A 57,671-nucleotide genomic window follows, 5' to 3' on the forward strand; every position below is an offset into this window, starting at 1 on the left:
GTTGATGGATCCAATGGTCTGAATCAAGTCCACATTAGTTCTTACAAACTGACCGTTCTCAATGTTAATACTGAATACTCTCGATCCGGTGGTGTTGAAATAAATTTCTGCCAGGTGAAGATCCACTGCATACGTTCCGGAACTCGGTACCGGAATCGCGTAGGTGAAGTTTCCAAAACGTTCACTTTGATAAATCTGATCCTGGGTTGTATTGCTGATCGCGGATGTTGTAGAATATGGTGTTCCGCCTGTGAAGTATTGATCGGCTACCCAAGCTTCTCCTCCAAAATTTTGTGCCCCTCCACCACTGTTAATCCTGATAACATTCACCAACTGCGGCGTGCCTGATGAAGTAACTGTCAACTGGAATACATCTTCTACAAATGCATTGCTTGCATTGGTTGCTCTTAAGGTAATCATGCCTGTCCCAGTTGTGCCGCTCAGTGTAAATGTTAACTGACTTCCGACGATTTGGGTATTGCTGACTAAGGCTGCATTTGTATTGTTCGGTACAGTGAATGTCAGATTGTTTACTCCTCCATTATCGCTGAAAACTTGACCCAAGTTTACAACGATACCGGTTTGTGTTGAAGGTATGTTTTGATCTGGATAAGCCTGTGCAACAACGGGTGGTGTATTGGCAACAGTGCCATATACAGCGAAAGCCATTGTATTATTTTCACCACCGCTACCGGAAGTCGAAGAACCGGCACAGAGGTACACACTATTATTAAAAAATATTGATTGCGTACCATGACGGCCTGCATTCAATGCAGTTTTGGTCGTCCATAAATTAGTAGTTACACTGTAGGATTCAACAGCAGTCAACGCATTGCCGGTATAATCAACCTCACCACCTGCTACAATTAGTTCGTTATTAACTGCAAATACAGCAGCTCCGCCTCTGGGTGTGGGTATCTGTGAAGGCGTTGACCAGGTACCCGCCTGTATATCGTAAACATCAACGTTACTAACAGTATTCGATGCGGGATTTGGTTGACTGGTACGTCTCCCACCTGCGCAATAGATTTTACCATTGATCAGCGCTGCATGGAAATGGTCTCGGGCTTCTGGCGCGTTAGCAAGTTGGCTCCATGTTCCTGCAGCAGGATCAAATACATCAAGCCAAGGGACCCAGCCACTTCGGTGTCCGTTTTGTATTCCGCCAACGATGTAGAATTTATTATTGTAAACAACCACTCCCGCAGATCCTCTTCTACGGGCAGCAGGAATAGAAGGTCCCTGAGACCATGCATTTGTCTGGGGGGTGTAAATGTAAATCCGATCAACAGGGACCTCGTCAGGATAACCTCCTGTCATGGCACCGATTACATAAATGTTGTTTTGATAAACGACTGCCTGAAAATGATGCAGCTCAACAGGCACTGGTGCACCCGCCGTCCAAATGCGTGTAACGGGATCAAAAATATTGACGCTTTGGATTCCGCGTCCCCCAACGAGATAGAATTTTCCACCAACTTCTACAAAGCCATTTTCATGTCTTTGAAGTGGAGCGCTGCCATTTGCATATTGCACAGCTTGCCACGTTTGACCATGCGCCGCCTCCCAGGATAGTAAAATTACTACAATGCATCCAAAGAATAATTTCATTTGGACTTAGGGTTAAAGATAAGTTTACAACTTAGCAAGTGATCGTGAGGCCATCAATGACCAAAATCACAGTATTGCAAAACTTAAATCACATGCGAGCGGAAAAGTAACTAAGGGTTATGTCTTGAAGCTTTAGAGGTGCTGATCCTTATATGCAGATCTTTGCTTGTGACTTTCAACTTTCCATTGTCTTTATCACGTTGCCCAGCTCTTCCCGTTGCCAGCCTCACTTAAGGGAATACATCCCTTGTAGGCGCCAGGTACAGGACTATATTGCAGCACTTGGGTGGCCCCAGGTTCTGAAGTAAAAAAACCAAGCATCGTAAGCTCTTTTAATGTCAAAATGAAAGGGCGTTTTCCATTATCTTCTGCATTCACCGCGGCATCGTGGATTTTTTTCACAAAGGCAGTTTGTTCCTCCGCATCGAGTTCGATAAAAGAATCTCCATGTTCTTTCTTGGCCGCATCATCAAATTCCTGCAGACCTTTTTTGAAACTCTCCTGATCTTCTTTTGTGAAACACTCATTCACGATCTGATCAATAAATCCGGGAACACCAACATCTTTTGCGCCCGGAGTATCTGTTTTAGGAATAATTATTTCCGATACCTGTGTTATGAGTGAGCCTTGTTCAGGAGATAAGAAAACAGGTTTCCAGTCAATCGTTGGCTTAGCTGTACAACCTTTCAATATACCTAAAATAGCCGGAGCAGAAACGGCTCCACCCATGAGCCAAGCGGTACGTTTTAATGCTTCTCTACGATCCATAATATTTTTTATAATTATTCCTTAAATGTTTCTTTTCTTTAATTCATTCACAGCATGGTCGACTGCCCTAGCCGTAAACGCCATATAGCCTAACGATGGATTCTGACAACCCGCAGAAGTCATGAATGAACCATCCGTAACAAATACATTTTTGCAAGCATGCACCTGATTGAATTTATTAAGAACGGAAGTCTTAGGATCTTTTCCCATACGGGCTGTACCCATTTCGTGAATACCTAATCCAATACCAATTTCTCTGTCATAGGTTTGTACGTTCTTAAAACCTGCAGCATCCAGCATCTCAGCGGCATCGTTTGCCATGTCTTTGCGCATCTTCAATTCATTATCGCGCAACACTGCATCAAATGTGAGTGTAGGCAGACCGTGTTTGTCTTTAAGTTCTTTGTTCAGTGTTACCTTGTTATCATGGTAAGGGAGAATTTCCCCGAACCCACCCATTCCTACAGACCACTTGCCTGGTTTGGCGGCGGCAGCTTTCAGATCAGCACCAAAGCTTAATTCCTTCACCATGTTCGACCATCCCTGACGGCTTGCTCCACCCTGGTATCCAAATCCTCGAATGTAGTCGCGTTTATCGTTGCCGATGTTTCGATAACGAGGGATGTACATACCATTGGCACGTCTTCCAAAATAGTATTGATCTTCGAAACCTTCAACTTCAGCGCTCGCACCAACGCTCAAGTGGTGATCCATGATATTGCGACCTAGTTCACCACTGTCATTTCCAAAACCATTTGGAAAACGATTTGAAATTGAATTCAACATGATAAATGTGGAACCAAATGTAGAGGCGCACAGGAAAATTACGTTTGCAAAATATTCTACTTGCTGCCCTGATTCGGCATCGAGCACTTTCACGCCTGTTGCTTTACCTTTCTGTTCATCGTATATCAACTCATACACAATTGAATTCGGTCGCAGCGTCATGTTACCGGTTTTCTCAGCCGCCGGTAATGTGGATGAATTACTGCTGAAGTATGCACCATAAGGACAGCCGCGGGAACACATATTTCGATATTGACACGTGCCACGTTGAGGACTATGTGGAAGGGGCGCAGTTGCATTGGCAGTTCTCCCTATAGTAATGAGTCTTCCTAATTTATCCTTAACAGCTTTTTTCAACTCAATCTCAACGCAATTCAACTCCATCGGGGGTAAGAATTTACCGTCCGGTAGGTTCGGAAGATTTTCAACTTGTCCGCTTACACCAATAAATGACTCTACATAATCATACCAGGGCGCAAGCTCATTATAACGCACGGGCCAATCAACTGCAATACCATCTTTGGCGTTGGCTTCAAAATCCATTTCACTAAAACGATAGCTCTGACGGCCCCACATCAACGATCTTCCACCCACGTGATAACCTCTCATCCAATCAAACCGGTTTACTTCGGTATATGGATTTTCTAAATCGTTAACAAACCAATGCTTCGTTTCTTGCCTTACTGTATAACCCGTTCTCGCTTGTTTACCTTGTTTTTGGAGATCCTCTTGCGTCGGTCTACCCGCGTTCTCAAATTCCCATGGATTCTTTGTTGCTGTCGGATAATCCGGATGCTTAACCATGCGCCCGCGTTCCAACACCAATGTTTTTAACCCCTTCTCTGTAAGTTCCTTCGCGGCCCATCCTCCACTGATTCCAGTACCTACTACAATTGCATCATAGGTATTTTGCTTTTCGGCGTCTAAATTCAGATTCATTGAAATTAAATTTGTCTAAAATTATACTATTCAATCGATTTCCGCAGCAATTTCTTTGATCGGCGAAAATTAATTATCGTGTGTTTGTGTCTCTCTCGAAAGGCCTTCGTTTTTACATGTGCTCTGCTAGTTCCAACCATCTATTTGTCTTTTCCTCAATGGTTTTTGTTAATTCTAAGATTTCCTGGGACCATTTTTGAATTTGTTGATGATCGGTAGATCCGTTGGCGAAAGATTGGGTCAATACCTCCTTTTTTTTCTCAAGTTCAGCTATCTCTCCCTGTAGTTTTTCATATTCCTGCTTCTCTTTAAAACTGGGTTTCCTTTTCGCATCCGCTACAGGTAGCTTGACGGGTGGTGGAACTTCTTTGAGCAGGGGCGTCGCTGTTTTTTGTAATTCATTTTCTTCCAGCCAACTTCTGTAATCCGAATAATTGCCGTTGAAAAGCCTGATCTTCCCATCACCTTCGAATACAAAAAGCTGATCCACGAGGTGGTCCATAAAATATCGATCATGCGACACCAATAAAAGACATCCGGAGAATTTTTCGAGAAAATCTTCCAAGACATTTAATGTATCAATATCAAAATCATTTGTTGGCTCATCAAGAATTAAAAAATTAGGATTTGTTACCAAAAGCTTAAGCAACTGTAAACGTTTTTTTTCACCACCACTTAATTTGCTGATATAGTTGTACTGCTTCTCGGGCGGAAATAAAAATATATCCAGGAACTTGGAGGCCGAAACTTGCGATCCGTCAGAAAGTGTGATGAATTCTGCGATCTCCTTTACCTCTTCGATTATTCGATTTGCGGGATTAAGTCCGACAGATTCCTGTTTAAAATATCCAAATTTCGTGGTGACCCCGGGTTGAACAAATCCTTTGTCAGGTTTGGTTTTGCCGGTGAGCATGTCCAGAAAAGTCGATTTTCCAATTCCATTCTTACCCACAACACCAATGCGATCATTCTTTTTAAACACATAGGAGAAATCATCAACGATTTTCATCTCCCCGTATTTTTTTGAGATATGTTCAACCTCCATGATTTTTCCACCTTGACGAGCTTCCTTTATTTCTAGTTCGAGCTTATCTTTTTTCAAATTCTGAGAAGCTTTCTTCTCTAATTCATGGTAGGCTTCAATCCGATATTTTGCTTTTGTGCCGCGTGCTTTCGGCTGACGGCGCATCCATTCGAGTTCCTTTTTCAATAGATTCCTGGCTTTGGTCACTTCTATTTTCAAAAGTTCCTCGCGTGCAGCCTTCTTTTCCAGGAAGTAAGCATATTTTCCTTTGTATCGGAACAACTGGCCACGATCCAATTCCACAATTTCAGTAACAACATTGTCGAGAAAATAGCGATCGTGGGTTACCATGATCAGCGTGATATTTTGTCCTGATAGATAATTCTCAAGCCATTCAATAGCCGATAAATCCAGGTGATTGGTAGGCTCATCCATGATGATGAGATCTGGTTCCAACAGCAATAGCTGCGCAAGAAATATTCGTTTCTTCTGACCACCGGATAACTCTCCAAATTTCTTGTCAATGTCGGGAACACCAAGCTTTTCGATTACCTCGTGAACCTTGTTTTCATAGTCCCAGGCATTGAGTTCTTCCATTTTCTCTAATACGGCCTGCATGCGGTCGCCAGACGTCTCGGGATGATGAATACAATCTTCATACTCCTTAACAACTTTTGCTATCTCATTAGTGTCACTAAACAGAACATCCTTCACGGTAAGATTCTCATCGATCACAGGCTGCTGCGTGAGATAACCCATCCGGATCCCCTGCCGAACACTGACAGAACCAGCATCAGGTTGTATTTCCCCTGTTAAAATTTTCAATAAGGTGGATTTACCTACACCATTATTTCCGACTAAAGCAAGTTTCTCGCCCTGCGAAATTCCGAGTGATACATCTTTAAAAAGCCAACGATCATTATAGGTTTTGGCGACTAATTCAGCTGATAAGTAATTCAAAGCGTTTTTTTTGCCCACAAATCTAAGATTATGATCTGTGGGATTAAAGCTCAACGGGTTAAAAGTTACAAGGTTAGCAGTTGGCGTCGTTGGTATTATCCTTCCTTTCTTAGGACTTGTAGTGGCGGTGTATTGATCACTTCCCTGGAATTAAACCATCCGATAAGCATCGTCAGCACGACAACGCCGAAACCAATGATTAACAATTCCTTCCAGTCAAAAGCGAAGGTAATTTCAAAGAAGAATTTAGCAAGCAAAAAGCCGCTGCCCAACGACAGCAGTATTCCAGTTAAAGCAGAAAATAAACCCAGCCATGCATATTCAATCAAGGTTATCTTGATGATCTGTCGGGTTCGAGCCCCGATCGTCCGGAGCAAAACATTTTCCTTGATGCGCAGAAACTTGCTGTTGATCACAGCACCGGCCAGCACAACAAGTCCGGTAACAATACTAAACAACGCAAGAAATCGAATCACTAATCCTAATTTATTAAACAAGTCGTTCACCGTGCTTAAGATAAGTCGCAGGTCAATCAAAGAGACATTCGGAAATTGCATGACCAATTGATGCTGGAAATTATTCGCTTGTTGCTGATCGTTTATGCGTGTAGCGGTTACGAAAATTTGAGGTGCTTCTTCCAACGTGCCTGTAGGAAAAACGAAAATGAAGTTTGGCGGATCTTTTGGCCAGTCTACTTTCCGGATGCCTGAAATTCTTGCAGCCATGGGCACACCTTGTACATCAAACACAATTGAATCACCAATGGTCGCATTAAGATTTTCCTCCATGCCTTCCGAGATGGTTACCCAAATAGAATCACCAGATTTGTGTTGCAATTCGCCTTTCACCAACTCTTCGGAATGATGTAAAGTATCCCGGTAGGTAACACGGTACTCACGGGTCAAAGACCAATTCGGAATTTTATCGGTGGTATCTTTTTGAAGCGCTTCTACTGTTCTTCCTTTTACCTCACTGATCCGGCATGTAACAATAGGAACTACCTGATTTACCTTGAGTTTGTTTTCTTCCATCAATTTGATGACGCCAGCACGTTGTCCAGGTTGAATATCAAAAAGGATGGTATTTGATTGATTTTCCTGTCCTGTAAATTCTACTTGCCCAAGCATGCTTTGCTCAATGATATTCAAAGTGGAAATGATAAATGCACCAAGGCCGATTGTAACCAGCAGCACACGTGTTTGATTGTTTGGCCGGAACAAACTGGAGAGTGAATGCCTAAGAATAAATCCTGCGTTATTTGGGAAAAATCGTTTCACCAGGTACAACAATAACATTGCTACCAAGGTAAGGCAGCCTAGGGCAGCCGTTAGGCCAAGGAAAAAGTAAGCACCTGTAAGTAAACTCTTTGTTTGAAGTGCAGCAAACCCCAGCGGAAAAAGAATGATCAGAACAATCGCTGTTAGCTTGGCTTTTGAAAACCGTTGTTGTTTTGCAGGTGTTGCACGCAGAACAGTAAGCGGAGGTACAAATCGAACGGATATTAAAGGTAGTATGGAGAACAACACGGATACCAATGTCCCGATGAGCAAACCAAGTAATAACGAGCTCCAGGACAATTCAAACCCGACATCAAATGGAATGAGATCTTTTATAAAAAAAGGAAGGATCTGCTGAATTCCAACGCCTAGCAAAGAGCCTATAATACTTCCGACCATACCCAGTACAAAGATCTGAATGAAGAAGATATTGAAAGCTTGCCAACCGGAAGACCCAACACATCGAAGTACTGCAACTTCCTCACGTTTCTCGCGGGCATAAATGTGTACTGAACTCGCCACACCAATGCACCCTAGGATGAGTGCTACAAAAGCGAGCAGCGAGAAAAAACGATATACGGAAAGAAAACCTTTTCCAAGCCCTTCCTTTCGCCGTTCGACAGTTTCGTATGAATGTCCATATTTCTTCAACAGCGGCTCCAGCGTTTTGACGGTTTCTTCCAGCTCCGCTTCATTTGAAGTCTTTAGAAACTTTTTATAGTTGACCCTGCTCCCATACTGAACCAGACGGGTAGAGTCTAGTTCATTTAAAGAAATATAAACGGATGGTGTAAACGAGGCCATGATACCACCACCCCCGGGAATTTTTGAAACCGTTCCTGAAACGGTGAACACGGTATTGCCTATACGCAAAGAATCGCCAGAGCTGACTTCAAACTGACTTGCCAACGTTTCGTCTAACATGGCAAACTTTCCCTCCGACAATTTTTGATAGGCGTTGGTGGGAAGCGTTTCGATCTGACCATAAAATGGAAACGGACCTGATAACGCAACCAACCGAATTAAACGCGATTGATTATTATTTAAGAATAAGACCATAGAGGCCATATCGGCTTCCGACGCTTGCTGAAGTTTTGTTGAATCAAATTGAGCCTGAAGCTCTTTACTGAATTTTTTATCTGAATTAATGACAAGGTCCGCACCCAATAATTCCTTTGCGTTCCGATTGATATCATTTTGCAATGTCTGATTCAGGGAATCCAGAGATACAACGGCAGCAATACCCGTGATGAGGGAAGTCATAAATAAAAACAGGCGGGAAAAATTATGACGGGCATCACGCCAGGCCATACGCCATACCCACCGGTCGCGGAAAATGGATTTGGTCTCCCGTTTAAGTTTGATAATGTATTCGATCATTGAATGCGTAATGGGTTACGGGCCTTGAACTGCAAGTAAAAGCGTCAGGTATTGGTTAAACTGATGAAGGATGATAATAGTTGCTCCGTAAAAGTAAGAAAGTATGAGAAATCCTGGATATGCCTAGGATGCGTCTTTGAGATTCTTTCCCGAGACGGCAAAACAAAGTATGCCAGCGGCAATCCCGGCGTTTAGAGATTCTGCGTTGCCATACCGGGGAATCGTAATTTTCTGCGTAACAAATTTTTCAAGCGCTGGGTGAATGCCCTTCGATTCATTGCCAATAATGATTAAGCCTCCTTTGTCGAAGGTGACTTTGTGGATATCGGTGCCTTCAAGGTACGTTCCAAAGACAGGTATTTTTACTTTATATAGATATTCTGCCAGGTCAGTGTAATACATTTGTATGCGCGTAAATGAACCCATCGTGGCACTAATGACCTTCGGATTATAAAAATCGGCTGTTTCATTTGAGGCAATTATCTTCTTCATCCCAAACCAGTCGGCGGTGCGAATAATGGTTCCTAAATTGCCAGGGTCACGTATATCATCCAGAACCAGGGCGTATTCCTGGTGATCAACCGTCAATGCATCATTCATTTTTGTTTGCACCACCGCCAATGCAGTATCATTCGATTGAAATTCGCCCAATCCTTCCAAGTCCTTCTCATTCACTTCTATTAACTCATAGCCTTCGTTATGATCTACGGAGGACAAGAATGCCGGTGTGCCCAATAGTATTTTTACCTTAAAGTCGGAGGTTAGCAATTCTCGCACACTCTTTGCACCTTCCACGATAAAACATTGCTCCTGCTTCCGGTATTTTTTTATTTGCAGGGATTTGATAAACTTGATTTTGGCTTTTGACAGCATGCTTTGACGCTTGAGTACTTCGAGGAATAAATATATAGTATTGTTTTTAGGACTTTTAGCATCTCTTTCGGGATGCCTGGGTACTAAGTATCTGAAAGAAAACGAAAAACTCCTGTATCGCCAAAGAACTCATGCCCCTGCTAACATCGATAAGGATGCATTGAAAGACCTGTATGCGCAACGCCCTAATCGGAAACTTTTTGGCCTACCACTTACACCCGCGGTCTCCATCTACTATTTTGGCGAGCGACGTTATGACCAGGAAAAGTTTATCCGGAAAAAAGAAGCGGTCGAAAAGAAGTATGACGACAAAATTTCAAGAACAGGGTCTTCGAGAAAGATCAATAATTATCAGTTCAAAAAGCAGAAGAAAGTCGACAAGTACAACGACTTTATTGAAAACGGGAACAATTGGATGCAATGGGGCGAACCTGTTTCCGTTTTCGACAGCAGCCAGGTAAGAATCACAAAGGAGCGTTTTAATGAATATCTGTTTTCTAATGGATACTTTAAAAGCCAGGTAACGGATAGCATTATCGTTAATGACAAACTGGTCACTGTCATTTACCGGGTGTATCCTGGAAGGCCGTACCTCATTGATTCTATTGTGTATGATGTTGCCGACACCGCTATCTTAAGAATCATTAACGAGAACATCGCGGAAACGTTAATTAAAAATGGTGATCGTTTTCAGCAGGATAATTTTACCAATGAACGTGAACGCATAGACCTGCTGTTAAAGGACCAGGGCTATTACGATTTTAGCAGGCAGTACATCGATTTCGCTACCGACACGACGTACAAATCACCTGAGCGAAAGATAGCGGTTATGATTTCCGTTCGTGATCCGGCAAAACGCGGATATCACAAACAATTCAAAATTGATTCAGTCACATTTACGACTGATGTTGGAACCAACAAAGCCAATATTCAGCGAACATCCAGAAGGTATCACGACATCAAGTACAATTTTTATGCTGACGATTATAACCTTAAGGTTTTGAGTCAACGTGTGTTTATACGTCCGGAAGAACTCTATAGCAGGTCAAAAACACTCAATACACAACGTCAGCTGGGCAATATGGAGGCGTTTAAATTTATCAATATCAACTATGACACTTCCGGCGGAAAATTCATTGCCAATATTTTTACCAGTCCTTTAACCCGTTATGAGTGGACGAATGAAGCGGGGGTAAATGTAACACAAGGATACCCCGGTCCTTTTTATGTAATCTCCTTTAAGAAAAGGAATGTTTTCAAAAGCATGGAGACCTTTGACTTAAGTGGGCGATTCGGCTTTGAGGGCGTCGCGTCTGCCATTGAAGGTCAAAATGTTTACACCAGTACAGAGGCTGGTATTAATGCATCATTAACATTCCCTCAGTTTATCTGGCCCTTCAGAGAACGCTTACGATTTAGATTTGCGGAGTTTAATCCAAAAACAAAATTTACTGTTGGTTACACCTATAGTGAACGACCTGAATATCGAAGGACCGTCGTATCTGTCAACGGTACGTATACCTGGCAAAATAACAGGAACCGAACCTATTCATTGACGCCATTAAACCTGGGTGTGATAGATACGGCAAACCTTTCGAAAAGTTTTAAACAATTACTTGCTGAGCAAGCTGATCTGGGCAACAATAATCTAACAAACGCATTCCGGCCTTCTTTCGTGAATAGCATTATTTTCGCAGTAACCTGGAACCTGAATAATTATGGAAACCTTACCGAGAATTCAGGTTTCATCCGTGCACAAATAGAGAGTGGCGGTACGATTTGGAACTTTGGCAAACCAACATTTATAGAAAAACTAAAACTTGAATATTTTAAATACATCCGGTTTAGCCTCGATATGCGACGGGTTGACCCACTGGATAAGAATACGGTCCTCGCATATCGCTTTAATTCGGGCTTTGCCTATGCTTACGGCGACAATCGAAGTTTGCCATACGAAAAATTCTTCTTCGCAGGCGGTAGCAATAGCGTACGTGCGTGGCGACCGCGGCGACTAGGGCCTGGATCAGCCAAGCCAAGGGAAAGCGCTGATAAAGTAAAAGATGGAATATTTGATTACGATATCGAAAAGCCGTCGGAAATTTTATTGGAAGCTAGCATCGAATTGAGACAAAAACTTTTTGGCTTCGTCAATGGTGCAATTTTTATTGATGCAGGAAATGTCTGGAGCTTTCAACCTGTAAATGCCAAGGATGAAGATGGAAACATTGTGCCGGACGAAAGTTCGCAATTCAAGATCGATCGATTTTACAAAGAGTTCGGTGTCGGCACGGGCTTCGGCCTGCGGTTCGATTTTTCTTTTTTGATCTTGAGGTTTGATGTGGGTATGAAAGTGTACGACCCGGCACGCGATAGTGGTGAAAAGTTTGTGTTAGATAAAGTACGCTTTTGGAAACCTTATGCAACGCTAGGAGAAGACGGGCAATACACAAACTTTAAAGAGCCTGTGATTTATAATGTGGGGATTGGCTTTCCCTTTTAATCAATACCTTGCTTCGATTTTAATTTATGCTTACAAAAGAAGAAATACGCGACTGGTTTGTCGCGCTGCAAGAAAGCATTTGCACACAGCTTGAAGACGCCGACGGCAAAGGAAAATTCATAAGCGATCCCTGGCAACGGTCCGGTGGCGGTGGAGGAATTACGCGCGTAATTGGTGACGGAAACATCATTGAAAAGGGAGGTGTAAACTTCTCAGCGGTGTGGGGCAAAACGCCTGAACCCGTGTTGAAGTCTATGAATATTGACGCATCGGATCATCCCGACTTTTTTGCCACCGGTGTTTCCATAGTGCTGCATCCTTTTAATCCCATGGTGCCAATCATTCATATGAATGTCAGGTATTTCGAAATGACCAATGGCACCTGGTGGTTTGGTGGCGGTATCGACCTTACACCGCACTATGTCAACGTGGAGGATGCACGCCATTTTCACAGCACTTTAAAATCAGTTTGTGATCAACATCATCCCTCCTACTATCCTGAATTTAAAAACTGGGCGGATGATTATTTTTTTCTCAAGCATCGAAAGGAGACGCGTGGAATTGGCGGCATTTTTTTTGACTACCTGAAAGATACTTCGGGGTTCACAAAAGAATCCAGGTTTGAGTTTATAAAGTCCCTGGGCTCTGCTTTCGCGCCACTTTACGTTCACTTTATGAAAAAAAACCACGGGCTATCGTACACAGAACAGGAAAAACACTGGCAGTATTTGAGAAGAGGACGATACGTCGAGTTCAATCTTGTCTGGGACCGTGGAACGAAGTTCGGGTTGGATACCGACGGGCGGACAGAATCAATCTTGATGAGTTTGCCGCCACAGGCTCAATGGGTGTATAACTACCAGCCTGCCGCCGGTTCCGAAGAAGAAAAAACATTAGGAATGCTAAAAAAAGGTATTACCTGGATATAGCTATTGAATTTCTATGTCATACTTCATCAACAGTCCGGGAAGGCCCGTTAAAGAAAACTTCGCCTTTTTAATTTGATTAATTTCAGGGTCGATAGAATAATTGTATGACGTTCGGAAATCGGCTTTCACAACGATTGTGTTTTCGAACATTGCATTTAACAGGTCACAATTATCAAACAGCGAGCCCGTCAAATCACATGCTGTAAAATCTGTTTCTTGTAATTGGGAGGTTTTGAAAGTAGTCTTTTTGATTTTTAGCTTATAAAATGAAGAATGATTAAGCATACAATTTTCGAAAGAGAATGAAAGGCCAAACTCATTACAGTTCATAAATTGTAAGCCCAACATCTTACAGTCCTTAAACTTAACATCCTGGAAACCCGTTTTGTGTAGTTTCGCCAAACTCAAATTGCACCCGGTAAAGTTACACGTTAAAAACTTTGAATCGGCAAGATTTGAATCGGCCAGGTCGCAGTTAATGAAATGACAATTTTCGTATACACCCTTGGACAATGGATTCTCTTTAAAGTTTGTCTTATCGAATGTTTTATTCTCGATGTATACTTGCTCCATCACATAACTTTTTTAAGAACGAATGCTATTCCGCCAACTGATGTTTCTTTACTCCAGTTCTGAAACCATTTACTTTAAGCAATTCACTAATCGTACTTAATAAGTCGAGGGATGCATCAACTTCTTCCTTTCTAATAGCAACGCTTTCAATATTGAATCCAAATGGAATAGATCTTTCTTTACAGTATTGAATAAGATCCTTAGCAATGGTAATTGCTATTTCCAACGAACGGCTTACCGGGCTTGAGCAAACCTTCAGTTCCTCTTTTATGTCCTCCGGAACATGAATGCCCAACCATTCCATAAAGTGCAACGTCTTAACAGAACCACATATGGTCAACGTGAAAATAATGGTCGGCAACGCCTGCTTTTTATTTTCACAAGCAATTATCAAATCGTCTAAAATTCTTTTTGTGTAGTCCACATTAAAAATGCACTGAGAAATAAAATATGAGACGCCACAATTTACTTTATCAATAATCCGCACGTCCTCATCTTTTAAAATCGCATGTCGCTCGGGAATGGTGACCGCACCAATGACGGAGGTTTCCTGATGTTGCTCGCGCCAAATTTTATAAGCATCGTTGAGGCTGGTTTTTACAACATAATCAGGCGTAGGTAAACCTACAAAGATTGGATAGAACCCATGCATTTTCAGACCTTGCAGCCATTCGGATAACTCATCGCGTGTAAACTTTCCGGCGGGCCGATAGATTATTTTTGGAATGGGGAGACGTTGCAAGTATTGACTGGCATATTCGAAAGGGTCGAGGGAGCTGGCGAATGGAAATGGCCGCTCTTCGCTCGTACGTGCTGATTCATCCTGCACATCATATACTACGAGTCCATCAATATCCTTTGAACAAAGGTTATTCAAAGTCTTTTCTGCTATCTCCTTTATCTTTTCAGTGGATGTTGTTGCTTTGGGAGGTGTTATGCCGTAGAGTAAAACTCCTGATTCTTTGTTTTTAATTTTGGTAAACAACATGTAGTTAAGGGTGTATAAAAATCAAAAATAAGAAAATATAGATATGTATCTCAACAAGGGTACTAAACACCTACTCCACCACTACACCTGACCTGTTGTCTTGGCCAATTTTAATTTGCTGTTTAGCATTCCGCGTTCATACAACTTTTCTGAATTACGTCATCGGTACATCTTTGAATCAATCTTTAGGCAATCCCTTCTGCATGATATTTTTTACTTCGGGATTGTCATAGTACTTTTTATACACGCCTACTACTGCTGAATTATTTTGAATGGGATTAAATCCGGAGTCGAACAACGCCTGGGTTATTAATTGAAAATGATAGGTAACAGCGGCATACCCTGCGTTATATTGTTCGAATGCTGAATTTGTTGATTCAATTTTGTTGACGTAAACCTCGGCATATTGTTTAAAATCCTGCAGCGTCATGGTACGCAAGTCTTTCATCTGATTAAGCCTGCTGAGAAGTTTTTCATTGTAGATATAGTATCCAAATAGTGGTTCGCTCTCTGCTTTGTGAAATTCAATCAGGGAATGAATATCACCCATGGCAGTGTCGCTCGCATTCCATGCCATTTGAAATAGATCATTCGTGATGTCGAAAATAACCATGGCTGTATACTTCGACGTGTCGCCATTGGCGCGACTAATGATTAAAGCTTTACTATCCAGCGTGACGATAGTGTCATAGGGCGAGGCCTCCCTTCCACCTTTTGGTGTCAAATTGGGGAACATACTTCTGCTCACTAAAGAATCTTTTGTGATTTTAAACTCGGTAAGTCCACTCCGATTCACCATATACCACTTTCCCAAAATATGCTGGGCGGATCCGGTCAATGAAATCGTCAAAAGAATGATGGTTGATATTTTGTTCATAACAAATCTTTATCACCAACCTTTGACACAGACAATGCCTGTACACAGACATTAAGACTCGGGAAACTGCATTGACAAGAAGCAGCGTCGGCCAAATCTCATTCAACGTTAACCAATAGAATTTAAAAATGAAAACTTTTTTTCCAGGATTTGGCCTAAATCGGCCTGCCAGCACCGGTCCCCCCTATGATAGCTTGGTTTAAATAAGTTATTCCTGGTGATGCCGTCAGTACGTTCTAGCCACGACGCAGCGTCTAACAAATAGTCTTTGAAGGTTCTATTGGGGACCTCCGGTTGCCGACGTCATTTTACTTTTGAAATAGTGTTTGTGGGCCTTATTTTTTCTTATTTTCCTGGAGGTGTATTTCATTGTGTTTCAGGAAATAATTTCTAGTCAACTTTACGGCTAGGGGTAAAAGATACATCACCACCAAAACGAAAACCATTGTATAATTCTGCCATAAAATAAAATGCATTACCATCAGGAATGAGATTCCATAGTAAGTGGCATAAATTCCAATATGGAAGCTTTTATGAAGACGCTGTGTTGCAGGTGTTGCATTTCGATAAAACCAAGTTTCGATATGCCCAATACAACAACCAATACCAATGCCCCAAAAAATAAATGGTAATAGGTTAAACTATAATCTGAAAGCTGAAAATTTTTGACAGAATCGATGAATGATTTCATATTATACATAAGGCTAACGCATGACTTAAAGGTAGCATTTTCCTATTCTCCGCCACAACACCACGGCAAAAATGCAACCGCCTTTAAGCAAAGGGAGTTTAACCTTACTTACAGAAAAGTGAGAATCGTTAGAGAATCCTCAACCCAAATTTTCCTTGAAGATGGTCTTGTGTTATTCTACATTCTGCAGATTGAAAGTAAACACGGGCCGGCCGACTTCTTTCACCAGGCGGTCGGAAAAATGATTGGAGAAAATGCGGAAAATTCCATCGCTGCTGTTTTTGATAACGGCGATAAGTCCAGCTTTTACTTCTCGTGCAAATTCAATCACACCGTTAGCTTGATCATCAGCGTTATGAATAGTTACTGAATAATTCCTTAGTCCGGCACGCTCAGCCATTTTTGTAAAGAAATCCTGCAGGTTAAGATTTGAATAATCTGCTGCGCGATCACGAACATGTACGAGATAAATATGGGCATCAAAACAGGCAGCAAGATCCGCGAGTGTATTCAATGCTTCATTCACATGCGTATTGTTTTTAATAACATTTACAGCCAACACAATTTTATTGAAGTCCTTTATCTGGAACCCATCACGAACCGAAAGCACAGGACATTTTGAAATCTTGATTACCTGCTCGGTATGATTTCCGGTGAATACTTCTTTAGCGTTCTCTTCACCAGAAGTTCCCATAACAATCAAATCAATGTTTTCACGATCAAGATATTCGTCAATTCCTTCTTTAAATTCTTCATCTACAATAGCAGTTTCGATATCCACGCCCTGCTGACGGTATTTCGCTGCAAGATCCTCCATCTTTTGTTTGGTAACATGAAGCAATTGAAGATTAAATAATTCCCCTTCCTGATCAATTTTACTCGTCACCTCTCCCATTGCAGTAAACGTTTTTCCAAATGGATGACGGGTGAAATTTACCAGACTTATTTCAGCCTCCGACCGCTCAGCAATTTCGATTGCTAAGGTGAGGCCGCGTTCAGCAATTACTGAGAGGTCTGTGGGAACAAGAATTTTTCTCATATAGTAGTTTAATCTTTGTTTAATTGTTTAGATATAACCGCAGAAGCGGAATGAAGTTAGTAATTAAGATTATCTTTTTTCAAAGCTGCCCGCGTTTTAATTTCAAAGGAATAAATTCTGAAAATGTTATACGACGCTCCATAAAGTATTCCCATTAAGTGTTTGTTGCCAACATTATCAATGAATAAAAATGTAGCACGTTTTCTACACCCTGTCTGCTGCACAACAAAAAAAGCCAGGCTTTGGGCCTGGCTTTCCTTGGCAATGATGATTTATTAATTCGTTAAACGAACATTAACCGCATTCAATCCTTTTTTTCCTTCTTTGAGTTCAAAAGTGACTGCATCATTCTCGTGGATCTGATCGACAAGGAGTCCTGAAATGTGTACAAAATACTCTTGTCCTGTTCCTGTTTCTTTAATAAATCCGAATCCTTTGGACTCATTAAAGAATTTTACTGTTCCTTCTTTCATTATAAATTGATATTAAAATAATTGGCAAATATATAAGAGAATATGCTAAAGTTCAATTAAAAATTAAATTGTGCCCCTACGCACGCGAAAATATCCATCTGGCTATGCAATTTTCCTTACTGTTTCAACAAAACGCCACGTGTCCACTGAGCCGTCTGCGTCGCCAGTTCATCCGTAATTTCGTTTTTTTTAATTTTGAAGGAATGATCTGCACCGTCAAACTTGATCAAGGTGGCTGATGGAAGACCTTTGCACACATTCTCGATTAATGTCAAATCTGCAAGGGCATCCCGGGTTCCTTGTAAAAACAGCATCGGTATAGCTATTGATCTCAGGTGGTCTGCCCGTTGGGTACCTGGCTGGCCCGCAGGATGAAGGGGAAATCCATAAAAAATAATTCCTGCCACTCCTGACGGTTGCTTTTTAGAAAAATATTGCGACGACATGCGACCGCCAAAAGATTTCCCGGAAAGAAACACAGGCGTTCCAGCAAATTCCTTTTGCACATAGGATAATATCACATCAACTGTTTTCTCTGCCACGGCTGATACATCGGGCCTGCGGCTACCCTTTTCAACAAAAGGAAAGTTAAATCGCACGCTTGCTATCGACTGTTCTTTGAGGGCTATCGCTAAATTTTCCATAAACCGATGCTCCATGCCAGCCCCTGCACCATGTGCAAGAACCATCACAGCTAATGGAGATGACGGCACTTCCGTGATGGTGGAAACATGTCCAATAGTTTCTGAAATGAAAACACGCGATTTCATAAAAGATAAAGATTTGCCAATGCGTTTATTGTCCCGAAGTTACTCCGACACTAAGATTTTACCAATAAAAAAAACCTTACCCATTCCCGCCAAGGAATGAATAAGGTTTTTGATGAAAGCCAAATATATTATCAGTATGCAACGATATTACGTGTATCGCGGAGATGTTGTTGATGGCGCATTCCAGAAAGTGTCGACATCATTAAAATAAGAATGGTCATTGGTATCGGGCCAATGGTTTTTATCAAATCCTGGAATGGTTTTAAAATATTCCTTCTCACGATTTAAAATGAAGCATTCTTTTTCAGCATTTAAATACAATTGTGAGAATGGGATTGCGAACAACTTGCCGCCTAATCCAAGAAATGACCCTGACTCCAACACCACATATTCGATAAAACCGCTATTAATATTGATCATCAGATTGTCGATCGTACCTAAATTTTCGCCATCTAAATTTTCCACCTTGTCGCCAATAATGGATGTAGCGGTTAATCTACGTACTGGCACGTTTGCATTCGGACCTTCGTGGTTTTTTCCCGTGAGGTTATCTACTTCATATTCTTTTCCTACTAAGTTCATAATTCCTCCTTTTTTAGTTTCACATAGATCTCATTTCGATCATAGGAAAAATCGTGCAAAAAAAGAATCTCCGCATATAGGCTGGAAAGCATGGTTTAACCTCAGTGAGTTGAATTCATTTCAACATTTTGTAGATAGAATGAAACAATTTAAAGGTGCTGCAATTATTGCATGTTAGTTGCCGGATTTGAATTTTCGCTCCTTTACTTTACGCTTGATATTGAAAAGCCGTTGAAAGAAATTTTTATCAGAGCGTTCGAGATCACAGCTCAGGCGTTCTAATAATTCCGGAGCTATTGGGGAGAATCTCGCTCTCGTAAAATATTTTAGATTTTGATCTTTATTCGCATGTTGTAACAGTTTAGCCACGATAGGCAATGCCGTAGCGGAGCCTTGCCCTTGCGAAGTGCTTCGGAAATGCATGCGGGGATCATCGGCGCCAACCCATGCGCCTATCACCAGATGCGGCGTAATTCCAATAAACCATCCATCGGCATTGGATTGTGTCGTACCGGTTTTTCCTGCGATATCATTAGTCAATCCATAGCGTCCACGCAAACTTGATCCCGTACCTTCATTTACAACACGCTTCAACATGTGAATCATCATGTCAGCGGTGGCTTCCGATAAGGCCCGCTCACGTTTCGGCGCTACCTCAATTTCCTCCAATACATTTCCTTTACCATCAAGAATGGAAGTGATGGTAACTGGCTTTACATAATTTCCTTTGTTAGCAAAAACACCATAAGCACTTACCATTTCTATCATGGAAATCGATGGAGATCCCAAAGCAATAGAGGGTACGTTAGGCAAATCACTTTTAATACCCATTTTATTCGCCATTGCAATGGTTTGACCGATACCAGCCTTTTCCAACATTTTCACCGACACCGTATTGACAGAACCAGCAAGTCCGCCCTCCATCGAGTATTTTTTATCATAGCTATCATTCGATGAATTTTGAGGTGTCCAGTCCTCCATATTAGAATATGAAGTCTGGCGAGCAGAAACATATTCGCAGGGATCCACCCCACGTTCAAGTGCTGCCGCATACACAATTGGCTTAAACGTGGATCCTATTTGTCTTTTGGTGCTTTCACGTATGTGATCATATTGAAAGAATTCATGATCGATACCGCCTACCCAAGCTTTCACATGGCCGGTTTGAGGCTCTATGGCAAGTAAACCTGCTTGTAAGAACTGAAGATGATGCAGCAGCGAATCATACACGCTTATTTCAAGTTCCTTGCCTCCTTCCCATGTAAAGATTTTGCGGAAAGCCGGTTTTTTCATTTCCGCGAGAATCTCCTTTTCCGATAAACCTTGCTCCTTCCATGCTTTATACTGAGTTAATTTTTTGAGATGACCGTTTACGACTTCGTCAAGCGTTTTCTTGCTCATCTGCTTGATAAATTTCTTTTGCAGTTCTTTCATGTGCGATTGCATAGCAACCTCGCTGTAGCGTTGCAAACGTGAGTCTATGGTAGTATAAACTTTCAGACCATCTGTATATAAATTATATGGTTTGCCGTCTGGCCGTTCGTGCGAAGCACACCAGGCCTCTAAATCCTTCTTGATATATTCCCGGAAGTAGGGCGCGAGTCCGGAATTATGAGTGATCTTATTATATCGAAGCCCTAACGGTTTTTTCTGCAACGTATTTTTTTCGTCACTTGAAATGAAGTCATATTTATGCATCTGGGCTAACACGACATTTCGACGCTGCTTAGCACGGTCCGGATAAACCCTGGGGTTATACGCATGTGTCGCTTTCAGCATTCCAATCAGAACCGCAGCCTGGTCTACCGTTAGATTTTTTACTGAACTGGAGAAAAAACGATCGGCCGCCGTTTTCACGCCGTATACGTTATCACCAAATGGAACTGTGTTTAAATACAACACCAGAATTTCATCCTTCGTATAAGTATTCTCCAACCTTCTGGCAATGATCATTTCCTTTATTTTGTTAATCGGCAAGGAAAGAACTGCAAAAGACTGTCGGGGAAATAAATTTTTAGCCAATTGTTGGGTGATTGTACTGCCTCCGCCGGCCGATTCATTTTGTAACAGAATACTTTTAATAAGAACGCGGAACATGCTTCTGGTATCTATGCCATGATGGTTATAGAACCTGACATCTTCTGTGGCTACCAACGCATTTTTTAATTCAGTAGTAATTTCGTTCGCGGGTACGGTCGAACGTTCCTGCCAGTAATAACGACCTAATAAAACACTATCGGCGCTGAATATTTCGGTAGCAACCTGATGATTGATGGAACTCAATTCCTTTTTACTGGGAATCTCCCCGAACACTCCCATCCAGATCATAAGAATGAACGCAACAACTGAGGAAAAAATACACAGTGACAGCAGGCCAAAATACCACACTATGCGCCGGAATATTCCCGGCTTGTTATTGAAATCCCTTACATTAGACTTTAATTTCGCAATAACAATGTTAAAAAGCTCTTTCATTTAAGTTCTATTCCCAACTAACGAAATCGGTTCTCAAAAAGCATGCGGGAATAGATAATCTTAAAAAGTAATCAGGTCAAAGGGCTCAGCCTCCTTAACATAAACACCCAAACACCTAAACACTCAAACACTCAACATATAACGGTGTCCGCCAAAAGTTTCAATAATATCCGCTCCCAGCTTCATCTTAAGATTATGGATGTACCCATCGATAGAGGTGTCAAACATGTATATTTCAGATCCCCAGATGTTGCAGAGTAAATTTTCGTGCGTGATAATTTTTTTAGGATTTTGAGCGAAGAAGAAGAGCAGTTCAAATTCGGGTTTACTTAATTTGATTTCATGGTGAGCAATTTTTACTGAATTAGCTTTTCGATTAAGAAGAATATTGCCGACTTGCAGTTCAAGAATGCTTTTGCGGATAATGAATTTGCGTTTCAGAACTGTACTTATTTTATAGGTAAGGGCTCTTAGGCCGACTACTTTCTCAATGTAATCATCGCCACCGGTATCAAGAGCAGCTTGCTGATAATAACTTTCTGACTTAGCAGTTAGAAAAAAAATGTAGGTTTCCTCGAACCGCTTCAGGCTGCGCAACTCTTTACAAATTTCTATGCCGTTGGGATGCGGCATCATAATATCGAGAATAATCAGGTCGGGAGAAAAATCTTTCGCCAAATCAACGGCATGGTTACTGTCGTGCAGTGTCTTGACCTTATACCCTTCCTTTCCCAGATTATATTTGAGAAGTTCCAGGATGTCTAAATCGTCATCTACCAACAATATTTTAAACGGTTTCTTCTCTCCCATCGCAAGTCTTAAGTAGCACAATATAAGATGCGTGTGTTAACTCAGTTTTAGGAGAAGGTGAGATTTGAGTTAATTGTTAGCTCTATTTCCGTAACGCGTCTCAATGGTGTGGAATTTTAACAAGTGTAAGGATTGCTTAGGAATCTATTTAACTGTTAAGTCGCCCTAGATTAATCGCCCTGGCAACAGCTTCCGCAGTAACGTTTTTATAGTCAACGGTAACCCTATTTTCAGTTTCAATCCATTCTGTGATTTTGCTTAAATGTTTCTTACGCAACTTCTTCACCACCGGAACGCCCAGCTGCTTCAATGATGCTGCATTATAATGCTGTTCCAGCTGCGACTTCATCGGTATCACCAAAAGCTTTTTATTGAGATACAATGTCTCCGCAGGTGTTTCAAATCCGGCACCACACAATATCCCTTTTGCCGATGTCATGCTTGCTGCAAACTCTTCTTTATTCACGGGGTACACAGACAACTTTCCGATGTGGTATGGTTTGTTGGCATGCTTCGAAAAAATATGCCACCGTACATGGGGGATTTTAGCAAGTAACGGAACAAGTTTACGATCGTGATACGCTGGTAAATAAACGGTATAATGATCTTTCGTTTCGTTTTTACATTCCCTTATTCCTTTGCGTATAACAGGTGTAAAAATATTTGAATCGTAGGCTTCAAAATGAAAGGATACGTTTAGCTTGGTGGGCGCATAATTATGCAATAACCATTCGCCTACTGGGTCAATATTTTTGGGTTTAGGAACCTTTGGTGAGAGTAAGGCGGATTGATGGCTCAAACCAACACATGGCACTTCGCGTTTTCGGCACGCCCATGCAGAAATAGGCTCAAAATCGTTGATAACGAGGTCGTATTTTTCAACAGGAAATTTCTTTATCTCCTTATACACTTCCTTGGAACTGTTCTGTTTAAAGGTTTTGTAAAAATTAATCCCGCCGGTGGTGCCAAAGAAAAAACTTAATCCTTTGGATTTATATTTTATCGGATAAGGTAATTTAACGTCCGCTTGCGCGCCACTTACAAAAAGATCGAGTTCACCATACTCTTGTAAAATCGGGATTACATCTTCTGCACGTGTTACATGGCCATTGCCAGTCCCTTGAATCGCGTATAAAATCTTCACTTTTTAATTGTTAGAAATTCATTTACTAAATCGCGAAAGATTTCTTCATTGTCAAGCTTGTAACTATAGTGTTTTGGAAGACTTAATACATGTGCCATCTTATCATCCATATACCGATAAATGCTCCACCGTCCATTATTGTATTCCAGCGCGGTTAGATTTTCAACCCAGTCGCCAGAGTTCAGGTAAGTCACCTCACCTTTTTCCGTTTTCACAACTTTTATTTCAGGATGATGGATGTGCCCACAGACGACGTATTGATAACCGTTTTGGATAGCGATACCAGCGGCCGTATTTTCGAAATCATTAATAAACTTTACGGCCGATTTCACACTATTCTTCACACGTTTGGAAAGTGAAATTTTTTCCCTTCCTAATTTTGTAAGACACCAGTTAACCACCGTATTAATCAGAACAAGGATGTCGTAACCCATAGCGCCCAATTTGGCAATCCATTTAGAATATTGCATGGTTACGTCGAAGACATCGCCATGAAAAACCCAGGCACTTTTACCATTCAGTTTTAACACTACTTTGTCATCGATTTGAAATGCACCCAGGCGGAAACCCGAAAACTTCCGAAGCATTTCATCGTGATTGCCGGTGAGATAAATGATTTTTGTATTCTTAGCTAATAGGCCGGTGATATGTTTTATAACCTGCATGTGCGACTTCGGCCAATATCGCTTGCTGAATTGCCACATATCAATGATATCACCATTCAGAATGAGTTTTTTGGGTCTGATTGTTTTAAGATATCGGAGGAGCTCCTCTGCTCGACAGCCATAGGTGCCGAGATGAACATCGGAAATTATAACGAGTTCTACGTCTCGTTTTCTTTTTTTACCCATTGCGGGCAAGATAGCGACAGCAAATTATTGGACCGTGACGGACGTGTTATGAAATTGTTAGCACACTTCCATCGTTGAGTTGAAAGTTGATTTTCGCTGAAACATGTGTCTTTACGAATTTAACTAACTTCCAACAGAAAGAGGCCGTACGATACATCCTAAACACATCAATTCTATCCAATCAATTGCTTTTTTCGTTCACATCGTTTAATCGATTCGGCTGCAGCTTCTATACTTTTTGAGTCGAACGAATTTTTGATGTGCAACTTAAAATAATGTATCGCATCGTCGAGGTTGCCCTGGATCTCGCGAAGCAATCCGTATTCATTGTAAATGGTAGCGTAGTTGATGCCCGAAACTTTGATGGCTTGCTCCAGTACCTTCTCTAACTCGTCATATTTCCGAAGCGTGGAAAGACAATAACAATAGTTATAATGTGCGGCAGGGTACTCTGGAGAAAATTTTATTGCCAGTCTGTAATGCTCCTGCGCACGGTCATAATTCTTAAACTTAGTTTCATATAACCAACCCAAATGATTATGCGCTTTTCCAAAGTCAGGCGCTTCATTTAGAATTTCTTCCAGCAAGTGAGCTGCTTCGCTGATCTTATTTTCTGAAATGAGACGGTCGGCATTCAAAAACTTTTCCTCCAAGTCAAAATTTGTTTGCTCATCCATACTGAAAGTTTTAAAATTTAAATCTTAAATACTTAATCGTTTCACCTTTGCTGGCAAATTGCTGTTCGTATTTTGTTTTAATATCAAAACACTCGTGCCTGTAACCAGACTCGTAAACATTCTCTGTAAAAGCCAGATCGTGAATGTCGCTTCTGGACTGGATCTCCTCCAGCGTGTATTGATATAAACCCGTGTTGTCGGTTTTAAGCCGAAAGTAACCACCAGGTTTCAATAACCGCTTATACATCTCCAGGTAACGCGGACTCGTTAATCTTCTTTTAATATCCCGCTTCCTGGGACGCGGATCTGGAAACGTAGTCCATATTTCATCTACCTCGCCAGGCAGAAAGAAATTCTCAATCAACAATATCGGCGTCCTTAGAAAAGCAACATTGGCCAGGTTTTGTTCTAATGCTACAGAACTTCCTTTCCAAATTCGTTCTCCTTTTATATCCACGCCAATAAAATTACGTTCCGGAAAGCGTGCCCCTAGCCCAGTCGTGTATTCACCTCTGCCGCATGCCAGTTCAATGGTGATTGGATTGTCGTTTTTGAAATATTCGGTTCGCCAGTGGCCCTTGATCGTTTCGAAGACATCTTTGCTGCGTTCGATGACATTGCTGCGTTCTTCAATTATTTTAAAACGCTCTAATTTTCTTTTCATGAGATACTACTGATTAAAAGATGCGCATCCTGAATTATAGGACATGCGGTAAGTGAGAAGGCCAAGCTATCGTGATAGCGAGATCTATGAGAATAAAATGGAAACATGACCACAGTTACAAATTATCAATTTCGGCCACAACGTATGTACTACCCCCAATAAAGATCATGTCATCAGCATGCGCCGTCGCCTTAGCTTTGTGGATAGCTTCATTAATATCAATGATTACTTCACCTGTAAGGCCGTAGTCCCGCGCTTGTTCACAGAGTGCGGTCGCATCCAACGCCCGGGGAATTTTTGGCTGGCAAAAAAAATAGTATGCATGCCTTGGCAGCAATTTTAAAATGGCACTAACGTCCTTCCCTTTTACCATTCCAAAAACAAAATATAAGTGCTGGTAAGTTTGTGCCTTGATTTGTTTTAATACTTCCGTAATTCCGTCGAGGTTATGGCCGGTATCACAAACTATAAAAGGCTTTTTGTTGAGTACCTGCCAACGACCTTTCAAACCTGTTAGCGACACTACGTTTTCCAGCCCAGCCCGAATGTGTTCAGGCATTAACTTCCAACCCATGATTTCCATTAGCTTTAAGGCTTGCAGAACACCACCAATATTTTTTTGCTGATATCTTCCTTGTAAAGGGAGCACGAGATTTTTAAAAGCAATTGTTCCACCATCGTAAATATCAAATGCTACTTGACCTTCTTCTTCGTGAGGTCTGACTGTGATTTGATCCGTTGCATTGTATATTTTAGAATTCATGGCAAAGGCCTTTTTTTTAAATACCTCCTCCACTTCAGGCTGCCTTTCGCTAATCACCACAGGGATACCGGCTTTGATAATGCCCGCTTTTTCTTCAGCGATCTTCTCCAACGAATCCCCTAGAATGTCCATGTGGTCCCATCCGATGTTGGTAATAACTGATAATTCCGGGGTAATTACATTGGTGGAGTCCAATCGACCACCCATTCCGACTTCAACAATCGCCATATCTACTTTCTGCTCAGCAAAATAATCGAACGCCATGGCTACTGTAATTTCAAAAAATGAAGGTTTCAAACTTTCTATAGCAGGATGAATACGGTTTACAAAATCAATTACATGATGTTCGGAAATCTCTTTACCATTTATTCGGATGCGCTCGGTAAAAGATTTAAGGTGAGGTGACGTGTATAGGCCCGTCTTGTAACCTGCGCTTTGAAAAACCGACGCAATCATGTGAGAAGTGCTGCCTTTTCCGTTGGTACCAGCGATATGGATACTTTTGAATTTCGAATGAGGATTTCCAAGAATGTCACACAATGCCCACGTATTACTGAGGTCAAGCTTCAATGCCGCAGCGCCGACGCGTTGAAACATCGGTAAGTTCTGATACAGAAAATCAAGGGTTTCCTCGTATGTCTTAAACATGGCGACGCAAAGGTAGGAATTAGGCTGACAACGATTAAAGTCCTAATTGATCGCGAGGTATTTTAAATTCGGTTGCACTCGTTCGTAGCGCAGATAATATTTCATAATAAGCCAGGAGTTTTGCTTCGATATGCGTAAGCTCCTCCGGATCCGCAAAATTACGACGCTCTTTCAGATCCCTTATATTTTCGTGAATCGTAATGAGTACGTCTTGAACAAACTCAACCCACTGCTGCTGCATACTAATTAATTTGCCCGGATAACAAAGGTTATTTTACCTGTCGACATTTCAGGAACGTTAGATCCGGTTTTGCTAAACGTAAGATTTTGGACCGACCGTTTACATATTTGCTCTGCCTCAGCACTCACGCTTCGTTCCAATGTTTTAATTGAAACGATGTCGCCATTAGCATCTACTTTTATTTCAAAAACAACCCTGCCGGATTCATTATTGGGAACATTGGGATTAGGCTTATCGTCCCACATCCAACCGGAGAGCTCAAGGCTCGAGCCTCCCGCACCACCACCAGGCTTGCCATATAATGCCTTAGCATCCAACGTACCCTGTGGACTCCCTTTATCACCGGTCTTGCCCGGATCATCCCCATGATTGCCTGGCTTCCCTTCTTTGCTCTCTCCTGTTTTATTATCTGATGTTGATTGTTGCGCGTTCGGTTTATACACTGCATCGGGATTAACTTTCGGCTTTTCTTCTACCTTGGGTTTTTCTACCACCTTTGGTTTCTCTTCTACCTTCGGTTCAACTTTTTTCTCTACCGGTTTTTCAGCAGGCTTCTCAACGGGCTTTACTTCTTCTTTCTTTTCTTTTACCACTACCGGGCTTTCAACCTTAGAAACAATTTGCTCTTCAATGGGCTTCTCTTCAACCGGTTTCGCTTCCTCTTTCACCTCTTCTTCCACTTCCGGCGTTTCCTCTTTCACCTCAGGTTTACTTGCTTCGGGCTCCTCTTTTGCTTTCCCTTCATTGCCTACGGGTGTTTCAGGTTGCACTTCACCGAAGCCAGCATCATCCGTTCCAAAGTTTAACACAATCCCATATTCTGGTAGCGGAGGATCGGGAGCACGCCAGGCAACAATAAAAAACAAAGCAATCACTAACACTACCTGAATGATGGTAGTTGAGATCAGTGCGATCCGCTTGTTCTTCTTTTCTAATGCTTCTTCACTTAACATACTACTTTGGCTTGGTGGCCACCACTACTTTCGCTTCTAACGCTGTAGCAATACCTGCTACATATACTAAATGCTCTGAAGGTACATCTTTGTCTATGTGCAATACGACGGAACCTCCGGGGCCTGACAGTCTGCTTTTTAATTCACCTTCCAACGTTGCCTTGGTTATCTTCTTTTCATTAACGTAGTAACGCAGATCTTTGGTTACAGTCACCGAAATCTTCTGAACCTCAATCGTGCTTGACTTGCTTGTTGGTAAATTCACAGGAAGCCCTGAGGGAGTGACGAAGGATGAAGTCAACATAAAAAATACCAGCAATAAAAAAATCAGATCCGTCATAGACGCCATGCTAAAACTTGGATCTACTTTGTTTTTGGAGCTAATGTTCATGTTGGTGGGTGTTGAAGTGTTGGAGTTCTAAGTGTGAGGTCTTCCCCGCTTGTGTACCTTGGATTAAAGTTCCGTCTACACATAACAGATTTATAGTTACCTCGGTTCCTGGAGCAAGTCGATAAACTCGATGGACGTGTATTCCATTTTGTGAATCACTTTCTGAACGCGTGATACCAGGTAGTTATACGCCAGGTAAGCCATAATACCCACGACCAGCCCTGCGACTGTTGTGATCATGGCGGTGTAGATACCTGAGGAAAGCAACTTGGGACTCACCGAGCCCTCTTCCTGTGAAATGGCGATAAAAGCTTCCACCATACCGATTACTGTTCCTAAGAATCCCATCATGGGGGCCGCTCCTGCTATCGTTGCTAAAGTGGTCAGATTCTTCTCCAATTTAAAGACTTCAATCTTACCCACATTTTCAATAGACGCTTCGATGGTTTTCAATGGCATTCCTATACGGGAAATTCCTTTTTCAATCATTCTGGCTACGGGTGTTGCATTTTGAGAACAAAGCATCTTTGCTCCGTTTATATCGCCGCGAAGTACCAATTCCTTTACTCTACCCATAAAAGTTCCCGGCTCTTCATTCGCTTTATTAATCGTAAGAACTCTTTCAATAAAAAGGTAAATGGCCAGCACCCAGCAGATGCCGATAGGCACCATCATGAAACCACCTTGAATAGCCAGATCTATAATGGATAACGACTGACCTGCCGTCGGATCAGCAACCGAAGCAGTATCAGTAACAATTTGAAGTAAAACCATGAGGAAGATTTAGTTTAAAAAATCGTTATCGGTTTTTAAGGTACCGAGACACCTGAATTGTTATTATCAATATTTAACTACCCATACTTTATCACCATAATCTCCGCCTTTCAACCCATCGGCAGTCGTCTGTGTGGTTGGATAAGTATCACCTTCCGCTACAGCAAGGCGATGGAATTTTGTCTTTCCAAAAGGTGGAATGATCTTCGTGCTCACCCCTTTAGCACTTAACTTCTTAGCGTAGTCCATAATCAGATCTCCGTCTATAGAACTGGCAACGACAACATAGTAACGCCCGGAACGTCCCGTTAGTGTTTCAATTGTCCCAATTGCCGGTGTAGGCGGAACAGCAGCGATGGTTTTTTGACGTTCTTCTTCAGCGCGTCTTGCGGCAGCCTGGCGCTCCTCTTCTTTTTTCCTGGCCTCCTCTTGTATGGCTTGCAGCTCTTTACGCTCGCGTTCTTCTTTTGCAATTTGTTCTGGCCGGTACGAAGCAAAGTACCATATCGCTAACCCAACAAGGGCAATAACAAGAATGATACCCAAAACTTTTGGCCAGATCTCAGGGCTCTCACGCTGGTACGAATAGCTTGGCTGGTACGGTTGATGATCTTCATCGAAGGTTTGCCGATCTTCAAACACATTTTCGTTTGCAGCTTCTTCATGAACAGGCTCGTCCTTGTACTGAAACGTTGGCGTCTCAACAGGGGCTTCAGGCTCAGGTTCATGCGTTGGCTGTGAAGCTTCGTTGATCACCACTACTGTTGGTGCTTCCTGCGTTGGGGGTTCCTCCTGCGAAATTGGCTCTTCGGTCTTTTCAGGTTCGTCACGTTTCAAAGGTTGGTATTCAACCTCTGGTAGTCCGAATGTATCATCAGTATTATCCAGGTTTTCCGGTGGTGGCTCTGGGATTTGCTTTTTCTTTCTGGCCATGTTCAGGTCATTAATTGTTTAAGGAACAGGGTAATTATACAAAACTACGGGAAAATTTCACCGATACAAATGTCTTATCGCCTGCAGGTATTTTTATGTCGTCCTGCACTACACTTGTTCGGTCCCTCTTCACACCATTAATGCCAACAAAAAATTTATACGCTCTTTGCTCAAACAAAATCTTAAAAACTCCAGGTAATTCCTCCCATGATTTGAAAACCACGGACAGGATAATACAAGAAAACCGGATACTTGCTTGAGGCAATATTGTTCAATTGAATAAAGGCAGAAAAACTTTCGGAGAATAAATACTCGGTCTTAAAATTCAAATCAAAGGCGGCGTCAAGCTTGATGGTATTGTTCGTGATCGGCTCCTGCGCTTTCATTCCGCCCTGCGCTATAATATCAACGTTGAATAAGAATTTCTCATAGAGATTATAAAAAGCATTCGCCGTTACTTTGTAGGTCGGCCGATGCCACGGTTCACCTATCCGCGCCGTTGAATAGCGATACAAGTCAGCTCTTAACATAAACTTGGCAACCTCAGATTGAACAAAGCTTAGAGCGCCATACAGGTTAGCGCGCTTCGTTCCGCTCCCACCATCGTAAACTGTTGTGAACTTAGCTTGGTCGGCAGTAGTGTTTACAAAATAATACCAGTTCTTCAGGTTGGCAACGGCGAGTCCGCTATGCGCTGTTATCTTGTTACCTAACTTTGCTTTAAGACCTACGTTGAAATCGATGGTTTTATTGGTGTGGAAGATTGGTACGTTGGGGGCAAGCCAGATGTTCTCATAGCTCAGTGTCTGCAAAGAAACTTTCTCCATCCCGCCACTCAATGAAGCAAAGGCCTCTACTGAAGGGCTGATGGGATAAGCTGCTTTGATGTCGGGATAAACGTGAACACTCTTTGAATTAATGGTGTCATTTTCAAAAGCTGCGATAAACCCAACACTTACTTTTAAATCCTCAACAGGGACAAAAGCAAACGACGGTGAGACAACGAACAGGCTGCGCGCCTTTTTCTCGACATTCTCATCTTTCCTGTTGATGAAAAAGTAGTCTCCTTTCAGGTTTATTTTAGAATCTTCACTGATTTCATAAGCAGAACTGAATTCAACATCGAACTCCGTTTCCTTCGCATCATATTTATCCGTGAGGTGACTTACTCCAGCTCCTAACTTATAAGAGAAGTCCGAATTCTTTGCGTTTGACAAAGCGCCGGCGATTTTCAACAGATTGTAGGATTGCTTGATGGAAGACGCTTCAACTTCCGTCCCTTCCGGATAACCATAAAAATGAGTGGTCCGGTTTTCAAATCCCGCGTTACCTGAAAGCGAAATCCCTTTGGTAAAAGATCGTCCAAAAACAGAAAGACCTGATGAACCAGTTCCGGAATTGCGGTCATCAACAGGTCCTTTGTCTGAACTGGTATGATAAAGATGTGCGCCAACCAGTTTATTTTTATCTCGTCTTGTATTATAATAAGCCTCAAGAAGTGGAGAAACATAATTGCCATACCCAACCCTGACAAATCCTCCGTAAACATTGGATGGATTTTCCTGCTTCAGCTTCAAAGGACGGATCTGTGGATTGATCTGCGGCGCTTGAAAATTAAATGACTGAAAGTCGTAAGTGATCGGGGGTTTGATCGGTTCTGAGGGACGCGGCGGAATTTTTTCAAAGTTCCTGTTGGCATCCGGAAGGGTGATCTCTCTTTCATTCATAATCTCAATCTCCACGTTTTCAATTTCACCATCTGTCCATTGCTTTTTAGGGTCCTGGGCAAATGCCGTATCAAATAAGAAAAGCATTAAAAGCAACGGGCCGGCTGCTGCAATTTTTTTATAGTTCTTCATCAATCGTTCGGTTCTGGAAATAATCATGTTCATCGCAAAAAAATATTAACGATTGTTATCTATTGTATTGATTGTTTCAAGGGTATCTTCTTCAACAGCTTGTTGTTCCATTTGCTGTTTGTCAATGTCTTGCAGTTTCTTTCTAGCAGCCTCTTTCACATTTTGAGAAGGAAAGTTGTCAATGAGAGACTGCAGTGTCGCTTTCGCCTGAAACACATTATTCAAGGCAACATAATTATCTGCAAGCAGTAAGTATGACTTTCCAACCCACTCCTGATATTCGGCAAAGTCGGTATTGAGGCTAACCAGCGTCTCGATACTTTGCTTGTATTCTTTCTTATCATAAAAGAGTTGGGCCAATAAGAATTTTGCTTCAGCACCGTATTCATCACGTGCCGCATTCAATGTATTGAGAAATTCATCTTTCGCACCTTCCAAATCTCCACGAGCCATTGCCGTTTTACCAAGATATAAGGACGCTTTATTCTCGGCCCCGGCGTTCACATTACCGCGTTCTAAAATAATACGCGCGTAAAAATCGGCGGAGTCATATTGTTCGGTGAGATAAAATGATTCCATCAAGCCTGACCAGGCGCTGTACTGATCCCGCTTGTTGGCTGCCAATTTTTCTACGCGATGAAAAGATTTGATAGCATCATTATATTTTCCCTGTAAAAATTCGATTTCTCCTGCCCTCGCTACCGTCTTATTAGTAAGTTGGAACGATGCATCGTTGTTCAAGGCGTGATATATTGGCAAAGCTTTGTCGTATTGACGAAGTCTGTAATATGATTCTGCGATATAGTATTGAGCTTCCAGTCTATTTGCCGTTTGAGGATAAGAGCTGATAAATCCTTGCAGACCTGTAATTGCTTTCTGGTATTCCTGATTGAAATAAAAATTCTTAGCCGTTTCATACTCCAAAGCTTCGAGATTTTTATTATCCGGATTCGCGGTTTTATATCCCGCCAAATATCTTTCAAACTCACCCGAACGCCCTGCTGACGTTAAAGCTTCCTGCAATGGAAGCAACGCCTCCTGTGAAGCCGGATGTTTTGGGAATCGTTGAACAACAGTGGCGTAATCCAGAATTGTCTTGTCAATTTGTTTCAGGTTAAAATAGGAAGCACCTCTTCGCATGTATGCGTAAGGCAGGAAGGATGAATTTGTGCCGTCCTTGATCAACTCAGACAGTCCATCAACAGCAGCCTGATAATTACCTTGCTCAATATCAAACTGCGCGCGTTGAAACATAGCATCGTCTCTGTACTGCGATTTAGGATAAGTTCTCACCAGTTCTGTAAACTGACTCCGGGCTTGTGTGTACTTCCGCTGTACACCGAAGATGGAAGCCGATTGCAACAACACATAATCATTGTCCGGAGAGCCTAATGACTTAGCGCGGTTGTATTGTGCTAGGGCTTCATCATATTGTTTGGTTACATAATAACAATCCGCCAGGCGTATTACACCATCCGCATAGCTTGGCGTGTTTTTATTTCCTTTGTTAACAAACTCTCTAAAGTTAAAAAGCGCTTTATCATATTCCTTAAGATTATAATGCGCATAACCAAGTCCGTAGCGGGTCTTCAATAAAATCTCAGGTTCAACGGAGCCGCCAAGTCCTACCACGCGCTGATAATTTTTGATTGCATCTTCCCATCTTTTTCCAATAGAAAAAGCCTCAGCATTCCAGAAGCTTGCAAGTGCTACGAATGTCGGATCGATGGGGTGTTGCAATGACTTCCCAAAATTTTCAACCGCTCCCGGATAATCCTCTTTATTAAATAACTCAGAACCTTTCAGGTAAGTAGCCTTCTGATAAGCTTGATTGATGTACTGATTACGACTTGATAATCCCTCAATGTATTCAATCGCCCGGTTAAAATTGTTACCATTGGCATACGCTTGCGCCAGTAATTCTTTTACTTCTACTGCATGCTTACTGTTGGGATATGCGCTGACAAATTTTTCGAACTCGTCTATCGCCATATCAGGCTTGCCCGCATCATAAGAAACTTTTGCATATTGGAAGGAACTCTCTTCGGCCAATTTTTTATCCTTGGGATTTTTCTTAGCATAGTTAAAGGCATTCAATGCATTTTGTTTGTTGCCTTGTTTCAGGTGAAGGATGCCTAAATAATAAGATGCATAGTAGCTGACGGTATCTTTCGTTGCCGCTGCCTTGTCGAGGTATTCAATCCCCTTTTCCGTATTGCCTGCGGCATAATGCGCATAACCTGCCCGGAACAGCAGACTCGTTTCGGCTTTTGCATTCTTGGCAAAATATTTTTCATACGAATCAATTGCCTTTTTGAAATCGCCTTGGAAATACTCCGCATCGGCAACCAGCATAGCAATTTCACCTGAGTTTGCTACCGTCCTTCCTTTTAAACTGTTGGCATAATCAATTAAGGTATCATATTGCCCCTGCTTATAATATATATTGGCGATCAGGTATGGAACAATGTTAGCATACGACGGACTACTCTCTGCTTTTTTTAAATCGATCAAAGCTTCTTCAAACTTGCCATTTGAGTATTCGATGAAACCTGCATAATAATTAGCGGCAGGCGAATAAGCATTGCTTTGTTTCTTTACAAAGTTGAATTGCTCGAGGGCCTCGTTCAATTTCTTTTGGTTGAAGTAACTGTATCCCCATTTGAAATGTCCTTCGCTCTGTTGGTTTAATGTTAACGCGGGGAAGTCGACTTTCTTAAAATACTGCGATGCTTTTACATAACTGCCTTCCGCGTAAAAGAAGTTTGCAAGATCGTAATAGGCGGTGGATGCTTTTGGACTGGATGGGTTGTTATCAATAAAATCATCGATCAATTTCTCGCCATCGTTGTGACCGAGGCTCAACGCACTGAAGGCAACGTAGTATTCCGCTTCACTTCTTCGCGAATCTGTTGGAGATGCCAAACGCAAGAAATCGGAGAAGACTTCCCGTGCGGCACCGTAGTTAGCGTGTGCCACAAGCTCAGTACCTCTGCTGTAAAGACGCTCAACATTATTTTGGGATAACTGATCCTGCGCTGAAAGGCTATGGATACTTAAAATGAATATCAGAAAGGCAATAGACCTGTACATTAATCGTTGATAAGTTTTGTGAGTAAAACAGCGTTGCAAAAAAAATATTGCAAATGATGAACCAAAAAAATCAGATGAGAAAATTTTCCACTGCTGAAATTGCATGGCCTTAAAGGTAAGGCGCTATTCAGTAATTGTCCAAATTTGTTTTCTAATTATGCCGCGCGCTCATTCATGAGTCGCCAGATAAGCTCTTTAAAAATTTGAGCGTCGTCTGCTGATCCTGTGTTTACACCTTTCAATTTTAAGTCAGCTTCTTTCAATGCTGCGATGTTATCAATGATCTTCATCGGTGGATATTGACGTAAAGCCAAAGTATAATCACGAACTGCATAAGGACTCACTTTCAGTTCACTAGCTATCCCCTTCTCACTCTTATCTGCAACTTGCGTAGCCATGAGAAGTTTACTGAAAAACGAATAAAGAAAAGCAACGACAGGAATGATCGGATTCTTCCGGGTGTTGCCGGCGAAGTAGTTTACAATTTTATTTGCCAGCACAGTGTCGCGTTGAAGTATCGCTTTTTGAAGTTCGAAAATGTTGTACTCTTTGCTTACACCTACCTGATTCATGACTTGATCCACAGTAATTGATTCGCCGGCAGCAAGAGAAATCGTCAACTTATCGATCTCATTGGCCAACCGGTGCAGATCATTTCCGACATACTCGCAGAGCACTTGCACGGCACGATCGTCTACCTGAACTTTCTTTTCTTTCAAGTATTCATATACAAATTCCGGTAGCTGATTATCATATAGTTTTTTTGAATTCAGCATGACAGCATACTGATCAACTTTCTTTCCAAGATCCCTTCTTTTATCCAGCGACTTGTGCTTATGGCAAAATACCAACACTGTGCTTGGCACCTGTTTGGTCAGATAATCCAGTAAAAGCTTTCCACCAATTTCTTTATTGAGGTCTTGAATATCCTGTGCTTCTTTTACGATAACCACCTGGCGTTCCGCCATCATTGGATATCTGCGCGCGTTGGTAAGAATCGCAGCCATCGTTACATCCTTTCCATACAGCACAACTTGATTGAATCCCTTTTCGGCATCAGATAGTGCATTCTTCTCGATATAGTCAGAGATCATATCGATATAGAATGTTTCTTCACCCTGAAGAAAATATACCGGCGCATATTTGCCCGCTTTAAGATCAGTCCATATTTTTTTTACCTGCGCATCCATTGGTCAATTTGTTATGAGCGTTGAGCCTCCGCCACCTATCTTTAAATAAGGGTGTTACAAGGTTCAAGCCGAAATTTAATCTGTTGCAATGATAGGTTGAACCTCAGAAGGTCGCAAGCCATAGCTTATTTCAATTCACTTTCTTTTGCTTGCTAAAAGTAATTGCCGACGCTATTCCAACCAAACCTCCAGCGAAATGTGACTCCCATGATACCCGCGGGTCGCTGGGCAGCACACCGTAAAATACGCCGCCATATAATAATAAAATGATTGTTGAAATAAAGAGCGACAAAAAATCGCGGCGGAAGAAACCAAAGAAGATCAGGAAGAATGCTAACGCGTAGACTACCCCACTGGCACCGATGTGATTGGCCGGCCTCGCGAAAAGCCACACGAGGATGTTCGTCCAGAAATAGGCGCGAAAAAAAACAGCGCCTCCAATGCGTTCATAAAAAAAGAAAAGTACCGAACCCAAAAACAGCAAGGGAATTGTGTTGGATATGAGATGCAGAATGTCACCATGGATAAGTGGTGCAGTGAAAATACCGATGAGCCCATGAAACGTTCTTGGTTCAATACCGAAGACCACCAGTGGCAAACCCACGAATGCTTCCAAATAAAAAGTGGCCCACATTAAAAAAGTTAACCGCAAGGGAACGACCGAGCTACCGAAAAGAGAGGATTCAGATGCCATACATAAGCCAAATAGGACTGCAAAGATGAAGAATGCAGGGCAACGAATGGTAATTTTTCCTTACTGCCGCGAAGAATTATTTTGCGCAGGATCTTCAAGCATGGGCAAGCGAATGTATTTGGCTTCTTCAGAGTCAACGGACATCATACCCCATAAACCACCCGACGACCCAGCAATTTTTTCAGCGAGTTCTTTTAGCATGTCATAGAATGGCTTGGAGAAGGTCTTATCTAATTTCTTTAATATCGGATTAAGTTGACTGAGTTCCTGGATTAGAATAGGATTGCGTTGCGTGGATTCGTAAGGATAACTTTGCAGTAACACCTTCAGCTTATCCTCAAAATCAGTAGATACCTCTTTAAAGTAATTATCAAGTATGGTCTTCTCTTTCTTCTTAACGGCAACATTAATAGCCTCTTTGATTTCCTTGCGGTCGATGGTACCATCCGCGCCTGCAATGAGTATGCACAACAGAATAGGAGCCTTTAACATTTGCTCTGCTTCACTGCCGGTTAGTCTCTCCAGTTCTTTGATCATATCGGTTTATGTTAAATAACCCAACTAAACCTCTTCAAATCACCGATTTTTTCGCCTTTTCTTTGCTCCGATTTCGACCCTTATATATACCGATGATAGATATTGGCCGGAATTGCATTTTTTCAACCTATAATTATCCGGTTATTAGCGTTGTGTAAAACGCTTTCAAAACGTAAGCCAAACCATGTACGAAAAAGACCCTGTTAAAGTTTTTGTAGTTGAAGATGACCCAGCATATACCAAGTTTTTACAGTATGTGCTTGGACTGAATCCGGATTATGAGGTCGAATATTATACGACGGGAAAGGACTGTGTGGCGAACCTCTACAAAAATCCAGCGATTATAACCTTAGACTATTCACTTCCCGATGGCCCAGGAGAAAAAGTGCTGGGGCAGATCAGAAGTCATGATCCTAATATTAATGTCATCATTGTCTCTGCACAGGAAAAGATCCATACGGCTGTCGAACTTTTGAAGTCGGGTGCATACGATTACATTACCAAAGACCAGGATACCAAAGACCGGCTGCTCAACGCCATTAACAACGCCCGGAATAAGTCCTCCTTAATTAAAGAGATCGACCATCTTAAGAAAGAAATATCTGAGAAATACGAATTCGAAAAGAGTATCATCGGTACAAGCCCGGCCATTAAAAGAATCTTTTCACTGCTGGAAAAAGCGGTACAAACCAATATTTCAGTTAGTATTTCAGGTGAAACAGGTACCGGTAAAGAACTGGTTGCCAAAGCAATACATTACAACTCCAAAAGAAAGAATAAACCGTTTGTAGCCGTTAATATCGCCGCTATTCCCCGTGAGTTGATTGAAAGTGAATTGTTCGGTCACGAGAAAGGGGCCTTTACAGGAGCACTTACAAGACGCATTGGAAAATTTGAAGAAGCAGAAGGCGGAACCATTTTTTTAGATGAGATCGGTGAAATGGATCCGAATCTGCAAGCAAAGTTGCTGCGTGTATTGCAAGAGCGTGAAGTAACTAGAATAGGTGGAAATGCAGTTATTAAACTTGATGTCCGGATCATTGCAGCAACCCATCGCGATCTGGCTGAAGAAGTAAAAACCGGAAGGTTTAGAGAAGATTTGTACTATCGTCTGTTGGGCTTACCTGTTCATCTTCCCCCCTTGCGTGAACGCGGCAATGATGTCATCATGATCGCGAAGCATTTTTTAGATCAGTTTGCCAACGACAACCAGATGCGCAAATTCAAGATCACACAAGAAGCGCAGGAAAAGCTATTACAATATCCTTTCCCGGGAAATATCAGGGAGTTGAAATCCATCATTGAGCTCTCGGCCGTAATGGCTGAAGAACAAGAAATCCGCGCTCAGGATATCAGCTTTAACAGCACTGCCCGAATGGAGTCCTTCCTCTACCAGGAGATGACCATGAATGAATTTATGTTTAGAATCATCCGCCATTTCTTGAACAAATACGATAACAATGTATTAGAAGTAGCACGAAAACTGGATATAGGTAAGTCCTCTCTTTACAGATACTTAAAGGAAATGGAAGCAGCGGGAATTTAAGTGTATGAAGCTTCAGGCATACGTAAGAAAAGGCTCCTTTTATGAGGCCGTGGTAGAAGATGGTTCTGACATCATTTTCATCGTCGACTTTGAAGGCACTATACGTTATCACAATACCGCCGTATTTCAAACCCTGGGCTACCGGCCAAAGAGTCTGAACGGACGAAATTTTTTCGATTACATCTTACCTGAAACCGTCGAAGAACTTAAACGCCAATTCAAGAAAAGTCAACAGCGTGCATATACGCAGAACATTGAATTCCAATTTTTATGCAAGGACTATTCCTACCGCTTTCTGGAATTTAATGCTATCAACTTAAAGCATAAAGAAGGACTGGATGGGTTCATCCTCGACTGCCGTGACATCGCACAACGCAAAGAAAACGAAGCGGAGCTCGTACGGCTGCAAAAAGCAAAGGAACAGTTTCTCGCGAACATCAGTCACGAGATACGAACACCCTTGAACGGTATCGCAGGAATGGCTGGTCTGCTTAGCCAAAGCCCGAGTCCGGAAGAGCGCGAAACGTATTTAAATGCCATCAAGCATTCGGCTGAGAATCTGAAACTTATCATCAACGATATACTTGATCTAGCCGCCATCGAATCGGGTAAGCTGACCTTTGAAAAGATTGCCTTTAACTTAAAGGACTTTCTTCCATCGCTCATCAGCACCTTCATGTATCAGGCACGCGAAAAGAAGATTTCACTTGATTACACGATTGATGAAAACCTGAATAAAATCCTTGTCGGTGACCCGGTAAGGCTAAATCAGATCTTAATCAACCTGATCAGCAATGCAGTCAAGTTTACACATTCAGGATCTATCAAAGTGTTTTGTACTGCTGAACGGGAAGTGAAAGGCATTTGCTGGGTTCGCATTGAAGTGACTGACTCCGGTGTTGGAATCCCGGAAGATAAATTGAATACCATTTTCGAAAGCTTTAGCCAGGCTGATGCAAGTGTTACGCGCAAGTATGGAGGCTCGGGTCTCGGACTCACTATTGTTAAACAGTTAGTTGAATTACAAAAAGGAAGAATTACTGTGACGAGCAAAGTAAATGAAGGCTCCAGCTTTATTGTTCTTGTACCGTACGGGGTAGGCAAAAAGGGAGCTATGGCCAACACCTCTCCTAAGAATGATCAAGCACTAAAGGCTGTAAATGCCTCACAACTTGTTGTACTACTGGTGGAGGACAATGATATTAACAGGTTATATGCGAAAAGTATTTTGAAAAACTGGCAGTGTTATACTGATACCGCAGAGAACGGCTTGGTTGCTATCGAAAAAATTAAGAACCAGGCATACGATGTTGTACTGATGGATATTCAGATGCCGGTAATGGATGGATATGAGACAACAAAAGCCATCCGGTTGATGGATGCACCCATGTGTGATGTTCCGGTTATCGCCCTTACAGCTAATGCTACGAAAGCAGATGTAGAAAAGTGTATGGCTGCCGGTATGAATGATTACCTGCCTAAACCATTTACGCCGGACGATCTGTACCGAAAGCTTTTTATTGATCAAAAAATTTCGCCCAAGCAGAAAGTCAAATCTAAATCTCCGGTTGTCATCCCTGCCAATCAACTATACAATCTGGATTATTTACGATCGGTATCCGGGAACAACGAGGAGTTTATACGCGAAATGGTGATGACTTTTATGCAAACCATTCCTCCTGTTTTAGCGGAGATGAAGCAGGCCCTGATGGATTCGGATTGGCCGAAACTCGCCCGTCAGGCGCATCAAATTAAACCGTCGTTTACCTTAATGGGATTAACTGAACTTCGGAGCAGTATTCTTTTCATCGAAGAGAACAGCAAAGCTTCCACGAAGTTGGATGAGATCCCTGAAGCTGTGAGCAACTTTATTATTCAATGCGAGGCTGTGATTCCTGAACTGTCCAAAGAAGTGATGCCGGGTGCGGCATGAAGGTCATGATCATTTTCTGAAGTAATTCTCTTTAGCTTTTATTACCACAAGTATCGAAACGCAAAATCACCCGGGCGAACCATGTACCAGCGGTATTTATTGTCGCGACTTTTTTTTCGGTTTGATCAAATCGCTGCGACACATCTAAACCGATTCAACCTTTACAAAACCCGCGCTTACTCCTTAACGGTCTGGCTGTTATTAAACTAAGTCGATATTGGCATATTTTCTAAGTCTTCCGACCTCATGCTACGGTCCCTGGTCCTTTAGTCTCGCTTCCATGTCGCTTCCGTTATCCTTGCATAGAAATGATTTTTTATCAAAGGAGTATTATAAAATAGCTAGCGGGATGCAAGCCTGACGGAAGCTAGACGCAAGCTAGACTGATCAAACACTCACGATTCCAGCTTATTCCTCGTTCCATAAAAAAAATTTAATAAATCTTTTGATTGATCAACTAAACTTTTAGTTTTATACCTAAATACATAGTCAATGAAAGATATGAAAGAGCTTACGAAAGCTGAAGACCAGGTTATGCAGATACTCTGGAGATTGGAAAATGCCTTTGTAAAAGATATCGTTGAAGAGATGCCAGAACCTAAGCCAGCGTATAATACCATCTCCACTATTGTAAGAATTCTGGAGACGAAAGGCTTTGTAGATCACAAAGCATACGGAAAGACGCATGAATACTTTCCGATCATCAGCAAAGAAAAATACACCCACTTCTACCTTAATAATTTATTGAAAGGATATTTCAATGGGTCGTTTCAAAACCTGGTATCTTTTTTTGCAAAGGAAAATAAAATGGACATCAAATCACTTGAAAAACTTTTGGAAGAAATTAAAAAGCAAAAGTCATGAATGCTTACCTGAATTATTTTATCGAGGCTAACATCGGGCTCGTTCTTTTTCTAGGAGCCTATGTCTTGTTCTTGCGCAATGAAACAGATTTTAAAATGCAGCGAATATTTTTATTGGCTGGCATTCTGATTTCGTTGACCTTACCCCTGCTGCACATTCAAGGGACCGGCGCGGTGATCCCGTCCTTGAGTAACATCGTCCCGGCGTACTTTCTGCCCGAGTTTGTAATTACGGCAAACGGCACAAGCGCTGCGTCATCCGATTCCTCCAGCTCCATAGACTTTTGGTTCTACCTGCAACTGTTCTATGTCACTGGCCTTTCATTCTTTCTGATTAGATTTTTAGTGTGGATTTGGGCCCTTGTTGCATTGATAAAAAAGTCTTCTCCCACGGTGGATGGTAGACTAACAATTGTGGAATCTGAAAAAGTTATTCCGACATTTTCTTTTTTTCATTTCATTGTTTTAGGACAGGCTCACACCCTTTCGCCTGAGGATAGGCAAAAGGTTATTCATCATGAATCGGTCCATGTCCACCAACTTCATTCCTTCGATATTCTTTTGATAAACGTGATCAGTATTTTCTTCTGGATCAATCCTTTCCTGAAAACCTATAAAAAGATTTTTGTTCAGCTTCATGAATTCGAGGCAGATGCGCGCGCTGTTGAGAATCGTGACGTGAACGAATACTGCAGCCTGCTGGCAAAGGTTGCATTGGAGTCGGCCGGCTTCAACCTCGCCAATCACTTTAATAATTCTTTAACATTAAAACGAATTGAAATGATGCGAACTATAAAACGTAAAATAAAACCGTGGAAGATGCTGGCGATTGCCGGCGTAATCCCCATAGCTTTTTTCATTATTGCCTGTCAGGATCAGGTTGCAAACGAAGTTGCTGACATCGCAAAAGGCTCGACGATGGCTATCGATATTCCCGCAGAAGTTCAGCTCAGGTATGATGAACTGACGAAAGCAAATCCAGACAAAAAGTATTTGCTGATGGAGACAGATGAAAATATGAAGCCGAAGCTGGATGAGATGCAGAAAAAGTTTGAGAACCTGGATCAAAATCAGATCGTGCATATTGATCTGATAACGCCCACGGTAGCAGCATCCGAGGACATTAGAACCTTCGCTATCATTGAGTACAATGGGCAGATTAATGAGATCAGCAATCGCTCAAAGCTGGATAGTGACGTATACACAATGGTTGAAGAAACGGCTATGCCGGTTGGAGGAATGCCTGCCCTTTATGAACATATTGGTCAGAAACTGGTGTATCCTGCTCAAGCAAGACGGATGGGCATTGAAGGAAAAGTCTTCGTGGAATTCGTTGTTCAAACGGATGGCTCTATTACCGATGTGAAAGTTAAGAAAGGCATCGGCGCTGGTTGTGATGAAGCGGCGATGATCGTTGTTAAGACTTCGCCCAAATGGAATCCAGCGAAGAACAAAGGCATGATTGTTAAACAACAAATGGTATTGCCAATTGCCTTCAAGTTAAATGGCTCTGACAAAAAAGATGAAGCGAAAGCTCCTGCCGAAGCCATGGAAGAAATGGTGATTGTAGGTGAGCAATAATCTAGTTGGTGATGAAATAAGGAAAAAGACTGGCAATGCTGGTCTTTTTCTCAGTTGACCAAATCATACCTTTTGTCGTCAAACAAAAGACCGGTCGCATGACATTTTCCGGGATTTACATATTAACCGTCATCTTAATTTTTGTTGGCGAAGGGCAAGCACAACAATTTTTCAGATCAACATCTGATTCAATAAAATACAGGAAGACCGTCATCGCCATCAGCGACACATTATTCAATAACCCACGAGCTGATACCTACGAATTAACACGACTCGCAGAATCATACATCGTCAAAGATATCCCAAGATTCAAAAAAGGTTACTATGCTTTTTACAACGATCTAATGCAATCTAATCGCCCCGATACGATAAGACACATCGGTCTATACAACCTTCGGATAAGAAGGATTCCTCGCCAGGTATTCAAATGCAAAAATTTGACGGAATTAGATATTAGCGGTTGTAAGATTAGAAGACTTCCGAATGCACTGAACGATCTTAAACGACTGGAAATTTTGGTAATCAATAAGAGTAAGTTGAGAAGGTTAAAGATCGATGTGAGTGAAAATAATTCAATAAAAGAATTAGACCTTGCTTATAATAATCTTAAAAAAATTCCAATCGACTTGATCAAACTCAAATCAATGGAATACCTCAATATTTCCGGTAATAAGGTTAAACGAATACCAAAATTTCTGAGTGACTGCGAAAAACTCACCGCTATAAATTTAAGTTTTAACCGCGTAAGAGATAACGATCTGGAGTTGACCACAAATCTCCATATCAGGAGTCTTAATTTATCACACAATAAATTAACGGACATCCCTTTTACACTTTCCTCGTTTAGCAACCTGGAAGAACTGAGTCTTTCTTACAACAAAATCAAAATATTTCGAACGAAATTGGGAACGAACGGCTACAGATATTAAGCCTCTATAACAACCGGTTGGATCATATTCCGGCAACCGTGTTCAATTTATATGGCCTTCAAACGCTCGATCTGAATTTTAACAACATCGGTGAAATTCATGCTGATATCAAAAAATTGAAGGGACTATCTTCCCTTTCAATATCCAACAACCAGTTGAATAATATACCCGATGAGATCGGTGAACTTGATCAATTAGACGTCCTTTACCTTACGAATAATCTTATAAAGACTTTGCCCCTGTCGATGGCTCGTCTTCCGATAAAAGAACTTCATTTGGAATTTAACAAATTAAGTTCTCTGCCGGCAGCAGTTTTACAATTAAAAGCATTGGAAGAATTATACACCGGCAATAATTTAATCAGCGCCCTTCCAAAAGAACTCTCTGAAATAAAAAGTTTAAAGGTGCTTTATTTCGAAAGCAATTTTGTAACCGATTTAAGTGAACACGTAACCACGATAGTGGAAAATTTACGGGCTAAAGGCGGCAGCGTAAAATACTAGCGCGACGTACAATAAAATTTCAACATTCAAAACGGCTGCGTTATTTTCCCAAAAAGTCTTTCAGGTTGGTGTTGATAATCTGATCCCAACCCATGACAAAATTTTTCCTTTCCAGTTCAGGATGCGCTTTTGAAAAGTTATCGATACCTTCATGGGTAAGCCTTAACTTGGTTTTACTTCCTTCAGCGAATAGCTCGAACGTTACCACGCTTACCCCTGGATCATGCTCGTACTTCCAGCTGTATGCCAATTTTTTTTTCGGGATCACCTCTTTAATAATACAGATGTGAAGATATTGCCTAGTCTCATCACCGGCATAAAATTGAAATTGGTGGCCCACCTCAGCTTTGAAATGTTTGATATCAAAATACCATTCCTTCATTTTATTTGCATCGGTAAGGGCCTGCCAAACACGGTCAATGCTGGCGTCAAACGTTCTTTCGAGCACGATCGCTTCATTTACAGTTTTCTCGCGTGGCATAGCAGATATATTTAAGTAGTTATTTCCTTTTTGACTTCTTCTCTTTTGTTAAAAAATCATCCAAAGCATCCAGTTTCTTATTCCAGAAAGCTTTGTACGCGTCGGCCCATGCTGCTACTTCTTTAAGCTTGTGGAGTTTTGCTTCACAATAGCGTTCCCTACCCTCCTGGCGAATCGTTATCAACCCACATTCCGTTAAAATCTTGATGTGTTTCGAAATGGCCGGCCTGCTAATCTTGAAGTGATCGGCGACTGCATTCAGGTTTAAGGTGTTGTAGGCAATTAAGCTGATGATTTCGCGGCGCGTTGGATCCGCAATGGCTTGAAAAACATCCCTTCTCATGTAACTCAATTTAATGTAACCAATGAGTTACAAATATAAGAAACCAAACGGTTACGTAAAAAGAATTGCAAAATTTAAGTGGATACTTTCAACAATGGGGATTTGTTGCCACATCTATTAGAAGGATTCATGCCGAAAGAAGCCTGTAACCGTATTGTCATCATTTTTGCACTATGTTGCGCGAAACGTAAATTAACCAATTGACTAAATATTTGATTATGAAAAAGCAAATTGAAAATCTGGATACACATCGTATTAAGTCGTTTGTCTCGGAAAATAAAATGTGGATTGCAGCGCTCGGTGGTATTACGGTAGGGCTGGCAGTAGCAAGCCTTATGGGAAATGAAAAAGCACGTCAGACCCTTCGTTCCATGGGTTCGACATTCGCTGATGCATCGGGAAGACTCGTAAATAACCTGGGAGGTTATAAAGAAATACTTGCTCCGTTGTTATCAAAATCATAAGAAATGTCGGGGCGCGCAAAACGCGCCCCGGTCATTTGTAAGCCGGGGGGGCTACAGCAAATACCTTTGTATGGCGACAGCGACGCCGTCAAGCTTACTATCCAGGGTGATAGCGCTTGCAACAGCCTTAACTTCGTCGCGGGCATTTTCTACTGCAACACCCCATCCTACCGCTTCAAGCATCTCTATATCATTATAATTATCACCAAACGCTATAACCTCGCTGAGATCAATCCGATAGAGATCGTCTAACAATAATCGTAGTGCAGACGCTTTTGAAATAACCTTCGGAGCAATTTCCAGGTAAGTAGATTTAGAGTGATAAACATGGACATCTTCTTTGTAGGCTGAGCGTAATGCTTTCTCTAGCGTCTTAACTTCGGCGGCATCGCCCATAATCATTATTTTATGAGCGCCATTACCGTTGGCATCCCACAACTTGAGTACATCCCTGCCATCTTTCAATACGGGAGACACCTTTGTTATAGTTGCCTCTCTGTTCGTCCATTCATCCACCCGGGGCGCATACCATCTATCCTCATGGTATAAACTGACATGCACGGAAGTCTGACTGGCCAAGTTCAGGATATTAGCTGTAACATCAATTGGAATCATTGCAGAATAAATAACCGTCGCGCGGCCCTTCTCATCGTAGCGAATTACGTATCCACCGTTATAACAAATCAGGGGATGTTGTAAGATATCCAATTGCTGCTGAAGATGTCGCATGGCAGCGGGCATTCGCGAGGACGCTAGGATGATGGGGATAGATTCTTTTATCAGTGCAATAGTTTCAATTGTCTGATTCGATAATTCTCTCCGACTATCCAGTAAGGTACCATCAATATCCGTACAAAGAGCACGTATAGTTAAACCGTTAAGTTTGTTATTCATGTTGGCGGGCAATTTCAAATTCACAAATCAGCAATAAACTTCACTTTAGATATTTCACCATCACCAGAAACCACATTTCCTGGGAGGTTTACCACCGGTTTGTTCTGGTCGAAGAATCTATCAGGAAGCGAAAGTACCAATTGAGGCGTGATCTCACAATTAACTTAAATATTCCATGTCAATTTAATTACACTATTTCGAAAAGCTAATCGCGTCCTACACCTGGTGATCACCGGCTCATAAAAATACAGTGTTTTACGGGATGAATTCGTTCAACCAATCATCCATGGCAATCGTATATTTAAGTTGTTACAACGATACATCTACTACAAACTTTAACGCTATGAAAAAATCAACATTTATTTTCATTCTACTAATAACTTTGATCACGTCTTTAACAGCGCAAGCATTGAAGAAAACAGAAAAAATTGCCGGAGAGCAAGTGCCTGTAGCAATACGCGCCGCTTTTGAAAAAGACTTCGGAAAAATTCCTGAGGAAGGTTATTGGACTGCAAATTTCATAGTGGAAAACGAAGGGAGAAGGTCGATGGCAAAACCATTATCTTACACCTACCACAAGAAAAATAAATCGGAAAAAATAGAAGTCCGCTATACGGCAGACGCAAAACTTGATTATGTCAAGGGTCTTCAAAAGAATGCAAGACCGAACACATGAAAGAAATTCTATGAATGAGCCATATTATATTGAGAGACTACGTCTTGAAGGGCTTCCAGGGTAACCGGCTTTTGTAGATAACTTTTTACCTCCGCAAAAGTCTTGGCACGTGTAATATCTTTTGGATGGTTGGAGGATGTTATAATGTGTATCTCTACATTCTTGGCCAGCTTGTCCCGGATTTTTTGAAATTCCTGAATGAATTCCCAACCATCCATTTCTGGCATATAAATGTCTAACAATATAATATCGGGTAAATGCTCCATCGATGCCTTATGCAAGAGCAAATAATCCACCGCTCCACGAGGGCTATCGTAAATGGTGATAATATCGGCCAGGGCTCCTAATTCAGTTAGCCGCTTTATATAAAATGAGACCATTGGATCATTGTCAATAATCCAAAGATTACCTACTCTAGCTGCCATGGGGAAAAAGGATCAAGGGTAATGGGTTACAGTTTAAGTGTTGAAAACATTACAAACATAGGCAATAATACCAAAAAAAGGATGATAACGATAGGCCACAGGTTAAATGCCCACGGCATTTGATGTAAGGTTAACAATGAAATTTCTTTAAATGAACGCTTTCTTCCATCAATTCTCTTGTAATGAGGTTGGAGGACGTCTGAATTGCAATTTTTTATGATGATTTGGTATGACGCTAATGAAATTTACTTGCTAACAAAGGCGAACCAACATCCGCCCGGGTTACGAACAACGGCAGACATACCCGACACGGTTCATAATAAAAAATCCACAACATCTGTTGCCCGTCAAACAGGCAAAAGATATTGTGGACTTTGAATTTCTCTAAAATTACTGCACCATGATCTTTACAACTTCACGACCTTTTGCAGTACGATACTGAAGCAAATAAATACCCTTTAACAGACCAGCGGTTTGTATTTGTAATTCTGTATCGGTTACCGACATTGTACGTTGCGGAACGCCCCCAATGTCCAATAAAGTAACTTCCCCGGACGCCTCAGGTAAACTCACGTTAAGAACATCACCCGACCTCAAAGGATTGGGATAATATTGCATGGGTTGCGCTATCTCCTCCTCTACTTCCATAGCAGCAATTTCAGGGGCATTTGACCCGCCGCCTGTACCCGTTGCTGTTGAGTACACCTTTATATAGTCGATGATTGCATAAGCACCCGTTGCTGCAGCATTTTTCAAACCTGTTACCCGCATCTTAATGGTATGGGTCCCTTGAGTAAGTACTCCACTGCTGTGAACCATAACAAAGTTTTGACGGGCAGCTGAATAGAGGTCTACGTTAGTTTCGGCGCCATTGTCAATGGATACGCCTACAATGCCGTGGTGTGCAGCCTTAGCCGTATAGAACTCTACCTTGTTTCCTATAAACGTTACTGTAACAAAATCATTTGTGGCATTTGAAAACGACACCGTCTGATTAAGGTATGGATCTGACGAACTCACGCCATGTCCCCAGCCACTTCCTGAAAAATTGAATTGGTTCATCGCGGTACCGCGGTTGCCGTTATCAAAATCTATAGCATTTGAAGGTGCGTTGACAGTAATCGCAGCAGTTCCTGTTTTATCGCCATCGACAGTTTTCACTGTAATGGTGGCCGTGCCGGCGCCAACGCCGGTTACTAGACCATTCGCGTTGACCGTGGCAACATTTGTATTGCTGGATGACCAGGTAACGTTTTGATTCGAAGCGCCAGCTGGTGCTATGGATTTAGTTAATTGGCTTGTTGCGTTTACACTGATTGTAACACTGGCAGGTGAAACACTCACACCCGAAACCGGCGTTGTTGTGCTTCCGGAGTAAACTTTAATATAATCAAGGATGGTATATGCGCCATTGGCTGCTGCATTCTTGTTTCCTGTCACGCGCATCTTAATGGTATGCGTACCTTGAGGTAACACAGCACTTCCATAAACCAGAACAAAATTTTGCCGTGTTGCCGAATATAAGTCCACATTTGTTTCCGGACCATTATCAACCGAAACTGCGACAATGCCATGATGAGATGCTTTCGCTGTATACATTTCAACTTTGGTTCCTGTAAAAGTTACGGTAGCATAGTTGTTAGCTGCATTGGAAAAGGACAACGTTTTATTGAAATATGGGTCAGACGAACTGACGCCGTGAGCCCATCCTGTTCCGGAATAATTAAATTGATTCATGCCAGTCCCTAATGTAGCATTGTCAAGATCGATGGCTGCAATGTCGGCACTTACTGTAACTGATGCAGTAGCTACTTTATTGCCGTCCGCTGTTGTGCAGCTAACTACTGCGGTACCATAGGCTTTCGCCGTTACCACGCCGGTCGCACTAACGGTAGCGACACCATCGCTGTTAGAAGACCAGGTTACATTTTGATTCGTGGCATTGGCAGGGGTTAAAGTTTTAACCAACTGACTTGTTCCGCTTAACGGTAAGATAATAGTTGACGGCGCGATGCTCACGCTGCTGACGGAAACCACCGGAACGTTTACTGAAACGGTCGAGGTAGCTGTCTTTCCGCCATCGGCTGTTCTTACAGTAATCACAGCGCTGCCTGCAGTTGTTCCTGCAGTAACTAATCCGTTTGCATTTACCGTTGCAACGTCGGTGTTACTGGAGGTCCAGGTAACACTTTGATTCGTAGCATTGGAAGGGCTTATCGTCTTTGCCAACTGGCTTGTAGCACCTGAAGACAGTGTGAGCGTAGTTGGCGATACGGATACACCTGTTACAGCCACCGTGGTTACGGTTCCACTACCTAATTCATGGGCGCCGATTTCTGGTGCGGTTCCTGCGAACGCCAAACCTAAATTGATCCCTTTGTCGATCAGCGGGCTGCCAGTTTGTGGCACGAAATACGGGTTAGGCTTTGTGCCCGATTTGGCAACCTTCGGATCACCCGTTAAATTATTTGCGATAGTTCCTGATGTAGTGCCAACGCCAATATTGTTAAGAAAATTGTTGCTTACGTTCAAACCGGAAATGGTAGCTCCATTTTCGGTATACACAACAACGTTGGGCCACCACGAATAACTTGTATTCGAATTAATAATGAGGTTGTTTTTAATGTCAACGTTCGTACTTTGGCCGGCATGCAGGCCGAGGAAATCCATGGTATTGGTTCCCGAGAACTCCACCGAGTTATTGTATATCTTAACATTATTAATACCAGTTTTTTCAGATCTTACAACCTCCCCAGGGTAATAGCTCGCCAAATTATTAAAAGTGTTGTGGTGAATTAACCAGTTCGAAGTATAGGCAGGGCTCCAATTCGCGATCCCATAACGTCCACCATTTATCCAGTTGTGATCGATTTCAGCATCATTCACCGTAAGTTCAATAGCGTAGCCGTTGCCACCCGCGCGGGAAAGCATATCAAAGGTATTATGATGAACCCGCACAGATTGAATGCCGGTAGGAGGCGTCTGAACATTCACGATAGAAAGGTGATTGTCTAAATAGTTGTTGTAAATTTCACAACCTACCAGATACACTTCCCACAATTCAAAAGCAATGTTAGGTGCTGCTCCATTCGCCCATTTTCCATTGGGTGTTACGGATATGCGGCTATCAAAAACTTTCATGTTCGTAATTCTATTTCCTCCCGATCCGAGGGCTTTAATACCATACCCAACATTTTCATCAACATTCAATCGATCAATGGTCATTCCTTCAAGATTAGCAAGTTGTAACGCACCTGACGCCCATCCCGCATTTCCCCATGAACAATTCAGCAACTTCAATTCTTTAATCAATGAATTTTTTGAATCCCAAAGCCACAAGCCGCAGAAGTTTGTGTACTGAACTTTTATATTGTCAACGGTGATGTTATCCCTGTTTTTAATGTAAATACCACCATGCAATTTTTTTCCATCGCCATCCAACGTAAAGTATTTCAGACTTTGACTTCCATTGGTACGACTATCTGATTTAAGATTCATTAAAAACTTATCCAGGGCGAAACCTGGATCGGACGGATTAAAATAAAACGAGCTTGCAGCTTTAATAATTGTCTGGTCAATACCCGATCCCTCAATACTTACTCCCGGGGGCACGTTGAATGGTCCACTTTCCACAAATGTTCCAGCGGAAAGTTTGATAATATGGCCTTGGCTTGCGGGTACTTTCGTAACTGCGTGCCTAAGCGTACGCCAGGGACTCCCGGAACTCCCGTTTCCGGCGTCATTACCAGATGTGCTTACGTAATAGACGGTAGCAAAAGCACATTGAATGCTAACCATCAATAAAACTAGAATAATGATCCTCTTCATAACTTAACTTTTAGGGGTGTTTAACTTTTTTTCGCACGCACAGGGATCTTCACTATGGTGGGACAGGAATGAATTGGATGCAGAATTAGATCAGGGCTTCAGGCTTGACTGAATTTCTTACTCGATATTGCTGGCAGGAAAGAGAGATACTTAAGCGTAGTATAAATTTGTTGGCAATGACATATCAGATGTCGGGCACTAGTCGTTAAACAACAACTTGAGGGATAGATAAAATTTGCGAGGGGTCTTTTAAGTCTGTAAGAACTTTGCCGTCAAATTCGTATTAGTGGCTACTGATTCTCGGAGTAAGTTCTCAAACCTTTCTTTCAATCGAATTACTTCACAAAAGTGATAGGTTTTATTTACGCGTACGCTGAACTATACTTCAAAAAGGTACTTTTCTGCTTTTACTAAAAAAGTTGGGACTAAAGAATGATTTTTGGCAGCAACGATCTTGACGTTTCTGTTCCATACATCGGAATGCTTCACCGAAACGATTCATAACGTAAACCGGAAAGTGACTACGAATGGAAGTTATGACCGATAAAATTACATGGATAAGGGCCGACCGACAGAGAAAGAATTTTCAAAAAGCAGGATTATAGATGATTTATTAAGGTCAGGGATGACCCTGTCAGGAATTAAACACCGTAAAAGTTATCTTGAGATGATTTTTGCAAGCTTGTTTTTACGAAAATTCACGTTGTTTCTTACATGGTCAAAAATATTTTTTTGCGTTGTAATTTTATTAACGCTGAAGCCTGCTATTTGTATTTGCTCAAATGACAGCAGCATTTCAAGACGAATCCGGCCCGTGCGATTCGAAAACCTACCGGCAGAAAAGGCTTAGGGGTGCACCCGGGAAAAGGCAGAGGAGCTCACGTCAAAAGGTCTGCATGGCGATGCCCATTTCAGCAAGTAACCTATTATAGAAACGCCCGGTTTTCCGCGTTTACTTGACTTGTGCCAGGTCAATATTATATTCTCTTACAAGGTTGTTAATGATCACCATGGCGTCGGAGGCACCGAAGTTCTTATTGATCCAGTTAAGGTAATTAATGGCATTTTCAATTTCCTCTACAGTCCAGTTCCGTGAGTCTCCATCCTGATCAGTCTCCCGCAATAGATCCTTAATAAGTGAACTACTTCCGCCCTTGCAAAGCAAGGCTATCAATTGATTAATAAATTGCTGTTCCATAAGAAAGTAGGCTGGTGCCTTTTTAGAGATAACTTCAATAATGCAAATTAGTTTAGACCCGAAGCTGGAATGCAAAAGCATTCCGTAGCTACGAATTTTGAAGGATGTAATTCTCAATTTCTTCCAACCGCTTCCGTTGCGTTTCTACTCGCTCGTCCATTACCATTTTTATAACAGACTTCTCAGCAACATCCGGATGCCCCGAATTAAATGGTGGTTCAGGATTATATTCCATTAAGAGTTGAATAGTTTTTGCGCATTGTTCCCCACACAGAATACTTGCCAAGGTCAACCCAAAATCGATTCCAGACGTCACTCCCCCACCCGTTACCCTGTTCCTATCAATGACAACGCGTGCACCGGCGGTTTCGACGTTGAACTTCGCCAACAATTCTATCGATAACCAATGTGTAGTTGCTTTGTAGCCCCGAAGCAGTCCGCAGGCAGCAAGAACAATCGAACCCGTGCAAACTGAAGTTATGTAAGTTGAATTTCCTCTGGATTTAATAAAATCAAGATATTCCTGATCCCGCAAAATGTTTGAGATGCCTCTGCCACCAGGAATAAAAAGGACAGTCAAGGCCTTGGGACAGCTCGCAAATGTTGTATCAGGAATGATCCGAAGTATTCCATCGCTTTGGACCGGTGCCAGCGTTTTTGAAATCAAATGTACCGTTGTATCCGGCATCCGAGAAAACACTTCTAATGGCCCAGTTAAATCGAGCTGCGTCATTCTTTCAAATAATACCATCCCAATTACGATCATCGATTATCAACAGTTTGAAGATGTTGAAAGTAACAAACTTCAGAAAACTATCATAGACTTTTTATGTTCGTATATATTTTGGTGTTTGGCCATTTACTTGATAAATGCAACTTCAGAAGTATAGTCACCATACCTTTCTATTGCTTCTTTTATTTCAATTTGGTTGTTGGTCAACAAGAGTTCCAGGATCTCCAATTTAGCTTCACATACTTGGGCTTTAGCAAGTTTATTGCTGGTATCATGGTTACTGCGCAACGATGTGGCTATTGTTGCAGCCATGGTCGACAACGCTGCGCCGATGCACAGGATCTGCCAGATCGGTAATTGGGGTTGCGTTACAGCTTTAATCCCGTCAATCGCTGCCGAGCCGCCCACTGCCGGTATGCCTGCCAATGCCGTTCCGGCAATTCCACAAATGATAGCTACATTCACTAACAATTTGTTCTTCGGCTCATGTTTAACCACATAGGCATGAACCACATTTCGTTTAGCGACAATTTTTTGTAATAACTCATTCATAAATTTGTTCATTCATTTTTATATGAAGAAATATTTATCCGCTCACAAAAATTTGCTGTCGCGGAGAACTAGTTACTACGTGTTGACGGCGTTTTATGTTTCCTGCATACCTGATTACCGGGATCAGCAGCGGAGTTATTCACGCTTCGATCGCGCCATTAAGAAGAACCAAGGCGATTAACTGTTTTGTAGTAAAGTGTAATGGTCAGTTAAATATCGCAACGACTAAGGAAATCCTGTGGAGGATGATCGACGAAGTCACACGATAACCAATGGGCATCAAATCTGATCATGTTAGGATCACATGTCGTCCTGAAAAGGACAACACCCGATTAATAATCATGTGACTTAAGAAAACATTCCCTTAAGATCTTCCCGTTTCTCTGGTGCGTTAGGATTGTTTTGGGAAATACTGCTGTGAAATTTAACCGTCACACGATTATCATCAAAAATAAAAGTAAGGCCGTTTGTATGTGCTGATTCAAGTAAACGCCACGTCATGAGCAACGTTTTGTCATCTATCCAAGTTGCGCTGCCAGCGATAGCCGTTGTGACTTCCATCCTGGCGGCGACAGGAAAAGGCGTGCCCTTTTTTTCATTTTTCTGTTCCACCCACTTATTCAAGCCACAGGTAATCTGATGTTTACCTTTGTCATCATTTAGTGTAAAAACACAAGTGTTACCCTTCAGATTTAATTGGAAACTTTTTGCTTTAAACTCGTTGGTATCAAGAATAAACTCCTTACCCGAAATTCGTTCGGTGAGAGTCGAAGTCAAATTGTGTTTTGGTGGATCGAGGTGTAAACTATTTAATCGTTGCTGAAGGGCTGATTGTAATTTCGGTTCGGGAGATAGTTTTGTTTTGCTTTTGTCCATGGCTGGCAACAAATGCGTCCAGACAAGATCCATAGATTTTTGCATGGAAAAACTCTCGCTTGTAATGGCAATGACAGCATCATATTCAGGCATTACCATACTGAATTGTCCGAAGGCACCGTCCGCGCGATATCCCCCTGGTCTACACCTCCAGAATTGATATCCATATCCCTGAGCCCAATCGTCCTGATCTTTGGGTTTGTTGGGTTTGCTTGAATTAGAGGCAATTTGCGTACGGGTAGCCTCGTCTACCCATTCTGACGGGAGGATTTGTTTTCCATTCCATTTCCCTTTCTGTAAATAAAGTTGTCCAAATTTCGCAATGTCCTCAGTCTTTATCCGCAAGCCATAACCGCCGGTATTAATTCCGAGGGGATCAGTCTCCCAATCTTCACCTTCAATACCCAACGGAGTAAAAATTCGTGGTCTCAAATATTGGAGCAGTGTTTGACCTGTTACCTTTTGAACGATTGCAGATAGCATATACGTTGCGCCCGTATTGTAAAGAAAAAAGGTTCCGGGTTCCCGCTCAAGTGGAAGGCTTAAAAAAGTTTTCGCCCAGGGATCTGCGGAATTTCGCATGGGCTGTATCGTATCTTTCATATGCCCAGTCGACATAGTCAGTAAATGCCTTATTTTCAGGGAGGCTAACGTTGGGTTAATCTCCTTGGGAAGGTCATTAGGAAAAAAAGAAACGATGCTATCATCTACACCAAAACGTCCTTCACCTACAGCAAGACCAACAGCCGTAGCCGTAAAACTTTTGCTTAACGAATACAAGGTATGCTTGAGGGGTGCAGCATATGGCGCCCACCACCCTTCAGCAATTACATGTCCGTGACGAACAACCATGATGCTATGGAATTCGATGTTGCTTTTTTCTACTTCATCAAGAAAAACACTTAACGCTGCCGAGGATACGCCTTGATCTTCCGGTGTACTTCGGGGCAAATCTTTTTTGTCGACAATGTAGAATGGGTGTCGTGCTGCTGAAATTAAAGCCAATCCTGTAGCACTAAGTCCGACCTGCTTCAAAAATATACGTCTATTTGAAAGCATAAGTATAAATAAATATTGGGTTCAGGTTTCCAAACGACCTCATATTCTACGAGGCCTTAGCAACTAAATTTGGGAAAATGCGTTACACTTCTTCGCAGTTTTTTACGAACGGTATCTGATCCGAGAAGTTGGTGAGGTGTCACATTGCCGGTGACCCATTCTATTCATGAATAATATCTACATCTGAAATAAAAACACGATATGTCGACCTCCTTATCCCTTGATTCTTCTCATTCCAACGCCCGTATTTCTGCCATTGATGCGCTGCGGGGATTTACATTGCTCGGCATCTTTATCACCCACATGATTGAACAATATTATGCGGGACAACCACCAGAAAAATATGCAGGCCAAACTACTGCCACGATCTACGACATGATTGCATCGGGATTCTCATCGGTTCTGATTATGGGTAAGTTCTACGCCATTTTTTCTTTTCTGTTCGGCCTTAGCTTTTATATCCAGCTATCCAAAGCGAAAACCGACCTATCATTTGTACTTAAATTTGTATGGCGCCTGATGATTTTGTTTGCAATTGGGTTCTTGCACCACCTTCATTACCGGGGAGATATCCTCACTATCTATGCGATGCTGGGATTTGTTCTGCTCCTTTCATACCGTCTTCCCGACAAATATCTTCTTGGACTAAGTTTACTACTCATCTTTGACGTTCCTGGAATTATTACTCGGATTGCAGGACTTGTCGGAAATGACCCATCCGTGGCTGCTTTCATGAAGCCAGACCAGTCCAAACTTGTTGCGGCCTATGAAACCCTCAAATCGGGAACATACCTTGAGTATGTAAAAGTTAACTTGGAGAGCTTTAAAATTAAAATGGATTTTCAGGTGTGGTCAGGAAGAATATACATGACCCCCGGGCTTTTTTTGCTTGGACTGTATGCGGGAAGGAAAAAGATGTTTGAGCAAATTGGTTCTCACCTTGCGGCCATGCGGAAAATCAGACGCATTGCTGCTTGGGGCCTGCTTGGAACCATCATCGCCGCAGTTTTATTTTTTGCACTAGCCAATGCGTTAACGGGAGATCTTACC

General features: G+C 41.9%; 51 protein-coding genes (1 of these 51 running past the window's edge). 11 read left to right on the forward strand and 40 right to left on the reverse strand.

Annotation, left to right across the window (positions count from 1 at the left end; translation table 11 throughout):
* The 6 genes from P2W71_RS21210 to P2W71_RS21235 all read right to left on the reverse strand — a co-directional run.
* On the reverse strand, positions 1-1,611 hold a 1,611-nt coding region (locus P2W71_RS21210), incomplete at its 3' end, for a malectin domain-containing carbohydrate-binding protein (protein ID WP_276373353.1).
* Between the two features lie 195 nt (positions 1,612-1,806).
* Positions 1,807-2,379, reverse strand: a complete 573-nt coding sequence (locus tag P2W71_RS21215; RefSeq protein WP_276373354.1) for a gluconate 2-dehydrogenase subunit 3 family protein — start codon at positions 2,377-2,379, stop codon at positions 1,807-1,809.
* A 21-nt stretch (positions 2,380-2,400) separates the two neighbouring features.
* On the reverse strand, positions 2,401-4,104 hold the full coding sequence (locus tag P2W71_RS21220; protein WP_276373356.1) for a GMC family oxidoreductase: 1,704 nt from the start codon (positions 4,102-4,104) through the stop codon (positions 2,401-2,403).
* Positions 4,105-4,216: 112 nt separating this feature from the next.
* A complete protein-coding gene (locus P2W71_RS21225) occupies positions 4,217-6,088 on the reverse strand; it encodes an ABC-F family ATP-binding cassette domain-containing protein (protein WP_276373357.1) in 1,872 nt (623 codons plus the stop codon).
* A gap of 95 nt (positions 6,089-6,183) precedes the next feature.
* Positions 6,184-8,745: an FtsX-like permease family protein gene (locus P2W71_RS21230; protein WP_276373359.1), complete on the reverse strand. Its 2,562-nt coding sequence runs from the start codon at positions 8,743-8,745 to the stop codon at positions 6,184-6,186.
* Between the two features lie 123 nt (positions 8,746-8,868).
* Positions 8,869-9,618: an RNA methyltransferase gene (locus P2W71_RS21235; RefSeq protein WP_276373360.1), complete on the reverse strand. Its 750-nt coding sequence runs from the start codon at positions 9,616-9,618 to the stop codon at positions 8,869-8,871.
* Between the two features lie 40 nt (positions 9,619-9,658).
* Between P2W71_RS21235 and P2W71_RS21240 the strand changes: the two genes are divergently transcribed.
* Together P2W71_RS21240 and hemF are read left to right on the forward strand one after the other, a co-directional pair.
* Positions 9,659-12,118 (forward strand): BamA/TamA family outer membrane protein, encoded by a 2,460-nt coding sequence (locus P2W71_RS21240; protein ID WP_276373361.1) that lies wholly within the window; start codon positions 9,659-9,661, stop codon positions 12,116-12,118.
* Positions 12,119-12,144: 26 nt separating this feature from the next.
* On the forward strand, positions 12,145-13,047 hold the full coding sequence (hemF, locus tag P2W71_RS21245) for an oxygen-dependent coproporphyrinogen oxidase (RefSeq protein WP_276373362.1): 903 nt from the start codon (positions 12,145-12,147) through the stop codon (positions 13,045-13,047).
* On the opposite strand, the gene P2W71_RS21250 is transcribed toward hemF, so the two are convergent.
* The 25 genes from P2W71_RS21250 to P2W71_RS21370 form a co-directional block, all read right to left on the reverse strand.
* Positions 13,048-13,620 carry a pentapeptide repeat-containing protein gene (locus P2W71_RS21250; protein ID WP_276373363.1) on the reverse strand — a complete coding sequence of 191 codons (573 nt, stop codon included), beginning with the start codon at positions 13,618-13,620 and terminating at the stop codon, positions 13,048-13,050.
* A gap of 25 nt (positions 13,621-13,645) precedes the next feature.
* A complete protein-coding gene (locus tag P2W71_RS21255) occupies positions 13,646-14,608 on the reverse strand; it encodes a methylenetetrahydrofolate reductase (RefSeq protein WP_276373365.1) in 963 nt (320 codons plus the stop codon).
* 178 nt (positions 14,609-14,786) lie between these two features.
* Complete coding sequence (locus tag P2W71_RS21260; protein ID WP_276373367.1) at positions 14,787-15,485, reverse strand: hypothetical protein; 699 nt, start codon at positions 15,483-15,485, stop codon at positions 14,787-14,789.
* Positions 15,486-15,966: 481 nt separating this feature from the next.
* On the reverse strand, positions 15,967-16,176 hold the full coding sequence (locus P2W71_RS21265) for a hypothetical protein (protein WP_276373368.1): 210 nt from the start codon (positions 16,174-16,176) through the stop codon (positions 15,967-15,969).
* Between the two features lie 172 nt (positions 16,177-16,348).
* On the reverse strand, positions 16,349-17,215 hold the full coding sequence (locus P2W71_RS21270; RefSeq protein WP_276373369.1) for a universal stress protein: 867 nt from the start codon (positions 17,213-17,215) through the stop codon (positions 16,349-16,351).
* A 275-nt stretch (positions 17,216-17,490) separates the two neighbouring features.
* The gene (locus tag P2W71_RS21275) at positions 17,491-17,688 is read right to left on the reverse strand and encodes a cold shock domain-containing protein (protein WP_276373370.1); all 198 of its coding nucleotides are present in this window, start codon (positions 17,686-17,688) and stop codon (positions 17,491-17,493) included.
* 116 nt (positions 17,689-17,804) lie between these two features.
* On the reverse strand, positions 17,805-18,458 hold the full coding sequence (locus P2W71_RS21280) for an alpha/beta fold hydrolase (RefSeq protein ID WP_276373371.1): 654 nt from the start codon (positions 18,456-18,458) through the stop codon (positions 17,805-17,807).
* 147 nt (positions 18,459-18,605) lie between these two features.
* Positions 18,606-19,040 carry a PRC-barrel domain-containing protein gene (locus P2W71_RS21285; RefSeq protein WP_276373372.1) on the reverse strand — a complete coding sequence of 145 codons (435 nt, stop codon included), beginning with the start codon at positions 19,038-19,040 and terminating at the stop codon, positions 18,606-18,608.
* Between the two features lie 174 nt (positions 19,041-19,214).
* Complete coding sequence (locus tag P2W71_RS21290) at positions 19,215-21,515, reverse strand: transglycosylase domain-containing protein (RefSeq protein WP_276373373.1); 2,301 nt, start codon at positions 21,513-21,515, stop codon at positions 19,215-19,217.
* A gap of 123 nt (positions 21,516-21,638) precedes the next feature.
* Positions 21,639-22,325: a response regulator transcription factor gene (locus P2W71_RS21295; RefSeq protein ID WP_276373374.1), complete on the reverse strand. Its 687-nt coding sequence runs from the start codon at positions 22,323-22,325 to the stop codon at positions 21,639-21,641.
* Positions 22,326-22,473: 148 nt separating this feature from the next.
* On the reverse strand, positions 22,474-23,469 hold the full coding sequence (locus tag P2W71_RS21300) for a glycosyltransferase family protein (RefSeq protein WP_276373375.1): 996 nt from the start codon (positions 23,467-23,469) through the stop codon (positions 22,474-22,476).
* Positions 23,466-24,320 (reverse strand): UDP-2,3-diacylglucosamine diphosphatase, encoded by an 855-nt coding sequence (locus tag P2W71_RS21305; RefSeq protein ID WP_276373377.1) that lies wholly within the window; start codon positions 24,318-24,320, stop codon positions 23,466-23,468. Before P2W71_RS21305 ends, P2W71_RS21300 begins: the two co-directional genes overlap by 4 nt.
* A gap of 173 nt (positions 24,321-24,493) precedes the next feature.
* Complete coding sequence (locus P2W71_RS21310) at positions 24,494-24,997, reverse strand: tetratricopeptide repeat protein (RefSeq protein WP_276373378.1); 504 nt, start codon at positions 24,995-24,997, stop codon at positions 24,494-24,496.
* Positions 24,998-25,007: 10 nt separating this feature from the next.
* Entirely contained in the window at positions 25,008-25,661 is a 654-nt protein-coding gene (gene trmB, locus P2W71_RS21315) for a tRNA (guanosine(46)-N7)-methyltransferase TrmB (protein WP_276373379.1), read from the reverse strand.
* 115 nt (positions 25,662-25,776) lie between these two features.
* A complete protein-coding gene (locus P2W71_RS21320) occupies positions 25,777-27,072 on the reverse strand; it encodes a folylpolyglutamate synthase/dihydrofolate synthase family protein (protein WP_276373381.1) in 1,296 nt (431 codons plus the stop codon).
* Positions 27,073-27,106: 34 nt separating this feature from the next.
* Entirely contained in the window at positions 27,107-27,313 is a 207-nt protein-coding gene (locus tag P2W71_RS21325; protein WP_276373382.1) for a hypothetical protein, read from the reverse strand.
* Between the two features lie 5 nt (positions 27,314-27,318).
* Positions 27,319-28,266: a hypothetical protein gene (locus P2W71_RS21330; RefSeq protein WP_276373383.1), complete on the reverse strand. Its 948-nt coding sequence runs from the start codon at positions 28,264-28,266 to the stop codon at positions 27,319-27,321.
* A gap of 1 nt (position 28,267) precedes the next feature.
* Positions 28,268-28,657, reverse strand: coding sequence for a biopolymer transporter ExbD (locus P2W71_RS21335; RefSeq protein ID WP_276373384.1), 390 nt, complete (start codon positions 28,655-28,657; stop codon positions 28,268-28,270).
* 96 nt (positions 28,658-28,753) lie between these two features.
* Complete coding sequence (locus P2W71_RS21340; protein WP_276373385.1) at positions 28,754-29,431, reverse strand: MotA/TolQ/ExbB proton channel family protein; 678 nt, start codon at positions 29,429-29,431, stop codon at positions 28,754-28,756.
* 66 nt (positions 29,432-29,497) lie between these two features.
* Positions 29,498-30,364 carry a hypothetical protein gene (locus P2W71_RS21345; protein ID WP_276373386.1) on the reverse strand — a complete coding sequence of 289 codons (867 nt, stop codon included), beginning with the start codon at positions 30,362-30,364 and terminating at the stop codon, positions 29,498-29,500.
* A 182-nt stretch (positions 30,365-30,546) separates the two neighbouring features.
* Positions 30,547-32,256: a hypothetical protein gene (locus P2W71_RS21350; RefSeq protein WP_276373387.1), complete on the reverse strand. Its 1,710-nt coding sequence runs from the start codon at positions 32,254-32,256 to the stop codon at positions 30,547-30,549.
* A gap of 12 nt (positions 32,257-32,268) precedes the next feature.
* Positions 32,269-35,316, reverse strand: coding sequence for a tetratricopeptide repeat protein (locus tag P2W71_RS21355; protein WP_276373389.1), 3,048 nt, complete (start codon positions 35,314-35,316; stop codon positions 32,269-32,271).
* 155 nt (positions 35,317-35,471) lie between these two features.
* Positions 35,472-36,506 carry a DNA polymerase III subunit delta gene (holA, locus tag P2W71_RS21360; protein ID WP_276373390.1) on the reverse strand — a complete coding sequence of 345 codons (1,035 nt, stop codon included), beginning with the start codon at positions 36,504-36,506 and terminating at the stop codon, positions 35,472-35,474.
* Positions 36,507-36,636: 130 nt separating this feature from the next.
* Positions 36,637-37,140 carry a rhomboid family intramembrane serine protease gene (locus P2W71_RS21365; RefSeq protein WP_276373391.1) on the reverse strand — a complete coding sequence of 168 codons (504 nt, stop codon included), beginning with the start codon at positions 37,138-37,140 and terminating at the stop codon, positions 36,637-36,639.
* A 120-nt stretch (positions 37,141-37,260) separates the two neighbouring features.
* Complete coding sequence (locus P2W71_RS21370; protein ID WP_276373393.1) at positions 37,261-37,737, reverse strand: hypothetical protein; 477 nt, start codon at positions 37,735-37,737, stop codon at positions 37,261-37,263.
* A 184-nt stretch (positions 37,738-37,921) separates the two neighbouring features.
* Here P2W71_RS21370 and P2W71_RS21375 point away from each other — a divergent pair, with 184 nt between their 5' ends.
* The 6 genes from P2W71_RS21375 (at position 37,922) to P2W71_RS21400 (ending at position 45,092) form a co-directional block, all read left to right on the forward strand.
* A complete protein-coding gene (locus P2W71_RS21375) occupies positions 37,922-39,283 on the forward strand; it encodes a sigma-54 dependent transcriptional regulator (RefSeq protein ID WP_276373395.1) in 1,362 nt (453 codons plus the stop codon).
* A gap of 4 nt (positions 39,284-39,287) precedes the next feature.
* Entirely contained in the window at positions 39,288-41,216 is a 1,929-nt protein-coding gene (locus P2W71_RS21380; RefSeq protein WP_276373397.1) for a response regulator, read from the forward strand.
* Between the two features lie 501 nt (positions 41,217-41,717).
* Entirely contained in the window at positions 41,718-42,080 is a 363-nt protein-coding gene (locus tag P2W71_RS21385; protein WP_276373733.1) for a BlaI/MecI/CopY family transcriptional regulator, read from the forward strand.
* A complete protein-coding gene (locus tag P2W71_RS21390; RefSeq protein ID WP_276373399.1) occupies positions 42,077-43,660 on the forward strand; it encodes a M56 family metallopeptidase in 1,584 nt (527 codons plus the stop codon). Before P2W71_RS21385 ends, P2W71_RS21390 begins: the two co-directional genes overlap by 4 nt.
* 35 nt (positions 43,661-43,695) lie before the next feature.
* Positions 43,696-44,589, forward strand: coding sequence for a leucine-rich repeat domain-containing protein (locus tag P2W71_RS21395; RefSeq protein WP_276373400.1), 894 nt, complete (start codon positions 43,696-43,698; stop codon positions 44,587-44,589).
* 38 nt (positions 44,590-44,627) lie between these two features.
* Entirely contained in the window at positions 44,628-45,092 is a 465-nt protein-coding gene (locus tag P2W71_RS21400; protein ID WP_276373401.1) for a leucine-rich repeat domain-containing protein, read from the forward strand.
* A 40-nt stretch (positions 45,093-45,132) separates the two neighbouring features.
* Here the strand turns inward: P2W71_RS21400 and P2W71_RS21405 are convergent, their stop codons facing one another.
* On the reverse strand, positions 45,133-45,573 hold the full coding sequence (locus P2W71_RS21405; protein WP_276373402.1) for an SRPBCC domain-containing protein: 441 nt from the start codon (positions 45,571-45,573) through the stop codon (positions 45,133-45,135).
* Positions 45,574-45,592: 19 nt separating this feature from the next.
* Complete coding sequence (locus P2W71_RS21410; protein WP_276373403.1) at positions 45,593-45,916, reverse strand: metalloregulator ArsR/SmtB family transcription factor; 324 nt, start codon at positions 45,914-45,916, stop codon at positions 45,593-45,595.
* 218 nt (positions 45,917-46,134) lie between these two features.
* On the opposite strand from P2W71_RS21410, the gene P2W71_RS21415 reads away from it, so the two are divergent.
* Entirely contained in the window at positions 46,135-46,380 is a 246-nt protein-coding gene (locus tag P2W71_RS21415; RefSeq protein WP_276373404.1) for a hypothetical protein, read from the forward strand.
* Positions 46,381-46,431: 51 nt separating this feature from the next.
* On the opposite strand, the gene P2W71_RS21420 is transcribed toward P2W71_RS21415, so the two are convergent.
* The gene (locus P2W71_RS21420) at positions 46,432-47,274 is read right to left on the reverse strand and encodes an HAD family hydrolase (RefSeq protein WP_276373405.1); all 843 of its coding nucleotides are present in this window, start codon (positions 47,272-47,274) and stop codon (positions 46,432-46,434) included.
* A 343-nt stretch (positions 47,275-47,617) separates the two neighbouring features.
* Between P2W71_RS21420 and P2W71_RS21425 the strand changes: the two genes are divergently transcribed.
* Positions 47,618-47,950 (forward strand): hypothetical protein, encoded by a 333-nt coding sequence (locus P2W71_RS21425; protein WP_276373406.1) that lies wholly within the window; start codon positions 47,618-47,620, stop codon positions 47,948-47,950.
* A gap of 8 nt (positions 47,951-47,958) precedes the next feature.
* On the opposite strand, the gene P2W71_RS21430 is transcribed toward P2W71_RS21425, so the two are convergent.
* The 6 genes from P2W71_RS21430 to P2W71_RS21455 all read right to left on the reverse strand — a co-directional run bounded on the left by P2W71_RS21430 (position 47,959) and on the right by P2W71_RS21455 (position 56,621).
* A complete protein-coding gene (locus P2W71_RS21430) occupies positions 47,959-48,375 on the reverse strand; it encodes a response regulator (protein WP_276373407.1) in 417 nt (138 codons plus the stop codon).
* A 390-nt stretch (positions 48,376-48,765) separates the two neighbouring features.
* Entirely contained in the window at positions 48,766-52,203 is a 3,438-nt protein-coding gene (locus P2W71_RS21435) for an Ig-like domain-containing protein (protein WP_276373408.1), read from the reverse strand.
* A 952-nt stretch (positions 52,204-53,155) separates the two neighbouring features.
* Positions 53,156-53,401, reverse strand: a complete 246-nt coding sequence (locus P2W71_RS21440) for a hypothetical protein (protein ID WP_276373409.1) — start codon at positions 53,399-53,401, stop codon at positions 53,156-53,158.
* Between the two features lie 88 nt (positions 53,402-53,489).
* A complete protein-coding gene (locus P2W71_RS21445; RefSeq protein WP_276373410.1) occupies positions 53,490-54,167 on the reverse strand; it encodes a DJ-1/PfpI family protein in 678 nt (225 codons plus the stop codon).
* A gap of 93 nt (positions 54,168-54,260) precedes the next feature.
* Complete coding sequence (locus P2W71_RS21450; protein WP_276373411.1) at positions 54,261-54,698, reverse strand: hypothetical protein; 438 nt, start codon at positions 54,696-54,698, stop codon at positions 54,261-54,263.
* 336 nt (positions 54,699-55,034) lie between these two features.
* Positions 55,035-56,621: a serine hydrolase gene (locus P2W71_RS21455; RefSeq protein ID WP_276373412.1), complete on the reverse strand. Its 1,587-nt coding sequence runs from the start codon at positions 56,619-56,621 to the stop codon at positions 55,035-55,037.
* 201 nt (positions 56,622-56,822) lie between these two features.
* Between P2W71_RS21455 and P2W71_RS21460 the strand changes: the two genes are divergently transcribed.
* Positions 56,823-57,671 carry the 5' portion of a DUF418 domain-containing protein gene (locus tag P2W71_RS21460; protein ID WP_276373413.1) on the forward strand. 411 nt of this gene lie beyond the right edge of the window, so 849 of the gene's 1,260 nt are visible here — the first part of the coding sequence; its start codon is at positions 56,823-56,825; its stop codon lies off the right edge, out of view.

Origin of the sequence: Chryseolinea sp. H1M3-3, from assembly GCF_029360725.1 — a bacterium.
GTDB lineage: Bacteria > Bacteroidota > Bacteroidia > Cytophagales > Cyclobacteriaceae > Chryseolinea.

Excerpts from the sequence above, each read along its gene's own strand:
- P2W71_RS21215 (WP_276373354.1), bottom strand. The coding sequence starts at position 2,379 with ATGGATCGTAGAGAAGCATTAAAACGTACCGCTTGGCTCATGGGTGGA.
- P2W71_RS21220 (WP_276373356.1), bottom strand. The coding sequence starts at position 4,104 with ATGAATCTGAATTTAGACGCCGAAAAGCAAAATACCTATGATGCAATT.
- P2W71_RS21230 (WP_276373359.1), bottom strand. The coding sequence starts at position 8,745 with ATGATCGAATACATTATCAAACTTAAACGGGAGACCAAATCCATTTTC.
- P2W71_RS21235 (WP_276373360.1), bottom strand. The coding sequence starts at position 9,618 with ATGCTGTCAAAAGCCAAAATCAAGTTTATCAAATCCCTGCAAATAAAA.
- hemF (WP_276373362.1), top strand. The coding sequence starts at position 12,145 with ATGCTTACAAAAGAAGAAATACGCGACTGGTTTGTCGCGCTGCAAGAA.
- P2W71_RS21250 (WP_276373363.1), bottom strand. The coding sequence starts at position 13,620 with ATGGAGCAAGTATACATCGAGAATAAAACATTCGATAAGACAAACTTT.
- P2W71_RS21255 (WP_276373365.1), bottom strand. The coding sequence starts at position 14,608 with ATGTTGTTTACCAAAATTAAAAACAAAGAATCAGGAGTTTTACTCTAC.
- P2W71_RS21260 (WP_276373367.1), bottom strand. The coding sequence starts at position 15,485 with ATGAACAAAATATCAACCATCATTCTTTTGACGATTTCATTGACCGGA.
- P2W71_RS21265 (WP_276373368.1), bottom strand. The coding sequence starts at position 16,176 with ATGAAATCATTCATCGATTCTGTCAAAAATTTTCAGCTTTCAGATTAT.
- P2W71_RS21270 (WP_276373369.1), bottom strand. The coding sequence starts at position 17,215 with ATGAGAAAAATTCTTGTTCCCACAGACCTCTCAGTAATTGCTGAACGC.
- P2W71_RS21275 (WP_276373370.1), bottom strand. The coding sequence starts at position 17,688 with ATGAAAGAAGGAACAGTAAAATTCTTTAATGAGTCCAAAGGATTCGGA.
- P2W71_RS21280 (WP_276373371.1), bottom strand. The coding sequence starts at position 18,458 with ATGAAATCGCGTGTTTTCATTTCAGAAACTATTGGACATGTTTCCACC.
- P2W71_RS21285 (WP_276373372.1), bottom strand. The coding sequence starts at position 19,040 with ATGAACTTAGTAGGAAAAGAATATGAAGTAGATAACCTCACGGGAAAA.
- P2W71_RS21290 (WP_276373373.1), bottom strand. The coding sequence starts at position 21,515 with ATGAAAGAGCTTTTTAACATTGTTATTGCGAAATTAAAGTCTAATGTA.
- P2W71_RS21295 (WP_276373374.1), bottom strand. The coding sequence starts at position 22,325 with ATGGGAGAGAAGAAACCGTTTAAAATATTGTTGGTAGATGACGATTTA.
- P2W71_RS21305 (WP_276373377.1), bottom strand. The coding sequence starts at position 24,320 with ATGGGTAAAAAAAGAAAACGAGACGTAGAACTCGTTATAATTTCCGAT.
- P2W71_RS21310 (WP_276373378.1), bottom strand. The coding sequence starts at position 24,997 with ATGGATGAGCAAACAAATTTTGACTTGGAGGAAAAGTTTTTGAATGCC.
- trmB (WP_276373379.1), bottom strand. The coding sequence starts at position 25,661 with ATGAAAAGAAAATTAGAGCGTTTTAAAATAATTGAAGAACGCAGCAAT.
- P2W71_RS21320 (WP_276373381.1), bottom strand. The coding sequence starts at position 27,072 with ATGTTTAAGACATACGAGGAAACCCTTGATTTTCTGTATCAGAACTTA.
- P2W71_RS21325 (WP_276373382.1), bottom strand. The coding sequence starts at position 27,313 with ATGCAGCAGCAGTGGGTTGAGTTTGTTCAAGACGTACTCATTACGATT.
- P2W71_RS21330 (WP_276373383.1), bottom strand. The coding sequence starts at position 28,266 with ATGTTAAGTGAAGAAGCATTAGAAAAGAAGAACAAGCGGATCGCACTG.
- P2W71_RS21335 (WP_276373384.1), bottom strand. The coding sequence starts at position 28,657 with ATGAACATTAGCTCCAAAAACAAAGTAGATCCAAGTTTTAGCATGGCG.
- P2W71_RS21340 (WP_276373385.1), bottom strand. The coding sequence starts at position 29,431 with ATGGTTTTACTTCAAATTGTTACTGATACTGCTTCGGTTGCTGATCCG.
- P2W71_RS21345 (WP_276373386.1), bottom strand. The coding sequence starts at position 30,364 with ATGGCCAGAAAGAAAAAGCAAATCCCAGAGCCACCACCGGAAAACCTG.
- P2W71_RS21350 (WP_276373387.1), bottom strand. The coding sequence starts at position 32,256 with ATGAACATGATTATTTCCAGAACCGAACGATTGATGAAGAACTATAAA.
- P2W71_RS21355 (WP_276373389.1), bottom strand. The coding sequence starts at position 35,316 with ATGTACAGGTCTATTGCCTTTCTGATATTCATTTTAAGTATCCATAGC.
- holA (WP_276373390.1), bottom strand. The coding sequence starts at position 36,506 with ATGGATGCGCAGGTAAAAAAAATATGGACTGATCTTAAAGCGGGCAAA.
- P2W71_RS21365 (WP_276373391.1), bottom strand. The coding sequence starts at position 37,140 with ATGTGGGCCACTTTTTATTTGGAAGCATTCGTGGGTTTGCCACTGGTG.
- P2W71_RS21370 (WP_276373393.1), bottom strand. The coding sequence starts at position 37,737 with ATGATCAAAGAACTGGAGAGACTAACCGGCAGTGAAGCAGAGCAAATG.
- P2W71_RS21375 (WP_276373395.1), top strand. The coding sequence starts at position 37,922 with ATGTACGAAAAAGACCCTGTTAAAGTTTTTGTAGTTGAAGATGACCCA.
- P2W71_RS21380 (WP_276373397.1), top strand. The coding sequence starts at position 39,288 with ATGAAGCTTCAGGCATACGTAAGAAAAGGCTCCTTTTATGAGGCCGTG.
- P2W71_RS21385 (WP_276373733.1), top strand. The coding sequence starts at position 41,718 with ATGAAAGAGCTTACGAAAGCTGAAGACCAGGTTATGCAGATACTCTGG.
- P2W71_RS21390 (WP_276373399.1), top strand. The coding sequence starts at position 42,077 with ATGAATGCTTACCTGAATTATTTTATCGAGGCTAACATCGGGCTCGTT.
- P2W71_RS21395 (WP_276373400.1), top strand. The coding sequence starts at position 43,696 with ATGCTGGTCTTTTTCTCAGTTGACCAAATCATACCTTTTGTCGTCAAA.
- P2W71_RS21405 (WP_276373402.1), bottom strand. The coding sequence starts at position 45,573 with ATGCCACGCGAGAAAACTGTAAATGAAGCGATCGTGCTCGAAAGAACG.
- P2W71_RS21410 (WP_276373403.1), bottom strand. The coding sequence starts at position 45,916 with ATGAGAAGGGATGTTTTTCAAGCCATTGCGGATCCAACGCGCCGCGAA.
- P2W71_RS21415 (WP_276373404.1), top strand. The coding sequence starts at position 46,135 with ATGAAAAAGCAAATTGAAAATCTGGATACACATCGTATTAAGTCGTTT.
- P2W71_RS21420 (WP_276373405.1), bottom strand. The coding sequence starts at position 47,274 with ATGAATAACAAACTTAACGGTTTAACTATACGTGCTCTTTGTACGGAT.
- P2W71_RS21425 (WP_276373406.1), top strand. The coding sequence starts at position 47,618 with ATGAAAAAATCAACATTTATTTTCATTCTACTAATAACTTTGATCACG.
- P2W71_RS21430 (WP_276373407.1), bottom strand. The coding sequence starts at position 48,375 with ATGGCAGCTAGAGTAGGTAATCTTTGGATTATTGACAATGATCCAATG.
- P2W71_RS21435 (WP_276373408.1), bottom strand. The coding sequence starts at position 52,203 with ATGAAGAGGATCATTATTCTAGTTTTATTGATGGTTAGCATTCAATGT.
- P2W71_RS21440 (WP_276373409.1), bottom strand. The coding sequence starts at position 53,401 with ATGGAACAGCAATTTATTAATCAATTGATAGCCTTGCTTTGCAAGGGC.
- P2W71_RS21445 (WP_276373410.1), bottom strand. The coding sequence starts at position 54,167 with ATGATCGTAATTGGGATGGTATTATTTGAAAGAATGACGCAGCTCGAT.
- P2W71_RS21450 (WP_276373411.1), bottom strand. The coding sequence starts at position 54,698 with ATGAACAAATTTATGAATGAGTTATTACAAAAAATTGTCGCTAAACGA.
- P2W71_RS21455 (WP_276373412.1), bottom strand. The coding sequence starts at position 56,621 with ATGCTTTCAAATAGACGTATATTTTTGAAGCAGGTCGGACTTAGTGCT.